Annotated in this window: 27 protein-coding genes and 1 pseudogene; 7 read left to right on the forward strand and 21 right to left on the reverse strand. The window is 34.1% G+C overall.

Features of this window, described 5'->3' with window-relative positions; all coding sequences use genetic code 11:
• The 3 genes from FNW52_RS18900 to FNW52_RS18910 all read right to left on the reverse strand — a co-directional run.
• The coding region (locus tag FNW52_RS18900; protein WP_143379033.1) for a non-ribosomal peptide synthetase at positions 1–3,927 on the reverse strand (3,927 nt) is incomplete at its 3' end.
• A gap of 212 nt (positions 3,928–4,139) precedes the next feature.
• The gene (locus FNW52_RS18905) at positions 4,140–4,673 is read right to left on the reverse strand and encodes a UpxY family transcription antiterminator (protein ID WP_143379034.1); all 534 of its coding nucleotides are present in this window, start codon (positions 4,671–4,673) and stop codon (positions 4,140–4,142) included.
• Between the two features lie 288 nt (positions 4,674–4,961).
• On the reverse strand, positions 4,962–5,597 hold the full coding sequence (locus tag FNW52_RS18910; protein WP_143379035.1) for a hypothetical protein: 636 nt from the start codon (positions 5,595–5,597) through the stop codon (positions 4,962–4,964).
• Between the two features lie 310 nt (positions 5,598–5,907).
• On the opposite strand from FNW52_RS18910, the gene FNW52_RS18915 reads away from it, so the two are divergent.
• Positions 5,908–6,666: a response regulator transcription factor gene (locus FNW52_RS18915; protein ID WP_143379036.1), complete on the forward strand. Its 759-nt coding sequence runs from the start codon at positions 5,908–5,910 to the stop codon at positions 6,664–6,666.
• Positions 6,667–6,669: 3 nt separating this feature from the next.
• Here the strand turns inward: FNW52_RS18915 and FNW52_RS18920 are convergent, their stop codons facing one another.
• The 5 genes from FNW52_RS18920 to FNW52_RS18940 all read right to left on the reverse strand — a co-directional run bounded on the left by FNW52_RS18920 (position 6,670) and on the right by FNW52_RS18940 (position 25,332).
• Positions 6,670–7,431 carry a ThiF family adenylyltransferase gene (locus tag FNW52_RS18920; RefSeq protein WP_143379037.1) on the reverse strand — a complete coding sequence of 254 codons (762 nt, stop codon included), beginning with the start codon at positions 7,429–7,431 and terminating at the stop codon, positions 6,670–6,672.
• Positions 7,432–7,851: 420 nt separating this feature from the next.
• On the reverse strand, positions 7,852–14,259 hold the full coding sequence (locus tag FNW52_RS18925) for a non-ribosomal peptide synthetase (protein ID WP_143379038.1): 6,408 nt from the start codon (positions 14,257–14,259) through the stop codon (positions 7,852–7,854).
• Positions 14,260–14,439: 180 nt separating this feature from the next.
• On the reverse strand, positions 14,440–23,775 hold the full coding sequence (locus tag FNW52_RS18930; RefSeq protein ID WP_143379039.1) for a non-ribosomal peptide synthetase: 9,336 nt from the start codon (positions 23,773–23,775) through the stop codon (positions 14,440–14,442).
• A gap of 147 nt (positions 23,776–23,922) precedes the next feature.
• Positions 23,923–24,474 (reverse strand): UpxY family transcription antiterminator, encoded by a 552-nt coding sequence (locus tag FNW52_RS18935; protein WP_370511578.1) that lies wholly within the window; start codon positions 24,472–24,474, stop codon positions 23,923–23,925.
• A gap of 285 nt (positions 24,475–24,759) precedes the next feature.
• Positions 24,760–25,332, reverse strand: coding sequence for a hypothetical protein (locus tag FNW52_RS18940; protein ID WP_143379041.1), 573 nt, complete (start codon positions 25,330–25,332; stop codon positions 24,760–24,762).
• 305 nt (positions 25,333–25,637) lie between these two features.
• On the opposite strand from FNW52_RS18940, the gene FNW52_RS18945 reads away from it, so the two are divergent.
• Positions 25,638–26,396, forward strand: a complete 759-nt coding sequence (locus FNW52_RS18945; RefSeq protein WP_143379042.1) for a response regulator transcription factor — start codon at positions 25,638–25,640, stop codon at positions 26,394–26,396.
• A 113-nt stretch (positions 26,397–26,509) separates the two neighbouring features.
• On the opposite strand, the pseudogene FNW52_RS18950 reads toward FNW52_RS18945, so the two are convergent.
• The 5 genes and pseudogenes from FNW52_RS18950 to FNW52_RS18970 all read right to left on the reverse strand — a co-directional run bounded on the left by FNW52_RS18950 (position 26,510) and on the right by FNW52_RS18970 (position 30,435).
• Positions 26,510–27,399 (reverse strand): annotated as a pseudogene (locus tag FNW52_RS18950) (IS1595 family transposase).
• Between the two features lie 217 nt (positions 27,400–27,616).
• Entirely contained in the window at positions 27,617–28,273 is a 657-nt protein-coding gene (locus FNW52_RS18955; RefSeq protein ID WP_143379043.1) for a response regulator transcription factor, read from the reverse strand.
• 7 nt (positions 28,274–28,280) lie between these two features.
• The gene (locus FNW52_RS18960; protein ID WP_143379044.1) at positions 28,281–29,054 is read right to left on the reverse strand and encodes a sensor histidine kinase; all 774 of its coding nucleotides are present in this window, start codon (positions 29,052–29,054) and stop codon (positions 28,281–28,283) included.
• On the reverse strand, positions 29,044–29,697 hold the full coding sequence (locus FNW52_RS18965) for a hypothetical protein (RefSeq protein ID WP_143379045.1): 654 nt from the start codon (positions 29,695–29,697) through the stop codon (positions 29,044–29,046). Before FNW52_RS18965 ends, FNW52_RS18960 begins: the two co-directional genes overlap by 11 nt.
• 24 nt (positions 29,698–29,721) lie before the next feature.
• Positions 29,722–30,435, reverse strand: coding sequence for a hypothetical protein (locus FNW52_RS18970; protein WP_143379046.1), 714 nt, complete (start codon positions 30,433–30,435; stop codon positions 29,722–29,724).
• Positions 30,436–30,704: 269 nt separating this feature from the next.
• Here FNW52_RS18970 and FNW52_RS18975 point away from each other — a divergent pair, with 269 nt between their 5' ends.
• The 4 genes from FNW52_RS18975 (at position 30,705) to FNW52_RS18990 (ending at position 34,286) form a co-directional block, all read left to right on the forward strand.
• Positions 30,705–31,103: a hypothetical protein gene (locus FNW52_RS18975; RefSeq protein ID WP_143379047.1), complete on the forward strand. Its 399-nt coding sequence runs from the start codon at positions 30,705–30,707 to the stop codon at positions 31,101–31,103.
• A 46-nt stretch (positions 31,104–31,149) separates the two neighbouring features.
• Complete coding sequence (locus FNW52_RS18980; RefSeq protein WP_143379048.1) at positions 31,150–31,473, forward strand: hypothetical protein; 324 nt, start codon at positions 31,150–31,152, stop codon at positions 31,471–31,473.
• A 16-nt stretch (positions 31,474–31,489) separates the two neighbouring features.
• The gene (locus tag FNW52_RS18985) at positions 31,490–32,401 is read left to right on the forward strand and encodes a hypothetical protein (protein WP_143379049.1); all 912 of its coding nucleotides are present in this window, start codon (positions 31,490–31,492) and stop codon (positions 32,399–32,401) included.
• A gap of 130 nt (positions 32,402–32,531) precedes the next feature.
• Positions 32,532–34,286: a DUF4403 family protein gene (locus FNW52_RS18990; RefSeq protein WP_143379050.1), complete on the forward strand. Its 1,755-nt coding sequence runs from the start codon at positions 32,532–32,534 to the stop codon at positions 34,284–34,286.
• Positions 34,287–34,494: 208 nt separating this feature from the next.
• Here FNW52_RS18990 and FNW52_RS18995 read toward each other — a convergent pair whose 3' ends face one another.
• The 5 genes from FNW52_RS18995 to FNW52_RS19015 form a co-directional block, all read right to left on the reverse strand.
• Entirely contained in the window at positions 34,495–35,148 is a 654-nt protein-coding gene (locus FNW52_RS18995) for a HipA domain-containing protein (RefSeq protein ID WP_255515654.1), read from the reverse strand.
• 389 nt (positions 35,149–35,537) lie between these two features.
• Positions 35,538–37,187 (reverse strand): FAD-dependent oxidoreductase, encoded by a 1,650-nt coding sequence (locus tag FNW52_RS19000; RefSeq protein ID WP_143379052.1) that lies wholly within the window; start codon positions 37,185–37,187, stop codon positions 35,538–35,540.
• 37 nt (positions 37,188–37,224) lie between these two features.
• On the reverse strand, positions 37,225–39,177 hold the full coding sequence (locus FNW52_RS19005; protein ID WP_143379053.1) for a thiamine pyrophosphate-binding protein: 1,953 nt from the start codon (positions 39,175–39,177) through the stop codon (positions 37,225–37,227).
• A 188-nt stretch (positions 39,178–39,365) separates the two neighbouring features.
• On the reverse strand, positions 39,366–41,441 hold the full coding sequence (locus tag FNW52_RS19010) for an FAD-dependent oxidoreductase (protein ID WP_143379054.1): 2,076 nt from the start codon (positions 41,439–41,441) through the stop codon (positions 39,366–39,368).
• 35 nt (positions 41,442–41,476) lie between these two features.
• The gene (locus FNW52_RS19015; protein ID WP_143379055.1) at positions 41,477–43,468 is read right to left on the reverse strand and encodes an amidohydrolase; all 1,992 of its coding nucleotides are present in this window, start codon (positions 43,466–43,468) and stop codon (positions 41,477–41,479) included.
• Positions 43,469–43,843: 375 nt separating this feature from the next.
• Between FNW52_RS19015 and FNW52_RS19020 the strand changes: the two genes are divergently transcribed.
• Complete coding sequence (locus tag FNW52_RS19020; protein ID WP_143379056.1) at positions 43,844–44,404, forward strand: 2'-5' RNA ligase family protein; 561 nt, start codon at positions 43,844–43,846, stop codon at positions 44,402–44,404.
• A 220-nt stretch (positions 44,405–44,624) separates the two neighbouring features.
• Here the strand turns inward: FNW52_RS19020 and FNW52_RS19025 are convergent, their stop codons facing one another.
• From FNW52_RS19025 to FNW52_RS19035, 3 genes are all read right to left on the reverse strand, one after another.
• Entirely contained in the window at positions 44,625–46,550 is a 1,926-nt protein-coding gene (locus tag FNW52_RS19025; RefSeq protein ID WP_143379057.1) for an OmpA family protein, read from the reverse strand.
• A gap of 2 nt (positions 46,551–46,552) precedes the next feature.
• Positions 46,553–47,458, reverse strand: a complete 906-nt coding sequence (locus tag FNW52_RS19030; protein ID WP_143379058.1) for a type IX secretion system membrane protein PorP/SprF — start codon at positions 47,456–47,458, stop codon at positions 46,553–46,555.
• 62 nt (positions 47,459–47,520) lie between these two features.
• Positions 47,521–49,332, reverse strand: a 1,812-nt coding sequence (locus FNW52_RS19035) for a gliding motility-associated C-terminal domain-containing protein (protein WP_143379059.1), incomplete at its 5' end; no start/stop codon positions are given.

Consider the following 49,332-nt stretch of genomic DNA (forward strand, 5'->3'; position numbering starts at 1 on the left):
TATCTCAGAACGCTGCCAAACCGAATAGTCTGCATATTGGAAACTAAGAACCGGTAAATCAGCTGCGATTCCGGATTGATAAGAAGCGTATAATTCTTTAAATTCATTGACAATAAGCGATGATGACCATCCATCGGTAGCGATATGATGAAGCACCAATATTAAAATATGCTCATTGTCTGATATTTTGATCACTGTGGCACGAAGCATATAATCTTTTGCTAAATCAAAAGGTTTATTTACTTCTTCAGATACAAAATCCTGAAAATTATCAGTCAATGAAACAACATTCAATTCCCAATTATCTGATGACTGTACTTGTTGATATGCAATACCTCCTTTTTCTACATAAACAGTACGTAACGCCTCGTGACGATCTACAATTGTTTTTAAAGCTTGTGAAAGAAAGTCAATATTAAGATCTCCTTTCAGGTTTAATATCGTAGGCATATGATAATGCTCACTTCCTTTTAACTTATCGATGAACCATAAACGCTCTTGCGCATAAGACAACGGAATATCTTGTGGTAAATTTTGTTTGGTTATTAAAGGAATTTCAGAAATAACATCTTGTCCTTCAATAAAAGAAGCTAAAGCTAAAATCGTTGAATTACTAAATACATTTGTAATAGTAATTGTAACATTAATCGTTTTCTTTATCGCAGATATTAATCGAACTGCTAATAAGGAGTGACCTCCCAATTCAAAGAAATCATCAGTAACCCCAACTTGTTCTGTATTTAATATATTTTGCCAAATGGTAACTAATGTCTCTTCTAACTCTGTAGTTGGAGCAACATATTCATATTCTCTGGTAAAAATAGGATCCGGTAAGGCTTTTCTATTTACTTTACCATTGGATGTAAGGGGCATTTCATCTAATTGTACCATAATTCCGGGAATCATATAACCAGGAATATGCTCTCTTAGATAAGCAGTAACATCTTCTTTTGTTTTATCTTCTTTAAGAACCAGATACGCTATTAGTTCATTTACTCCGTAAGTATCTTCTCTGGCAATAACAACTCCCTGATTTACAAAAGGACAGCTATTTATAACCGTATCTAGTTCGCCCAATTCAATTCTGTAACCTCTAATTTTTACCTGACTGTCTTCTCTTCCAAGATATTCGATGTTTCCATCCTGAAGCCATTTTGCATTATCTCCGGTTCTGTATAATTTTCCTTCTCCAAAAGGATTATTTATAAATCTATATTCATTAAGTTCAGGGCGATTGATATATTCTCTGGCTACCTGAATACCTCCTATATATAATTCTCCCACGACACCTTTAGGCTGAATATTCATTTCGTTATCCAGAATGTAAATCTGAGTATTTGCTACCGGCACACCAATAGGCACGCGTTTTAAATCTACCGAATTAAAAGGAACAATCCAGCTTGTTACATCAATGGCAGCCTCTGTAGGTCCGTATAAATTACTTAATATAACCTCAGGCAATACCTTTTGAAAATCTTCTACCTGACTTATTTTTAAAGCTTCTCCACTACACACCACATTTTTTAAACTGGTACATCTGGAAATATTTAAATCCAATAAAAACGCGCTTAACATAGAAGGCACAAAATGGATCATTGTAACCTGCTGTTTCGCAATCAATTCTGTTAAATAATCGCTATCCTTATGACCTTCTGCTCTTGGAATTACTAATTTACAACCTGTTATCAGAGAAAGAAAAAACTCCCAAACCGATACATCAAAACAAAAAGTAGTTTTTTGTATTAATACATCATTAGCTGTTAAATTATAATATTCCTTCGCCCATAATAAACGGTTAACCAAACCTCGTTGCTCATTGACTACTCCTTTAGGGTTTCCTGTAGATCCGGAAGTATAAATTACATAAGCTGCATTTGAAACGGATATCGCTAAATTAAGATTAGCTTTTGACTGATTAGCAAGTACTGTATCGTGTTCATCAAGATTTAGTATCGCAATATCTTCAAGAAAATTAACTTTATTGATGCTGCCGGCATTTACAAGTACAACCTCTGCCTTAGTATCTTTTACGATGTAATCGATTCTCTCACTTGGATAATGAGGATCTATAGGCACGTAAGCTCCGCCGGATTTCATAATACCCAATATCCCAATAACCATCTCAAAAGAACGTTCCATACATAACCCAACTATAGACTCTGTTGTAACATCTATACTATGCAAATAATGGGCAACTTGATTTGCTTTTGCATTTAAGGCTGCATACGTCATCTTTTCTCCTTCATATGCCAAAGCAATTCCTTCCGGATTATTGGCAACTTGTGCTTCAATTAAGTCAACAAGCGTAATATCGGTAGGATAATTTTTTTCTGTGGCATTAAAATCCTGTAAAAATTCTTTTTCTTCTTCTTTACTGATATAGGTTAATTTACCAATAGGAATTTCCGGTTGAGATAATGCACCTTTTAAAATTTGTTTATAATGTCCCATTAATCCTTCGATCATGTGGTATTCATACACTTCTGTATTGTAAGTAATATCAAAAACTAAGCATCCTCCAACTTCTTGGAATTTAAGTTCTATATCAAATTTTGAAACTGTTTCTCCTAAATCAAGAATTGTATCGGTTTTCGATGATGGTATTTCGACAGTCTCATCATTTGCTGCAGTATTTTGAAGTACTAACAAAACATCAAATACACTGCTTCTTCCTGCATCTCTTTTGATATTTAAGTTTTCTACTAGACTATCAAAAGGATACATTTGATGATTAAACGCTTCCAGTGTCTGCTCTTTAATTCGTTTATAGATTGATGTAAAATTCTCCTGAGCATTTATTGTATTACGTAATGCAATTGTATTAACATAAAAACCAATCTGATCTGCCAAATCTGCATGATCACGACCCGCTACCGGGCTTCCGATAATAATATCTGAATCTGAGGTATATTTATGAAAAAGGATATTGATAGTAGTTAGTAAACTAATAAAAATACTGCTGTTATTCTCTTGCGTAAAACGCTGAAGCATCGCAATTGTTTCTTTAGAAATATATGTTCTCAAGCTATGCCCTCTATGCGTTTTTATAGAAGGTCTACGTTTTTCTGAAGGAAGATCTAATATAGGTAACTCTCCCGCAAGATTCTCCAACCAATATGCTTTATCCTTAGTTGATGTAATCGTTTTTGCTTGTAATGATTGCCAATTTGCATAATCTTTGTATTGAATATTAACCGGTGTAAGGATAGGAGCTATACCATTTACAAATGACTCATAATATGTAAATACATCTTTTGACAATACATTCATAGACCATCCATCGCTTATAATATGATGCATATTATAATAGAAAACATAAGTATCCTCTTCAAGTTGTAATAAGCTTACGCGAAATAAAGGTCCTGTTTCCAAATCAAATGGCACAAAAGAATCTTCACTAATATAATGGGCAATACTAGCTTCTTTATCAATATCATTCCTGAAATCAATATATGACAGTGTGAAATTTAAAACATCTGCTGGCTGTACATATTGTCTTACGTCACCGTTTTTATCCATTTTGAATGTAGTACGTAATATCTCATGACGATTTATAGTCGCTGTAATTGCTTTTTGAAAACACTCGATATCATAACTACCCTTTAGAGTCGTATTCATAGGCATGTTATATACGACAGACCCCCCTTCAAATTGACTTAAGGTCCATAGACGACGCTGTCCCGCCGACACCTCATAACTTTCTGATGTTGCAACGGGCGAAATCACTTCAAAGTTAGATTCCATATTGCTTTTACTGTTTTTTAGTAAGGCAATAAGTCTATCTTTATTTGTTGTAATATCGATTTTATCTTCCTGTGTAAGAGATGCTGTATTTCCTGTTACTCTCAAATTCTCTTGTGAGTCATCCAGGAATATTTGTACTTCTTTATTGGATAAACCAGTAATTATTGATTTAATATCTTTCATGGTAAAATGTTTTCTTAATGCTGAAAATTTGAATTAATTAATAACTATATAATTAAATGAGTGAATGCTTTTTTAATCAAACAATCAGAAATAACAAACAATACTTATTTTCGATAATAAGAATTGTTTACTATTAGTAATTGCAAAATGTTTGAATGAATAATGGATCGATCCTGTTAAGAAATATTCTACATTACGGATCAGTTTAAAAACTATGCTTTGGCAAAAGTGTTTTCAGTTGGAGCAGATAAATAAGATAAAGGAACTATTGCCGATATATTTTGGCGCAATGAACTCAACCTAACGCTGATTCTATGCTGATTGTCTATCCTGAATACTTCACATTCAAGACCGGATAATTCGCCGTACTCGATTTTTAGCTTATCGCCAATTTGCGGAAGTGCTGTGTTAATTTGAACATCACTAACGTCTTTTCCTTCGACAAGTAATCGTATTTGCTGTATTTCTTTTGGTGAAACCATTCCATATTGACCTCCAAAAGACAAGTATGAACAGCCGCTGTCTACGGTTAAAACATCATGAAAATCCTTGTGCGACTTGATATTTACAAAAACATAACTTGGAAATAATGGAGTCTCGATTTTTTTGGTTCTGTCACTCCATTTTCTAATGCTGGTTGCCATAGGTAGAAATGCCTCAATATTTTTTTCTGTCAACTCCTTATAGACTTTACTTTCATGTCTGTACTTTACGTAAAGAACATGCCAACCTTGTTTTCTTTCCATAATTTTTAAGTTTTTAGTGAGCAGGCATAGCTGCGCTGTGGCCAGTCACATGGTTATTTATTTTAGAAAATTTTTCTACAGCTCAATAGCTTTGTCTTTTTTGGGTAACCTGGGCAACGAATTTTAATTCTCAGGGAAAATACTTTTTATGTATCTAAAATTTCCCGGCAAAGTATGCTGCTTTTTGAGAACCTGGTGAAAAATCATGAAAGGAATAAACTAAAAACTTAACTTTATTTTTGACTTATTTTTCTGAAGTAAAATTACAATACTCTATTTCACATTTTACTACACCAAAGGGTAGTTGCGAGTCCCGCTGTGAAATACTACCCTATTGGGTAGTTTATAACCCTTTGCCGAAGCAACAAAAGTTTCCTGTGGTAAAACCAAACCTTTATTCTCGTTATAGAAATCGATTAGCCCATTGTATGGCATACATACAGGTATAGTTTCAGAACCCAAATATTCAATGGATTCCCCTATAATTTTCGCTTTAATTCCCATTAGCCACAAAACACGAAGCAGTTTTGCATCTATCTCTGCAAAAGCAATATTATCCTTATGACCACAAACTGGCGCAATAGCGCAAACCAGCAGTTTTTTAAGCAAGTTTATGTCACGAACCCCTTTCTTAATGGCAAAACGTCCAATATGCCATATTTCATTAATAGCATTCCCATCAGTACAAAAGAAAGGATCTATTGCAAACATCTTCTGAATAGGCAATGCGTTAATAAAATCCCATTTTAAAACTCTAATAGTCCCCATTAGATCACCAAGGTCGTTTTTGAAAATGAATATTTTCGAATTCTCCAAAAACCCCATCTCCTCCTTGTAAACAGAATCAATATCATTTTGATAATTATCTGAAAATACTTCATTTGCATGATGATTGAAATTTTCTGTCACTACAAATTTTGACATGTGGAAAATCTCATTTTGACTAATCTCGGATAGGGGGCATTTTTTGAGTATCATGATGTTTATTTTCTCCAAAACTATCACCACAACCTACTCATTACACTACACAAAATACTAGTTTTCAATACACTAAACAAATACTACACTAAAGTGTAGTTAAAAAAAAGGCTTCCTATTACAAAAACATCGAGTCAAAAACCAATCAATATCCTTATCGAATTGAAGTTTAATTCGTATAGAAATAAAAAAAATTAACATACATCTCTAATTTTTCCTATATTCACACCCTATTAAAAAATATAATTATAGGGATATGGTAATTGAAAACGATTTTTTTTCATCTAATAACACAGTTCAGAAAATTTCTCAGGATGAAGCACTCAAGCTTGCTTATTATTTAGAATTGGTCAAGGCATTTGCAAGAACCACTTACAGCAGTATCTATATCATAGATTACGAAAAAAAAGGTTTTGAATATGTTTCCGAAAATCCTTTGTTCCTATGTGATCACACGCCCGAGGAAGTTCAGGAACTGGGCTATGCTTTTTACTTTAAATATGTAGTAAAGGAGGATCTGGATTTGTTATTGAAGATTAATACTATAGGGTTTGATTTCTATCAAAATATCCCTGTAGAAGAGCGTATCCATCATACTATTTCATATGACTTTCGCCTAAAGAATCCAAGCGGAAAAACGTTTTTGGTGAATCAAAAACTGACTCCCGTTTTTTTAACCAATGACGGTAAAATCTGGAAGTCAATATGTATTATTTCACTTTCCTCGGAACTTCAGTCCGGGAACATTAAAATTTATAAGAAGGGCGAGAATAAAATCTTCAGCTATGACCTTCAAGGTGATTTCTGGAAAATAATGAAAAAAATAGAACTCACAAGTCGTGAGAAGGAAGTACTGCAGTACTCCATTAGGGGGTTTACAATTGCAAATATGGCAGAAAGCATGTTTGTTTCTGCCGATACAATCAAATTTCACAAAAGAAAACTATTCACAAAGCTGGGCGTAGGCAATATTGCCGAGGCAATAGCATACGCAACCAGCAATAAATTGATTTAGTTTCTAGTCATCATTATCAATTATGGTTGACAAATAAAACTCAGGGAATTTTTTAAACTTTTTGCCTGTAGCAATATTATAAAGTAAATGAGTGCATACGGCAGCTACCGACCATGACGCTATAGACAATTGTGGCGGTGGCAATGATTTTTTCTCATTTCTGTATTTTTCAACAATGTCATCGATCCAATTTTGGGGACTTCCCCAGAATCTCATATAACTTGAGGCATACTCCACTAAGGTTACTTCATTAAATACCTCATCATCATTGGCTATTGCGTTCAATAGAAGACCATCTTTTGCAATTACAGTGACGAGACTTCCCCACCCTATATTGTACGGATGCAAAATTGGAATATCCAGTTTTTGGCAGGCCGTATCAAATATCAACGGTACCGGAGAGGAAAAATCCAGTGCATTAATTGCTGCTTTATGGCCTTTAATATGATCCCCGACGTTTTCAACAGTTAAGAAAAAATCAAGGCAATTGATTTCTGCATTTTTGTTTATGGATTTCAATCGCCTGGCTAAAGCATCTACTTTGTTCGAATCGACATCATCTTCAGTATAATTTTGTCTGTTCAAATTAGATCGTTCTACCTGATCACCATCTACAATTGTAATCTTCTCAAAACCAAAACGTAACGCGCATTCAGCAATCACGCTACCGATCCCACTTCCCGCTAATAAAATTGGAAAGTTTTTTATTATCTCTTGCTCTTCTTCAGTGAGATAAAGTCTATTTCTTGTATAACGATCTTCCATAAGTAATTTTTTTAATTCAAAAGTAATCATAAACAACTCGTATTCTTTTAACCAAAAGGGTAGTTTTTTACTGTCGCAAGTTGCACTACCATTGATTAAAAATACACTTGAAAAAAAATATTATCTCCAGCACCCCTCTATCAACCTAAATGAAAAAAATTGATATTTAAAAACGGTTAGCCATCTTTTAATTCAGAAAAATTTTCCTACTAATACAAAGCGCTAATAATCATTTATTTAAAGATATTATTACTAAAATTAAAATGCAAGTTTCAAACGAGATGTATTAAAAAAATTGTAAAATATTATTATGGGAAAATGTATAAAACAAAAAAACAGCTACAAGAGAATCCCCGTAACTGTTTCATTTAGTTATTTTTATACTAATTCCGTATCGTTTTTTAACACTAACTAGTAATTTTAAAAAATCAATTCTTTTCCCATAACAGAAGCTATTATTTGTTGATTGTTTAAAATTTGTATGGATTCTATGTAGTGTGCCAGGTAAGTAATTGTTGGTTCATTATACAACTCTCTAAGTTCAAATTTAATATTGAACTCTTTCTGAATTTTAGAAATTACCTGAATTGCTTTTAAACTGTGTCCTCCAAGGGCAAAGAAATTATCTTCTATTCCTATTTTCTCTTTTTGCAGTACTTCCTGCCATATTTTGACTAGCTTTTTTTCTAAATCATTACCAGGAGCAACATACATTGCTGCTTCGCTAAATTGCTCGTTATCTATATTAGGCAGTGCTTTCATATCTATTTTTCCGTTTGTTGTTAATGGCATAACATCCAAATAAATAAAATAGGCAGGCAACATATAATCTGCCAATGTTCTGCTTAATTTCTTTTTAAGAACTGTACGATCTATTGAGGTTTCGCAAACAACATAGGCTGTAATATATTTTTCGTTTTGAATTTCTTTTATAAGAACAATAGCTTCTTTAATCTCCTCGATTTCCCGCAAAGCAACTTCTATTTCTCCTAATTCTATACGATAACCTCTTAGTTTAATCTGGCTGTCTTCACGTCCCATAAACTGAATATTACCATCAGGAAGCCACTTCGCTAAGTCGCCGGTTTTATATAGTTTTCCTTCGGTTACTAACGGATGTGATATAAATTTTTCCTGAGTTAAGGAAGGACTGTTTAGATAACCCCGGGCAAGACTTTTTCCGGCCAGACATAACTCACCGGTAACGCCGGGAGGAACTAAATTTCCATTTTTATCAAGAATATAAATTTTCACGTTTCCAATAGGTTTTCCTATTGGCACTAATCCGGTAGTTTCCTGATTTACTTTATAATAGGTACTTACGACAGCATTTTCTGTAGGTCCGTAATTATTATAAATTTCAAGTTGCTCCTGTACTTCTGTTACAATAAGCGCTTCACCACCAACCAAAAGTTTTAAAGGTTGTTTTAATTGTGCACTTTCCTGTATCATATCTTTATACAATACTGTAGGCAAGAAAGCTTGTGTTATTTTATGGGTATTGAAAAAAGTGACTAAATCATCTGTTTTTAAACGAATTTCTTCCGGAATAGGATATACGCATCCGCCGCTTAATAAGGTTGGAAATAATTCCCATGTCGATGCATCAAAACCTATACTTGCATACAATGTACATCTGCTATCTTTGGTAAGATTATATGCTTTTTGATGCCAATGACACAAATTACTTAATGATTTGTGCTCTACCATAACACCCTTTGGCTTTCCGGTAGATCCGGAAGTATATATTACATACGCCAAATTTGACGATTGTATTGCTACTTCCTTGTAATCTAACAATATGGCCTCATTTTTAAACTTTGCTATAAAAGCGTCATCTATCGTAATTACACAATTACTATCGCTTTGTATAAATGCAATACGATCTTCCGGATAATTACGATCAATAGGTACATAGGCCGCACCTGATTTTAATATGGCAAGAAGTGTGATGACATACCAGTCACTTTTTTCTAACTTCACACATATCAGATCTTCGGGATTAATATCATTAGTATTTCTTATATACTGTGACATTGCATTCGAAAGCAAATCCAGTTGCGCATACGTAATTTGGGTTTCTCCATATACGACTGCCAAAGTATCCGGTGTTTTTTCTACTTGTTGCTGAAATAGTGCTACAATACCTGCTTCTTCCAGATATGGTATCGTATTATCATTAAATGAATGAATCAGCTGAGATTCTTCAGTTTCTGAAAGGTATTTAAGATCAGCAATCATTTGATTTGGCTGCTCCAAAATCGCATTCCAAAGTTGCTTATAATGATACATAAGCCCTTGTATCATGTCTGCATCATAAACATTGGTGTTGTAGGTTATATCAAATAATAAATATTGTCCTTCTTCGTGAAAATTTAGGTCCAAATCAAATTTAGCTATAGCTTCTCCAGTATCTTCAATTGTGGTACTAATTTCTTTTTGTACTGTAGTTCTGTCAGATATTTCGGTTTGTAGCGAAAGTATCACGTCAAAAATAGCATTTCGAGATGTTTGGTGTTGAATATTCAGGTCGTCTATCAATTGATCAAAAGGATACATTTGATGGTTATAGGCCTTTAGTGTTTGTTCTTTTATTTTTTTATAAAAAGAGACAAAGGATAATTCCGGAGATACCTCGTTTCTTAGCGCAATTGTGTTCACATAAAACCCGATCTGATCGAGAAGATCAATATGATTTCGTCCCGCTACTGGAGCTCCTATAATAATATCGCGCTCGCCGGTATACTTATGAAACAGAATATTCCAGGTAGAAAGCAAGGCTATAAACAGACTTCCGCCATGCTCTTGGGGTATCCCTTTTATTGCTGTTGTTTGTTCTTCTGAAAAATAAGTTCTAAAACGTCGTCCTTCTGATGTTTTAAAAGTTGGTCTCTTTTTTTGAGATGGCAAATCAAGTATAGGTAATGTACCATTAAGCATTTCTTTCCAAAATACTTTATCTAACTGACTGGAAGCATCTTCCAATTGCAATTGCTGCCAACTTACATAATCTTTATATTGTATTTTAAGAGGCGGCAGCGCAACAGTTGTATTATTTTTAAAGGCATCATAAAATGCAAAAACATCTTTAGATAAAACTTCCATCGACCATCCGTCACTTATAATATGATGCATACTATAATGGAAGGCATATTTTTCATCTTCCAACTGAAATATACAAGCTCTTACTAAAGGTCCCTGAGCTAAATCAAAGGAATGAAGCTTATCTTCTTTAGCGTAAGTTGTTATTTTATATTCTTTATCAATCTCATCCTGAATATTTACAAAAGGAATATCCAGATTAAATGAATTATTAGGAATAATATGCTGACGAAGTTCGCCTGAATTCTCTATTTTAAAAACAGTACGTAATATCTCATGGCGTTCTACCGTTGCATAAATAGCTTTTTTAAGAATCGCTATATCATAATTACCTTCCAATATAGTATGAAATGACATATTGTACGTACTCGCTCCACCTTCCAGCTGACTCAATGCCCACAATCTTTTTTGACCTGCAGAAAGCGCATAACTGGTATTGGTTTCTATAACTGGTATTGCCTGATATTCAGAATAAGTACTCTCTTTTATAAGCTGTACATGATTTTCTAATATTGGATTTGAAAAAACAGCCTCTAAACTTAGTTTAACTTTAAAAGCGCGACGATATTCTTCGATTAATCGGGCTACTTTAAGACTATTTCCGCCTAACTCAAAAAAGTTATCTGTAATACCTATCCTTTCTAGTCCTAATATTTCTTCCCATATAGCCACCAATTGCTCTTCTATTTCATTGGTCGGAGCAATATATTCAGCCTGAATAATATCTTTTGTACTTACCGGAGGCAATGCATTTTTATCGATTTTACCATTTGGTGTAAGCGGTAATTGATCCATAAATACATAATAACTAGGCAACATATATTCAGGTAATTCACGTGCCAGTGATAAGCGAAGCTGTTGTTTATCTACAGCCACAGCACTAACCAGATAACTGATAATAACCTGTTCGCCCTGAACAATTCCAGCTACGACCACACATTGATCAATGCCTTGCTGAGATTCCAGAACATGTTCTATCTCACCAAGTTCTACACGATGTCCCCTGATTTTTACCTGACTGTCTTTTCTGCCAATACACGCTATGGTTCCGTCCGGTAACCATTTACCTAAATCTCCTGTTTTGTAGAGATTTCCGCTTTCGCGAAAGGGATTTGCAATAAACTTTTCTGCTGTTAGTTCCGGTTGATATAAATAACCTCGTGATAATCCATCGCCGGAAATACAGATTTCTCCAATCACGCCCACAGGCTGTAATGCGAGAGCATCTGAAAGGATATAAAACTGACTGTTGTCTATCGCTTTACCAATAGGAACTGAACTTTCATAAGATCCTTCAACCCTGTAATAGCTGCTATAAGTGGTATCTTCTGACGGACCGTATAAGTTTCTTATTGCAATTCCTGAATCTTTAAAATGATTGGCGATACTTACCGGAAAAGCTTCTCCGGCAAGATTAATTCCTACGGCATTTTTAAATGAAATACCTTTATCGATAAGCGTATGAATAACCGATGGAACTGTATTTATGAGTACATTTTTATCCGTGTCCAAATAATCTCCTATCGATAATCCGTTTTGCAATAAGCGAATTTGTTTGCCTATGCTTAGCGGATAGAAAAATTCATATACCGATAAATCAAAACAATGTGAGGTTACCGCATAAAGAATATCAAAATCACTATCACTAAATTCTCTTTGTGACCAATGCAACATTGATGATGCATTTTTATGGGTAATCATAACTCCTTTTGGCTTTCCGGTAGATCCTGAAGTGTAAATAATATACGCCAGATTATCGGAATTAAAAGAAACCTGCGGAAGTGATATCGAAATCGGAGCTGATTCTCTAAAAGCTGATATAAACTTCTCGTCTATTGTTATTTTACATTTACTGTCTTGCTCAATATAGGCAATACGTTGTGCAGGATAATTAGGATCAATAGGAACATAAGCACAGCCCGATTTTAAAACAGCGAGTAATGAAATTAAAAGCCATTCGCTTCGGTCTAACTTTACCCCTACTAAATCTTCAACTGCTAAATTGTAATTGCTTAACAAATAATGCGACAATTGGTTTGAAACCTCATCGAGTTCTTTATAAGTATAACTTTTTCCATCGGTTACTAAAGCAATCTGTTGCGGTGTTTTTGCTGCCTGATTGACAAATAAATCGACCATTGTTGTATCTTCCGGATATGCCACCGTTGTATCGTTGAAATCATACAACAATTGAGATTCTTCATGAGAACCTAAATAATTGATTTTCGCTACTTTTTGATTTGGATTTTGAATGGCTTCTGCCAGAAATTTATCAAAATGTGAAACAAATCTTTCTACAAAATCCAGTTCATAAATGTCTGTATTGTATTCTATATATAAAGATAACTCGCCTTGTTTTTCTCTAAAAATAAAGCTCAAATCAAACTTACTGAATGACTTTTTCAATTGTTTATAAGGCGATACCTCAACATTATTCAATGTCAAACCTTGAGAGGTTAACAATTCTTCCTGGTTTTGAAATACTACTAAAACATCAAATAAAACAGATCTTCTTAGATCTCTTTTTATACCCAGTTCTTCAACTAAATTATCAAAAGGATATTCCTGATGTGAATAGGCATTTAACAACGTTTCTTTTTGTACTGCAAGTAAATCTTCAAAAGTAACTTCTTGCTCAAATGCGGTGCGAATTGCTAATGTGTTCAAATATAATCCTACCTGATTTTCTAAATCACTATGCGCTCTTCCTGCTATTGGAGTTCCTAAAATAATATCTCTGGTATTGGTATATCTGGAAAGTAAACCATTAATTCCTGCCATTAAAACCATAAAAAGACTCACACCATTTTGTTGTGCATATGTATTAAGCTGAGATGTGGTTGTTTTAGAAAATGTATACTCTATTCCTGCACCATTATAGCTTTTAAGTTTTGGTCTTGCTTTATTAGAGGGTAATTCCAGAACAGGGATTTCTCCCGAAAATGTATTTAACCAAAATGTTTTCGCTTTTTCCAGTGCAGATTGTCTTGCATCGTTATTTTGCCATTCTGAATAATCTTTATACTGAATAGGCAATTCCGGTAATACTACTTCATTTTCCGTAGACAATCCGTTATAAATTGCCATAAATTCTCTACACAAAACTCCCATAGACCAGCCGTCGCCAATAATATGATGCATATTTAGCATCAGAATATGGTGATCGGCAGCTGCCTTTACAATCTCTCCTATAAAAAGCGGCCCTTTTTCTAAATCGAAAGCATGCCTTTGAAGCGTATCAGCTTGATTGCTCAAAACTTCAGCTGTTGCATTATTTAAATCTACCAGCTGTAAAACCCCGCTGTATTGGGTAACGGGAACGATATACTGCCCCAGATTTTCCTGTTCATCTTCTTTAAAAACAGTACGTAAACTCTCATGTCGTTCTATTAAGATCTTAAAGGCCTGAGTTAGTTTTTCAAAATCTAACACTCCTTTAAATTCGAATGCTTCAAATATATTATAGGCCGAGCTACCTCCTTCAAACTGACTTAATGTCCACAATTGATGTTGAGACGAAGTAAGCGCATAATAGTCTTTAACTCCTGCTTTAGGAATAAACTCTGAAGAGGAAAGTAAGGTGATTAGTTCATTTTTATAAGCTTTAATATCTTCAATAATTTCAGGAGTCAAAGCTCCCTTAGGAGCGTTAATTTTCAGATCTCCATTATCTATTTTAAGCCTGATATTTAAAGATTGTAGAATGTATATTAAATTTTCTATCATGATATGATTTTTAAAGTAAATTGAAACGCTTGTATGGTTTTTAGAATTATAACACTATCCTCTCAGTGATTAACAACAAAATATTACACCCAAGGCGTTGAATGTATCTAATAGTGCAAAAAAAACATGGCTATGAAGTATAGCCATGCTTAAAAGTAAAATGAAACTCGCGGTTAAATTTTAGATTAATATCTCATCAAGATCATCAGCTGTCTCTACTGCTAATTGATTTTGAAAAACTATAAATTTTAGTTTTTTTGAAACTCCAATGATATCCTGGGTCTTGTATAAATCCTGAATAGAAAATCTTGCATCAAAAGCCCTGTTTATTCTGTTGATTAAAACTGTGGCTTTTAAGCTGTTCCCGCCTAATTCGAAGAAATTATCGGTAACACCAATTTTGTCTAATCTCAGTATATCCTGCCATATCGCAACCAGGTTCTCTTCTATTTCATCGGTAGGAGCTATATATTCGAGTTGGATGATGTCTGCTGTGCTCACCGGCGGCAAGGCTTTTTTGTCGATCTTACCGTTTGGCGTAAGGGGAAGTTCTTCTAAAAACACATAATAACTCGGTAACATATACTCGGGTAATTCACGTCCCAGAGACAATCGAAGTTGTTGTTTGTCTACCCCTGCAGTGCTCACCAGATAACTAACAATAACAGGATCTCCCTGAACTGTTGCAGTTACCACGACACACTGATCGATGCCTTCCTGAGATTGTAATACCTGCTCGATCTCACCAAGTTCTACCCGATACCCTCTAATCTTGACCTGACTGTCTTTCCTGCCTATGTATGCGATAGTGCCATCGGGTAACCATTTGCCTAAATCGCCTGTTTTATATAACTTAGTTCCTTCTTTGAAGGGGTTAGAGACAAACTTTTCTGCAGTTAATTCTGGCTGGTACAAATAACCTCTGGATAATCCGTCACCGGAAATGCAGATTTCTCCAATGACACCCACAGGCTGTAAAGCCAAAGCATCTGATGCGATATAAAATTGAGTGTTGTCTATGGCTTTACCAACAGGAACCGAACTCTCGTAAGATCCTCTAACTCTGTAATAACTGCTATAGGTAGTATCTTCTGACGGACCGTATAAATTTCTCACCGCAATCCACGAATCTTTAAAATGATTGGCGATGCTCACCGGAAAAGCTTCTCCGGCAAGGTTAATTCCTACGGCATTCTCAAAAGAAACACCCTTTTCTAATAGTGTATGAATCACAGAAGGAACGGTATTAATCAGTACCTTTTTATCGCTGTCGATATAGTCTCCTATTGATAATCCGTTGGGTAGTAAGCGAATTTGCTTTCCAATACTCAAAGGATAGAAAAATTCATAGACCGATAAATCAAAACAATGTGAGGTCACTGCATACAGGATATCAAAATCAGTATCACTAAATTCTCTTTGTGACCAATGCAGCATAGCAGAAGCATTCTGATGGGTAATCATTACTCCTTTGGGTTTGCCCGTAGATCCCGAGGTGTAAATAATATACGCCAGATTGTCGGAACTAAAAGATACCTGCGGAAGTGAAGTCGAAATAGGATCTGATTTTCTAAAAGCAGATAAAACTGCCTCGTCTATCGTTACTTTACATTTACTATCATCCTCTATATAGGCAATACGTTGGGCCGGGTAATTAGGATCGATCGGAACATAGGCACATCCTCCTTTTAAAACAGCCAGTAAAGAAATAAACAGCCATTCATTGCGATCTAACTTTACCCCTACTAAATCTTCTACATCTAAGCTATAGTTACTTAACAAATAATGGGACAGACTATTCGACAATTCATCCAGCTCTCTGTAAGTAAAACTTTTTCCATCAATTACCAAAGCAATAATTTCCGGGGTCTTTGCCGCCTGAGTTACGAATAAATCTACCATTGTAGTATCTGGATAGACAACTGTTGTATTATTAAAATCGTACAATAATTGAGATTCTTCAGAAAAACCTAAATAATTAAGTGTGGCTACTTTTTGATTTGGTCTTTGGGTTGCTTCTGTTAAAAAGGTATCAAAATGTGAAACCAAACGTTCTACAAAATCCAGCTCATAAATATCTGTATTGTATTCTATGTGCAAGGATAATTGACCTTGTTTCTCTGAAAATATAAAGCTTAAATCAAATTGACTAACCTTTCTTTGATATCCTTTAAAGGGTTTTAAAGTCAAACCTTCTATCTGTAAATTATCCGATCCAAATAAATCCTGTTGATTTTGTAATACAACCAAGACATCAAAAAGAGCAGATCGACTAGTATCTCTACCTAAACCTAATTCTTCTACCAGATTATCAAGAGGATATTCTTGGTGAGAATATGCATTTAATAAGGTTTCTTTTTGTATCGCCAGTAACTCTTCAAAACTTGCTGTTTCTTCAAAAGTTGTTCGTATAGCCAGTGTGTTCAGATAAAGTCCTATTTGATTTTCTAAATCACTGTGTTCTCTTCCTGCTATTGGAGTACCTAAAATAATATCTCTGGTATTGGCGTATCTGGAAAGTAATCCGTTTATCCCTGCCATTAAAACCATAAAGAGACTAGCATCATACTTTTCTGAAAACAATTTCAAATTTGCACTTGCTTCTTTTGAGAAATCATATGTGACTGAATCTCCAACATACGTCTTAACTTTTGGCCTCATTTTATTTGTAGGAATTTCCAATACTGGTATATCCCCGCTAAATACATTCAACCAATAATCTTCTGATATTTTTAATTTAGAGGTCTGATTTTCACTCCTCATCCAAGAGGCGTAATCTTTATATTGTATATTAGGTTCTAGTAAATTGATGCTTTTAGCATGAACCAAATTATCATAAATGGTTATCAATTCTTTACTTAATATCCCCATAGACCAACCATCACTAATAATATGATGCATATTAAAAAGTAATACATGTTTGTCTTCTGATAATCTTATGAGATGTAAACGCACTAAAGGCGCTTCTCCTAAATCAAATTGATGTTTATAGCTCTCAACAACTCTTTTTTCTAAAGCCGTCTCTTGATCTACAACCTCACTATAATCAAAACAATCAATTTCAAAATCAATAGCTGAAGCATCAACAATAAATTGACGTACTTCTCCTTCATCATTTCGTTTGAAAAATGTTCTTAAGATTTCATGTCTGGAAATTACAGTTTTAAATGCTTCTGTTAAGTTCTCTACATCCAGAAATCCTTCCAGTTCAAACGAACCTGGAATATTATAGGCCTCATTACCACCTTCAAACTGACTTAATATCCATAATCGATGTTGCGACGATGTTAATACATAATTTTCTTGATTTTGTACTTTGGGGATAGCCGTAAAAGCTGCGGTTTCTAATCTGGAAATGATCCCTGAAATGGTAGGATTCAAAAACACGTCTTTTACACTTATTTGATATCCTAATTGACGATTGATTTTATTGGCTACTAAGGTCACCTTTAAGCTATGTCCGCCTAACTCAAAAAAGTTATCTGTTATTCCTATAGTCTTGATTCCTAATATTTCTTCCCATATAGCTGCTAATTCTTTCTCTAAGGTCGTTGTAGGAGCTACGTATTTTTGTTGAACAATATCATCCATGCCCACTGTCGGCAATGCTTTCTTATCGACTTTACCATGAGAGGTTAATGGAATAGATTCTACCTGTACATAATAACTTGGTATCATATAATCCGGCAAGTGATTACTCAATATCGAACGAAGTTCCTGTTTGTCCAATTGTTTTTCTCCAACCAGATAAGAAACAATCACCTGGTCACCTTCTATCTCCTGTACAACCACAACACATTGACTAATATTATCCTGAGACAATATAGCATGTTCGATTTCTCCTAATTCTATACGGTATCCTCTTACTTTTACCTGATGGTCTTTACGTCCTAAAAACTCTATACTACCGTCGGGCAGCCATCTGCCTAAATCGCCTGTTTTATATAACTTAGCTCCTTTAATGAAGGGGTGGGGAACAAACTTTTCTGAGGTTAAATCTTCGTTATTTAAATATCCTCTGGACAGGCTAGTTCCTGAAATACATAATTCTCCAAAAACGCCAATAGGTTTTAAGGCAAGATCATCTGATAAAATATACAGCTCACTATTCTTCAATGGCTTTCCTATAGAAATAATATTTTTCTCTAAATCACTCTTATCGACCTTACGCATGGTAGCGCTAATGGTTGCTTCTGTAGGTCCATACTTATTATAGAAATCTGCAACCTCAATCATTTTTTCAGCTAAGTTTTTGGAGCAGATCTCTCCTCCGGCAACGATTCTTCTTAGTGTTTTACAAGACGAAAGATGGGCTAAATGGGCTAAATAACCGGGTGTAGTATGCAGGTGTGTTATAGAATATTCCTGTAATGCGTTTATAAAATCAACAGGATCAATAATACGATCTTTTGATACGCCTATGAGCGAGGCTCCATTTAACAAGGCTAAAAAGATTTGTTCCATAGAGGCATCAAAAGCGGTGTTTGAAAATTGCAAGACACGCTCTGAACGATCAAACCCAAATTCTTCTGTCTGGTTTACAATATAATTTACTAAACTCTTGTGTTCAATCATCACTCCTTTAGGATTCCCTGTTGAACCTGAAGTATATATTACATACATCAAGTTATTTGAGGCTAGAGAAATTCTAGGTAATGTAGTCTCATAATTGCCCTGACGGGACCTAAAGTCAATTAACAGACGCTCGTCAATTACAACTTTACAATTACTGTCTTGTTCTATGTAAGTGATTCTTTGTTCTGGGTAACTAGGATCTATGGGAACATATGCACCTCCGGTTTTTAAGACTGCTAATAATGATATGTAGATCCACTCACTGCGGTCTAACTTTACTGTTATCAGATCCTCAACTTTAATATCAAAGTTGTTTAATAAATAATGCGCCAGTTGATTAGAAACATCATCCAGTTCTATATAGGTTAGACTTCTGTTTTCAAATATCAGGGCAATTGCATCTGGTGTTTTTGCAACTTGTTCCTCAAACATAGAAACAGCTGTCTTATCTAAAGGGCAATTCGTTTTTTTAGAATTAAAGTCATGCAAGAGAATCTTTTTTTCTGATTCAGGTATGTAATCTAATACAGCTAAAGATTGCGCAGGATTTTCAACAAGCGCCTCCAGGATCTTAAGGTATGCTTTTAAAACGCACTCCATAGTGGCGTATTTAAAGATATCTGCATTATAATCCCATTCAACTGAAATTCTTCTGTCTGGTTTATTTTCTGTTAAAAAATCTGTTTGTTCGTATACTGTATTTACAATAACACTGATATCAAATCGCGATGCCTTATTATGTCCTTTTAAAATTTCTATATCGGCATCCAGCAGCGACATACTTTGTACAGGAACATTAACAAAACTAAACATGTATTGAAATAATGGATGCAGGTGTAAACCTCTTTCAGGATTTATTCTTTCTACCACTTTACCAAAAGGTGTATCATCATATGTATAGGCATCAAGGCAGGTTTCTTTCACCTCGTTAAGAATATCTGTTAAACTGTCATCGCTGCTAAATGTTGTTCTTAGTGCGATTGTATTTACAATCATCCCTAAAACCTCCTGAAATTCTTTAAAACGTCTGTTTGCTACGGCAGTCCCTACACAGACGTCTGTTTGACTACTAAATTTATAAAGGGCTATTTTAAAGGCTGTAAGCATCGTGATAAACAATGACACATCTTGTTTTTCAGAAAATTGTCGTAATCTTTCAGAAAAATCTAATGAAAAAACATGTTCTATAGTGCCGCCTTTTTTTATGGAGGTTTCAGCTCTTTCATAATCTAAAGGCACTAACAATTCGTTTGAAAAACCTTCAAATTTGTTTTCCCAAAAGTCTAATTTCTCGTTGAGAACACTGTCGGTAAAAGTGTTTTTCTCCCAATAAGCATAGTCTTTAAAGGTAACTTCTGGTTTCTTTACCTCAAAATCAGGATTTCTTTTTAGTTCGTTATAGATATCAACAAAATCTCTGAATAAAATTCCTTGAGTCCATCCATCTAAAATTAAATGATGTTCACAAAATATAAGAACACTTTCCTGGTCTGAAAACTTTAATAATTCTACCCTAAAAAGAGGTCCTTCTTCTATTTGAAAAGCATGACTTTCTATTCTTTCTAGACAATCAGCAATCACTTTTTCCTTGTTTTTCTCTTTTATATCTGTATAATTGATAACAGGAATGGTATAGGAGTATGGAGATAGTATTTTTTGATAAGGCACTCCATCCTGATTAACAAAAACTGTTCTCAAAATCTCATGTTTCTCTATAAGCTTTGAAAACGTTTCTTCGAGCGTAGTAACCTCAATAAGTCCATTGAGTTTCATAACTCGAGAGACATGATAGGACGTATCCGTATTATCTAACTGATTTAAAAACCACAGCCTGTCTTGTGAAAAAGACAAAGGATATAATTCCTGATTAGGAGCTATAATATTTTGGATTTTTTTCTTATCTAAAGAAGGAACTAATTCACTTATCTCTTTAATCGTGGGAGATTTGTAAAAATCTCTTAGTGGCAATTCAATTCCTTTCTGATCTCTTAAACTGCTGATAAATTGATTCGCGAGTAATGAATGTCCTCCTAATTCAAAAAAACTAACCGTAACATCAACCTGATCCAGTCTTAATAATTCCTGCCAGATCGCTGCAATCTCTTTTTCTTCGTCTGTTGTTGGTAATTGAACCGCTTCTTTAATGTTTATGGTTTTGGGTTTCGGTAAACTCTTTACATCTATTTTTCCATTAGAAATTAAAGGAATAGCATCCAGGACTACAAAATGCGTAGGAATCATAAACTCCGGTAAATGGGCTTTTAAATCAATTACTAATGAAGCGATATTAATGAAAGATTCATTTGCAACTAAATAAGCAATCAGAATAGGCATACCTCCGACTTCATTTATACATACATAACTGTCTACGATATATGCATTTATTTTTTGTATTGCCTGCTCTATTTCCCCTACTTCAATACGATATCCCTTATAACTTAACTGGCTATCTTTTCTGCCATGAAAAATTAAGTTATTGTCTATACCCCACTTCCCTAAATCTCCGGTTTTATAGATACGTTCCCCATCAATGTTTATAAAAGCATTATCTGTCAATTCTTTTTTATTCAAATAAGAAACTGCCAGACCTGTGCCAGAAAGTCCAATCTCTCCTATAGCCCCTTTAGGTAATATTCCCGTTCCATCCAGAAGATATACTCCCCTGTTTGTAATAGGTTTTCCTATAGGAAGTACAGTATCGGTCTTACTAACTTTGTAATATGTCGCACACACCGTACTCTCTGTGGGTCCATACGTATTATAGACGTTATAAGTATCTATAAGTTGATCTACTTGATGCGGTTTTAGAGTATCTCCTCCACTAATAAGTGTTTTAAAATTTAAATGATAGTTTTTATGGTTATCATTAAGATATTGTAAAACAAAAGGATTGGTACTTAATAAAGTAACTCCAAATCGATCACAATCTCTAAACAATTCATTAAAATCCTTAGTATCAGAAGCAATTACTAAATTCCCTCCTATGGATAGAACAGGAAAAATCTCTTCTATAGAAGTATCAAAAGCAGTAGAGGCTTGTTGCAATACAATATCCTTTTCAGTAAGGTTGAAATAATCACTAAATGTCAGAATATAATCATATAAGGATCGATGATTAATAACAACACCTTTAGGATCTCCTGTTGAGCCCGAAGTATAAATAATATAAGCTTCATCTTCAGGTTTCAGAGGAACGGGACTATATTTTTCTATTGATGTATACTCTTCCAGAATACTGTCTATATTACATTCTCTTTCTTCTGAAATAGAATGAGAAAACGAATCCGTTAAGATAAAATCCAACTGAGCATCTTTTATGATATATTGTTTTCTTTCGTCTGGATATACATCATCAATAGGCACATAAATAGCGCCTGTTTTTAATGTGGCAAGAATTCCAATAATACTTTTTTCTGATCTAGAAAGCATTACACCCACTTTATCACCTTTTTTAACACCTCTAATCTGTAGGTATGAAGCTACTGTGTTTGCATATGTTTCAAGAGTTTCATAAGTCAAAAAATTTGTTCGATAGGAAACTGCTGTTTTCGAAGTATGGTTGACTAGCGACGTATTCCAAAGATTTAAAAATGTCTCTTCCGGTCTTTTTAGCATAGGCCCTTTTGAAATTGTTTCTATTTCTTTTAATTGCTCTTTACTAGAAATTTGAATCTCTGCTATAGGAGTATCTTTAGTCTCTTTTAATTGAGTTAATACTTTTCTAAATGATGTTATAAGTTGATTTGCTTCAAATTTTGAAACATATCTTTCATTTATATCAAATCTAAAACTAATATGCCCATTTATATCCTCAAAGACATGTATAGAGATCGGATCTTCTTCACTATCATTAGATAATGGATGTATTGTAGATTTATTTCCTGCAAATTCAGATTCATATTGCATACGCTCATATGACAATCTTACATCATAAAGCTTTGAAGCTGCCTGAGGGAGATTTCGTAATATATCTGCCTGCTGAAAACGCTGATGTCTGTAGCATGTAAAAAGTGTGCTTTTAATCTCTTTTATAAAATCACTTAAAGATGAAGCTGTTTCTAAACTAATTTTTAATGGTAACAGACTCAGGAAAGGACCAAAAGTACGTTTTTCAACGGCATTTTTTCTGTTTAAAATGGGCATTCCTAAATTAACTTCGCTTCTATTATAATACTTTGATAATACAATAGAAAAACATCCTAACAGCAAATGAAAAATACCCAGTCTTTCTGTTTTTACAAACTCCCATAATGCTTCATTTTCTAGTTCAGTAAGCGCTATTTCTATATTGCAATGGCTTGTTGATTTATTAGTGCCTGTATATATTAAAGAAGGTAAATTTTCATATCGCTCTAACCAAAAGTTTTTGTCATTAAAAAAATCATCAGAGGCTCTATATGCATTGTCTAATGCTATAAAAACTTCGTAAGACATTGTATTTTTTTCTATACATAAATCATCATATGTAACGTCTGTAGCTAATTGCTCATAAATCCTTTTTACTTTATTATACAATAACTGAAACGAGAAACCGTCAGATATGATATGATGAAGTTTCGAATACCATATATAAGATTCAGGAGCTATTTTAATAAGCCACATTTTATAAAACTGTTTATCGTTCTCTATATCAAAAGGAATTACAAAATCTTCTTCTATCATCTGAATCGCTTTTGCTTCATCTGATTCTTCTATATAGGATAATGCTAAATCTCTATCTGCTTCCTGAAGACTATATACAGGGAAACCACTCTTTTCTACAAAAACAAAAGAAAAGATATCATTCTCTCTAATCAGAATATCAAATGCCACTTTAAAACGTTCAACATCAACACTTCCATTAATAAATGCATAGCCGCCAATGTTGTATTTTGGTGACTCACTCTCTAGTATCTGATCAAGCCAGATGTATTTCTGTACGCTTGTAACATTATTTTTCATCAGTCTGCTTTTTTTATAATTTAGATAAATATTGAAAAGGGAACGTTATTGTAATATTTTGATTTGTAGAACCATAAGAATAACTATCTTATGGTTAACTATATGACAAATTCATATTCTATTAGTTTGAAAATAAAAACCTAAAAACTACGCCTGTGCAAAAACGTTTTCTGTTTGATTAGATAAATAAGATAAAGGAACTATTGCCGATATATTCTGGCGTAAAGAACTCAGTCTTACACTAATTCTATGCTGATTATCGATTCGGAACACTTCGCATTCAAGACCCGATAATTCGCCATGCTCAATTTTAAGTCGATCCCCGATTTTGGGAAGTGTTGTAGTAATCTGAACATCACTAAAATCCTTTCCTTCCACAAGAAGCCTTATTTGAGAGATCTCATTTTGGGAAACACGTCCATATTCACCTCCAAAAGACAAATAAGAACATCCGCTGTCTACGGTTAAAACATCATGAAAATCTTTATTGGATCTGATGTTGACAAAAACGTAACTGGGAAATAATGGAACCTGGATTTTTTTGGTTCTGTCACTCCATTTTCTGATGCTGGTTGCCATGGGAAGAAAAGCCTCAAGTTTTTTTTCCATTAACTCTTTATAGACCTTACTTTCATGTCTATACTTTACGTAAAGAACATGCCAACCTTGTTTTCTTTCCATAATTTTCAAATTTTTCATGACCGGATATAGCTGCGCTGTAACCAGTCACATGGTTATTTATTTAAGAGGTAACTTTGGTAATGATGATTTTGATTTAATTCTCAAGGAAATATACTTTTGCGCATTTGAAACTTTCCCGGCAAAGTATTTCGCTTTTTGAGAACTTTGTAAAAACCAATAAACGAACAACTTATCTTATTTTTACTGGAGCAAACTTACAATACAGAATTCCACATCCTACTACACCAAAGTGTAGTTACGATTATCACCATTAAATACTACCCAATTGTGTAGTTTGCAGGTTTAGGCCGAAAGTCCGAAGGCTTCTTTTGATGAAACTAAATTCTTATTCTCGTTATAGAAATCGATTAGCCCATGGTAGGACATAGATACAGGGATCGTTTCAGAACCCAGGTATTCAATAGATTTCCCTACAATTTTCGCTTTAATTCCCATTAGCTGCAAAACACGCAACAGTTTAGCATCTATCTCTGCAAAGGCAATATTATCCTTATGACCACAGATTGGCGCAATAGCACAAACCAGCAGCTTTTTAAGCAAGTTTATGTCACGAACTCCTTTCTTAATGGCAAAACGCCCGATATGCCATATTTCATTAATAGGATTCCCATCAGTACAAACGAAAGGATTAATGCCAAACATTTTCTGAATAGGCAATGGGTTAACAAAATCCCATTTTAATACCCTAATGGTGCCTATTAAATCATCAAGGTCGTTTTTGAAAATGAATATTTTCGAATTCTCTAAGAATCCCATCTCTTCCTTGTAAACAGAATCAATATCATTTTGATAATTATCTGAAAATACTTCATTTGCATGATGATTGAAATTTTCTGTCACTACAAATTTTGACATATGAAAGATGTCATTTTGACTAATTTCTGAGCGGTGGTTTTTTGCGAGTTTCATAGTATTTGTTTTCTCCAAAACTATTACCACAATTTACCCATTACACTACACAAAATACTAGTTCTCAATAATTTGAACAAAAACTACCCTTAAGTGTAGTTTAAAAAAAGGCTTACTATTACAAAAACATCGAGTCAAAAACGAACGGACATTCCTATCGAATTGAAGTTTAATTCGCATAGAACTATTTTTTTTTAATATCATATCTCCAATTTTTCCTATATTCACACCCTGTTAAAAAATATAGTGATATGGTAATTGAAAACGACTTTTTTTCATCTAACAACACAGTTCAAAAAATTTCCGAAGATGAAACACTTAAACTTGGAAATTATTTAGAATTAGTCAAGGCATTTGCAAGAACCACTTACAGCAGTATCTACATCATAGATTACGAAAAAAAGGGCTTTGAGTATGTGTCCGAAAACCCGTTATTTTTATGTGACCATACCCCGAAAGAAGTTCAGGAATTAGGCTATGCCTTTTACTTCAAATATGTAGTAAAAGACGATCTGGATTTGTTATTGAAGATTAACACCATAGGGTTTGATTTTTATCAAAATATCCCCATAGAAGAGCGTATACATCATACTATTTCATATGACTTTCGTTTAAAGAATCCTAGCGGGAAGACTTTTTTAGTGAATCAAAAATTGACTCCCGTTTTTTTAACCAATGACGGTAAAATCTGGAAGTCAATTTGCATTATTTCACTTTCCTCTGAACTGCAATCCGGGAACATTAAAATTTATAAAAAAGGAGAGAACAAAATATTCAGCTATGACCTGGAAGGAGATTTTTGGAAAATATTGAAAAAAATAGAACTCACCAGCCGCGAAAAAGAAGTATTGCAGTACTCCATCAGAGGCTTTACAATCGCAAATATGGCAGAAAGCATGTTTGTTTCTACAGATACAATCAAATTTCACAAAAGAAAACTATTCACCAAGCTGGGCGTAGGAAATATTGCAGAAGCAATAGCTTACGCCACCAGTAACAAATTGATTTAGTAGTCTATACTTCCTCTTCAATAATTGTTGACCTGCTACTAACATGACTCTTTTATAAAAAAGCGTTCCATTTGAGGAACATGTTTTGAATATAAACAGTTTGAGGTCGGTACCTAACCAAATATTATTTCTTTATGGCAAATATTATCTGCCTTTACCATCCTTTTGATTAAATTGTTAAATATTGTGTCTTTGCTTTGAGAACGGTTAATTCGGTAGCAAAACTCGTCAAAATAGCGATTGATATTTTTCTCGCTTACCCAAGAGTAGGTCGTTCTTATCCAAGATTTCACTTGATGAATCATTACATGCAGAGCTTTAAAGTTCGCACCTTTATCACTTAATATTTGTGTTAAATCATAATCTTTAGCAATTGGATTGTAACCTCTCCATTTGTCGGTAGTGATTTTTGCTTCTTTATCAATGTGTTTATCGAACATTTTACGCAATGATTTAGCAGAATAATCTGGAATTTGAAAGGTATAAAAACGCTTCACTTTTCCATCATCCGTAAGTTCTACAGCACATACAGCTTTTTTCTTTAGACTGTCGTAACTCCTTCCAGGCTTGCCTTCTTCGTAGCCACCAACTATTCATCAACATTGACAATACCTTTCATAGGAAAATCTTCGCTAGATTTCATTGCCTCTCGAACTTTTTGCATAAACATTCTTGCCGTTTTTTCTTGAACTCCAAAACGAACTGCCATTTGAGATGCAGAAAGACTTTTTGTGGTTGTAGCCATTTCAAAACAAATGAAAAATGCTTTTCTTAATCCAAATTTTACTTTATGGAATAGGGTATTAGCCATAGCCGATTCGGTATCACTACAAATATTGCAAGTTCTTGCATAATCTTTACGAATTTGACTTTTGGTATGGCTACATTTTCTGCAAACATATTGCTCCGACCATTTGATATTTGAGAGGTATTCTCTACAATCTTGATCGCTAGTGAAGCGTTCAGTAAACTCTATGAGGTTTTGACCTTTGAATATTTCCATTTTTCCTATGTTTTATAAGACTTTAAAGACATGAAATTAAATGCCTACCTCAAAAGAAAGTAATGAAAAACAAATACTATGAAGATTTCAAAACATTCAAAACTACCATAGAAAAATTCTTTGAAAATTTTGACCAGTATAATAATCAGCTATTAACCCTATTAAACTTTAAATTCGGAATTATTAAAGCAATTCAGTATAACCATACTTTCTTAAATTACAAAAAAGGCTCTGTTAAGCGGTACTTGTATGAAAATAAAACCAAGCCTACTTTTGATTTGATTCCGTGCCTTTCAAAAAGGGCTGAACGATAGGCTTCGATTGATTTTACAGATAATCCCATGATATCAGCCATCTGTTCATAGGTAAATTCCCTTTCGTCGCAAACCAGTTTTAAGAAACTCAGTTCTCTTTCGGAGAGTAAAATATGCTCTTCCTCTTTTTTGGCAGGGGCACTGTAATTTCGAATTCGTTTGAGTATTTCTGAAATATTGTTGTATCCGATTTGGGTTATATTGTCGATGGCAAATTTTAAATCGCCGGCACTACAGTTTTTATGTAAAAATCCCCTCGCACCGTGATGATATCCGGTATTAATTACCTCCTCGTCAAAATGCTGTGTTAGAAGCAGGACCTTGTATTCTTCCTGTAACCCTTCTAATGCCTGTAATACTTCTATCCCATTCATATTGGGCATTGAATAGTCGAGAATATACATATCGGGTTTAGGCTCTAAAGGCAGGGCTGCCAAAAAATCATCTCCATTGTCAAACTCCTGAATCACCTTGTAGTTACTGATTTTATGCAACAGTTCCTTTAGACCTTGCCGCACAATTGCGTGATCGTCTATTATACATATCGTAGTCTGTTCCATAATTAGTTTATTGTTTTTCCGAAAGTGTGATTTTAGTCCCCTCGCCTATGCCTGAATTAATATCCAAATTATAATTTATAATTGCTGCCCGGTTCACCATATTCTGTATTCCTAAAGTGTAGTTGCTGTTTTTAACTTCCATAGCGTCGAATCCTTTTCCGTTATCACTTACATTCATTACAAAATAAGGATCTGTCTTTATATGAATATTGATTTGTGTTGCCTTGGCATGTTTGAAACAATTATTGTTAATTTCCTGGAAAATACGGTAAATCACTATTTTTTCATCGGCACTGAATTCTTTTTTTATCTCGTCCTCAATACTGCAATTGATTTTCGTTTTTGGATTTTTTCGTAAGCGTTCCACTTCTGTTGTTATGGCTTTTAAAATATCCTGTCGTAACAGCAGCTGATTGTTTAACGAGTGACTGATATCACGAATTGATTGGGATAGACTTCCCACTGATTGTGTCAAGGGTTCCAATGTTTCTTTAAGTTCAGGAGTATCCAGTTTAAGGTTTTCCAATTGCAAATTAATGTAAGTGAGCTGCTGTCCGGCATCATCGTGAAGATCCTGCGATATGTTATTCAACACCTGTTCCTGGGTTTCCATGATGGTGGTGTTGAGTGTTTTCTGAAAACTAAGGTCTTTTTCGTAGATCACCTTGGTGTAGTTCTTTATTTTATGGATATAAAGCTTTACCAACATGACACAAAAAAGTACTATAAGACTAACGAAAAGCAAGCCGATAATAATTCCAAAAGCAAGTTTATGTGTCATTTTTCAAACGTTTTTCACGATAAATATAAATGGCAATAAGTATATAATAGACTGTATTTACAAAGCAACCTATAAATCCGTAAAGATTCATGCTCCCAAAAATAATGGTAGAGGACAATACATAACTCTTAAATCCAAAGATTGCGCTCAATCCGAAGAAAAAAAGGACAGGCGCAAATAATACAATATAATCGTTTGAGGTAAAAAAGGGAAAATTCTCTTTCTTCAACTGAAAAAAGCTCTCATATATAAATAGGACCAGATAGATGAAAGCCCCTAAAATGAAGGTATAGTAATTGAACATTTCATGACCTTCAAAAAAGAACAAATTAAAAATGGAGAACGAGATATAACTCACTATCACGCCGCTAACCAAACCGTGATAATGAAAATATTTAGACAGTAGGAACAGCCACAGACTGTTGTGAAGTATCGTAGTTACCGTGTAAAGTAAGCTGATATCCATTTTTTTAAAGAGAAGAAACAATGCCATTAATTCATTCAGAAAGGAGATAAATACAATGGCAAGCAGAATTCTGTGTGTGCTTTTTTTCGGGTTATGATGTAATAAAACAACTGCAAAAGTTATAAAAACCAATACATTGGTATAATTAAAATAAGAAGGTATTTCTTTAAGAAGCATTGCAGTTGTTTTTATTGTTATTGATTATAAAGCAAATATTGTTTCATAATCAACAATTGGCGGAATATGTGAAAAATTAAAATAGCTGATGGATCTGTTTTCTGTTTGAATCGTAAAAACCACGGTTCTTTTGCTAGAATCATCTAATATTTTAAATTCAAAAACACTTTGATCATCTAAATATTTAGATGCTATTGTTCTTAGCAGCGGGAATGAAAAACAGTTCTTTTCAGCATCAAAAGGAATTAAATTTACCGCAATCTTATCGCCATCTACATAGAAACTTACATATTTATTGTACTTTTCCGTGTTAAAATCCCCCTTCTTAACAGTAATTTGCTTTTTTATGTCTTTTAATTGTAATGTAGAGTGGACTGGCAAGTTGTCTATATCCTTTTGTAAATCTAGATCTGTAATTGTGTGTACACATTCAATACAATCTGACGTTAATTCGTAAGAAATAAAATCCTGGTTTTCTACCAGCCATGCCGGGAAATTCTTAGCCACGATTTTGGTTAGATCAATTTTTATTTTTTTCTGATTAATTGACTGTGATGCAGAAAAATATTTTTTATTTTTTAGTTTCCAATTATCGCGTTCTGGAAATTTAATAGTATCAATATCTATAAAAATTAAATTACTGCATTGCTGAGCATTTTCTTTTACTGATATCGATTCCTGACTGATTTCTGATTCATTAGTAATTAATGAAAGAATGATTGGTGTTGTTTTTTTCATGTTTCAAATATTTTAAGTTGTTGATTAATTCTTCACAAAGTTTGTTTTTTGACACTGAGTACCCAATAGGTAAAACCCTATTCTGCGAAGTGATTTCCCCTACCCCCTTTACAATCAAGCTAAACTACCACTTTTTTCTTAATAATTATTATGTTTTGCGCACTGATTACTCATTAGGCAAAAAACCGATACCCACTAGGGTTTTACCTATCGATAGGATTTTGAAACCACAATACCTTTGGAATGAACAATTCTTAAAAAACACAATTATGGCACGAGAAATTAAATCAGCAAAAGATACCGAACTTATCGATTCGGTTGAAAGACCAAGTAATTATAAAGAGCGCTTGGTAAAACTAATTCCTTCCGAAATTATAGCCGCTTATGTTACTATTTATGGTCTTGTCCAAGCTTTTAACGGGGGAAATAAAGAAAAATTATTATGGATCGTAATCGTTATTCTAATTATAATAACCCCCGTTTATCTGATAAAAGTATCCAAGGTCACCAAAAAAAGTCAATTACTGTTCTCTACAATCGGTTTTGTAATCTGGGTGTTTGCCACGGGGTCTCCAGCTCCTAAAATTTTAGAATTTCCACCAGAATCCCTTGCTTCCATAGTACTTATAATTCAAACGTTGTCTATTCCTCTCTTTTATAAGGGGTGAGACAAATATTTATCCAAAAATGCAAAAATATCAAAAATAAAAAATCATGAAAAAAGTAAAATTTTATTTCAAACTAGAGGCTATAGGATCTTTAGAAAATGTGTTCTTCTGCCCAGAAAAGGAGACAACAAGCATAATCCTTAAAACAGATTCCGAAAGAAAGGAATGGCTTAATGAACAATTTGAATTGATGGTGGAAAATCCTTTTGAATATACACTCACCGTTTTTGGAGTAACTGGAACACATTGGGAAGCTGAGTTGAAAATCATAAATGGTGATGACGAAAAAGTTTTCCTTGAATGGAAAGGAATTACGGGAGACACAAAAAATAATTTTTCAATACGTAACAAACCTACAAAAAATGTATAATCGAAAAACAAGTATCGTGAAAAAATTAAATTTATTAACCGCATTGTTTTTTTGCAGTTATACTTTTAGTCAAACAAACATAATTCAGGACGGTGATGGCGAAACTTCCCTTCAGACAAGCGGCAACCTGATTACCTTCAATACAGCAAAAACATCAATAGGATTTATGCTTTCTCCTTTTGAAATCACCAATATGAGCAAACAAATATGGAGTATTACAGGCTCATTAGGCAGTAAAGAAGGAACTTCAAAAATTTTTAGCAAAGGAAAATTGAATTTTGAGGGGAAACTGGGTTTTCAATTTGTTACAGTTTCTGATACAGCTGGAGGAGAAAAAGGCATTAAACATTGGTTTTTTGGTGCTGAAACATTGTATTCCAGATTAAATGCTTTTGATTCCCTTAAAAAATTTGAGGATCAAATTTATGTACAAAATAATTTAGGTTTTCGAGTAAACGGAGGCTGGAACAGGCAATCCACAAAAAAGAGATATTCATTTGGAATAGCCATTTCAGGTGGACTAAAAGACAATTCTGACGAATTAGACCCTAATGACATTATAACCTCTTCTAGTTCTTTTTCAGAAGGCAATCAGATAAGGACATTATCAACAACTGAAAGTGCCTATGATATTACTGAACTAGAAAAAAACAATCTGTTTGGGAAAATTAATATGGATTTTGGAAGATACTTAGGGTCTAATAAAAGGCTTTTTGCAAATCTTCATATCAATTATTCTTTTCAGGAAAATGTAAAACCCAAATTAAATCCAGCGATAGGCCTTTTCTATACGGAGAAAGGGGCTCCATTAGAAGCAATCGTTGGAATGCAATTGCAAACCGAAGATTGGGGCAACACCCAAAACTTAAAATTAAACAAATGGGAAAGAACAGGTATAATAATTACTGCAGGGTTTCCTTTTGATTAATGAGTTAAAAAAGCATCCATTTTATTTAGATTACCACAATAAAGCTGCTTTATTTAATAAATCCCACTTTTAAATTAAAAGGGAAAGCCGAAAACCTTTCAGAGTAGGCAAAAAATTAATATTATATATCATGAAAAATTTTAAAGTATTAATATCTAACCTATTTTTTTTAATTCCACTACTTTCTTTCAGCCAACCTTTTGAAACTAATGTTAATGATTATTTATCAGCTAACAGTGAAATTTCAAATATAGGATTGACTGTTAATATAAAAAGCAGTGAAATTGTTGAAATTGTAAAAAATGAAATCCAAAATCCAATCGCAAATGGAGAAAGCCCTGAATTAGGTTTTATGCTTCATGCAAATGAATCCGTAACTGTTCAAGAATTAACAAATATGATGACATCTCCAGCAAAAGATGCTTACGATGAAATTGAAAGAATTCCAAAAGTAACTATTAGAAGTATCAAAACTGGAGCTAGATCATTTGGATGTTTTATTACTCCTTGGAAATGGGGAAGATGTTGGAAAGACGTTTACGAAGATATTAAAGAAATCACAATGGATGAAGTTACACATCATTTTGATCGAGTTGAGGCAGTATATAAAGATGTTTTAGTACCTATAATTAAAATAAACCAAACGATTTTTCCAATAAAAGGAAAATTCAATTATGATGTTTCATTAGATGATTTGGATATCACATTTAATGGAAATAAATATACGACAGTAGGAGTATTTAAAATTAATGTTAGAACGAATGTCTTTTTAGATAATCTGCCGAATACAATTACTCCGAAAGGTAATTTTAATTCCGGATTTAAAATAAAAATTATTCAAAGTGGCTATTTTGAAATAAAACCTGATGGTGCAATTAATGTCTCTGAACCTAAAACTGAATTATCATTTCTTGAAGCATTTGACTCAAATTTTATAATCGATTCGATTGATTTAGGTTCAAAATCAAATCCAGTATCATTCTATCTATTGGATTTAATTGGGAATAAAATAGATGACAAATTAAATGGTATTGTTAAAAGTACTATAGGGAAAAACACATCCAAAATTAATATAAAAGATTATTCTACAAAACTTTTGAAAGAATTTGACAAACCAATAGTTATAAATAATAATGGATTGGTTTATCCAAATGTAACTGGAGTCTTTGTTTCTCAACCTTATGGCAAGCAAATCAATAATGAAAATCAATTGGAATTAAAATTTGGTGTAAAATTTCAGCCATTTGCTACATTTGAGACCATTCCAATTCCCCTAAAGGATAAAGACTCAATTATAAAGTTTGGGACTGAAATAGTTGATGGAGATGGAATTAGCTTATCTCTGCCAGTGTTTCTAAAATATGATTATATTTCGACACAATTAAAACCATTTACTTTAGATTTTAACTCAAAAAACGAGAAGAATTTTTTAATAAAAAAATATATCCTGAATAATCCAACAGCAAAATATTCAGAACAAGAAAACGTCAAATTAAGTGTTGATATACTTAAAAGAAAAAACAATAAAAAAATTGGAACTATAGATATTGATGCAAGATTTTTTGCCACTGAACAAGATACTTCAATTTGTGTGAAAGTATCGAATTTAAAAATTAAATCTTCTAATATTTTAATTTTACTTGCAAAATCAAAAATAAAAAAAGCATTAATTAAAGAAGCAGAAAAAAACAGTTGTAAAAACTTATCTAAAGAAATTATTAATGCAAGTAAAGAATTAAATGAAAGTCTTACTATAAAAACTTCAATGGGTGTAATTAAAGGTTCTACAAATTCACTTTCATTAGCAGACATTTTAGCATTTCCTGATTTTGTTTTAATGAGGGTAAATCTTAAAGGAACGCTACTATTTGAGAATTTAAAATAACAGCAAAAAAACACGCCTACGTCTTAGATAACCAAGACTTTACCGCCGTAAACTTTTGTAAAACTCGACTAAATACAAACAATTGAATGCTCAAGAACGAAGCAATTTATTAGCTTTTATTAATTCATTATAATCTTTTGATAATAGTTGACTTGTTCAATTTAAAAACAAAATACTAACTTTTGGATCAAAATTAAATCAGCTTTCATCAACAACGTAGTGAAACTTGACAATTAAGTCCTAAACAGTCTTTTGCATAATACGCTATTAATTCAGTTGATTTGAAATTGCTTTTTTCCCCTTTGAGAGAAAGGGCTAACTCTTCTTGTGGATTTTTAATCGAAATAGAAGAATTTAAAAAGTCATAAACTGGAGTCAAGGTTGTTTTTCCTGCTTTAGTGATTACCGAAAAATTTTTTAAATGCATGTCTTCATTACCCGTTATAAAACAGAATAAAACTCGTTTAAAGAAATCGGCTTTCGCTATAGCTGGAAAAGTGCAATATTCGTCAATTACTTTGACTAACTTTTCCATAGTATAATCATACTTAGTATCTCTTGAATTCCCTGACAATTGTGCAAAATCCTCAGTAGCGTATTTTTTACCTTTACTATATCTGTCAAATCGTCTTATAAAATAAGAAAGGCTACCGTCTTTTGAATAAATCAATCCATGAAGAGGCACATCAAGTCCATACACTTTTGCCATTTTCATAGTTACATCTTCATTTTCAGGTAATTCTGTAAAAATATCATTTTGAGGCTTTATAATATAGTTGCCAAACTGATCTACAATTTCAAATTGTTGATTCACAACTGAAATAACAGCACTTAATTTGGGTTGAACTCCTTGAATAGACAATTTATTTGCACGATTAGCAGCCTCCTGTCTTTGTATAGCAGTAATTTAGAAAAATATACTTTCTATTGCTGCACCTTTGAATGCTATAAAATTGAATACTTCGAATAATCTATCATGATTTCTATCTCCATAAAGTATTCGATTGTAGCTCCATACAGACCAAAAATTGATTTTTAATTAAAAATAAAAAGCCTGTAAATTCTAAGATTTACAGGCTTTTTTTTACTACTCTCAAAAAATCCAAAGTATGGAAACCAAAAACGTTGAATTCTAAATCTAAAAATTGGCTTCTATAAAGTTCGTTTTAGCTTTTTATTAGAATGAAGAATATCTCCATAAAATAACCAATGATAATTGTTTTAATATCGTGATTTTTTAAAAGTCTATTTTTATTTTGCTAAAATGGCGTCATCTAAAACAGAAGTTTTATTTTCTATTGCAGTAAATTGTTCTAGCATCATATCCGCAGTTTGCAAAGCTCCTTCAACCCAACCTTGCCCGTCAGAATAAGCTTCTCCACAGATATAAAGGGAACAGTTGTCTATCGGGTGAACAATTTTTTCTTTTACTTCCCAACTTTTAACACCAATATTCCAACTATTCCAACCTCCACCATAAGGGTCTTCACCCCAGTCACGGAAAGAGGCATTCTTAACCACGGGTGTATAATCTAGATCGTGAATTTGTTTCAATTGACGGCTCAATTCTTCTACCATTTTTCGAGGGGCTTTGTATTGATGCCAATTTTGGTTTAATACTTCGTTGTCTACCGTTTCTAGATTCGTATCTTCTCCTACAAAAGGATCTGCTAGTTCAGCATGAGAAAGTCCATATTTCCAAGCTTTTTTACGTTGCGGTCTAAGTCCATCCCAAAAACCAATATTGGAACCATCATCATAACTGGCTAATAGCATTGATTCGCCACCCTTTGCTGGTTTTCCATCATTTAGAGGCCAGTAATACGTTTGTCTTATTGGCAAATCAGTAACTGTTCTTCCTGATTGTAATGGAACGTATTTTCCTTCTTTATTAGTATATCCTGCATTTCTCCACCATGGGCTGGAATAGGTCGTAAAAACCTTAAACAAAGGTCTTGGAGTTACACTGCCAATAAGCGATTGAATTTCCTGTAGTTTGGGCGCATTAGGAGCTAATAGTTCCAGAGAACGACGTGGCATAGCCAGTATTAATTGACTAGCTTCTATAATATCTCCATCAATAGTAAGCTCAAATAAATCGTTTTTAAACTCAAATCCTTCTAGCTTGGCGTTTAATCGTATTTCGCCCCCATCTTCTTCAAAGAAATTGGCCAATGAAATAGGCACTTGTTGAAATCCATTTTTAAACCCTTTGTACTTAGGTGTAATTCCAAAATCCGCAAGATACCACGGAATGGCATCTGCAGCATTCCAATTGACCATGGTTGAATTGTATCCTCCTGAATCTAAACTAAATTGATACGCTTCGCCGCTAATTACACGATAGAGTAAATTCCAAAAGCCTAACGTATATAATGGAGCTCCTTCAAATTTGGCTTCTCTACACATTTTTAAACGTTCTTCGTTCGTTAAACCTTTCTTTGTTATCCCAGGTACCAACTGTTCTATTGCATTTACTATTATTGTCCCCGAAGAATTTCCTTTTTCTAAAAAAGATAAATGATAAGGCACTTTATCAGGCTTAGTTGTAAAATCAATTAAACGCAGATGTTCACCACGTAAGTAAGCAATATTTTGATCCTTATCTACAGGGAATTTATACAATTCAATTTGATTGTCTGGAGCCAATTTCTCGTTTAAATCGTTTATTAATTTCACAATTAATGTTTGAGTATTTTCAAGAATTCGCATTCCGCCCAACTCTGCCACCATATTTGGAATTCCTGGAGGAGTTACAGAGAGTAAACGTCCTCCAATATGGTCACTTCCTTCAAAAACAACTATTTTTTTATTGGGATATTGTGTTTTGAGTTTCCATGCGCTGTAGACGCCAGAAACACCTCCGCCTACGATGGCAATGTCAATTTTTTCGTTTTCCATTTTGTTACAATTTATGTCACTTTCGCAACGGTTATTTTTAAAAGAAAGAAGGGATATTGCAATTTATAGTTTCGCTCACTAAAAGGTCACCACTTTTTAGTGAAGAATTTTCTCTTTCTGAATCTTCATGAAAAACATTCAGTGTTGGTTGTAAAGCATATCGTTTATCAACCATTATCGTTCCATTGTTTGTTTTTACAGGTATTGCTGGAGTATTGGACGCAATACGCATATCTAATATATAGGAAGTATTACTGCTAAGAACATGATCTATAGCTCTTTCAATGGCTTCTTTTACTGTGGAGGATGTAAGGACCACTTCTCCTTGTTCTCCTCCAAATGCTTTTGCTAAACTGACAAAATCCATTTTAGGCTTTTCTAAACGCAAATAACTAGGATCCATTGTTTTGGGTTTCCAACCATATCCTGGAGTGTCTCCATAAGCAGCAACCACTTCTTGAAGTCCTAATTGCAGCGTATGGTATTCATAATTATTGGTAATAATGTATAGAATTGGCAATTTTTCATGAGCTGCCGTCCACCATGTTTGCGGATAAAACAAGGAAGAACCATCACCTATAGCATTAATAACCAATTTGGTACCAATTCCTTGTACTGTTTTTTCTTCTAGTTTAATACCTAATGAAGCGGGCATTGACCATCCCAACGCCCCCCCTGCAACACAATAATAACTAATCGGTTTTGCTCCAGAAGTACCAAAAGGAAGATAATATTGAAATGGAGCTCCATCAGATACCGCCTCATGTACATAAACAAAATTGTCTACTAAATCACGGTCTTCAATAGCTTCTTTTAAAGCCTTTGCTATAACAACAGCCCAAATATCTGGCTCTTTCATAGCCTCTGCAAAATAATTTTCCCATTGTACTGTACGAGAAAGGGCAAGTTTTTTTAAGTTTTCGTTTCTAGTAATGGCATCGTCTGGTCTTTGGTGCGAAATATAATTGTTCAACAACGGTAATGTGGCCTTGATGTCTCCTAGAATAGCAGTTTCTCCATAAAAATTTTTGGCAATATCCCAAGTATTATTCGTAAGATAGGCTAGTTTTACAGTATCTGGAATCAGTGGCCCATCAGAATATTTGAATACCGCAACTTGTGCTTGAGCACCAAATCCAACCAAAAAGGCTACATCATGATCTTCAAAAACAGATTGAACTCTCGCTTGTTTACCGGGTAATTCTCCCTGCCAGTGATAATCATTGTTAGGGAAGTTAGCCACACTACTAAACGTTTGTAAAACAACAGGAGCACCAATTAATTCAGCTAATTCTTGAATTTCTGTCCAGGCATCTGCATAACCTACAGCATCTCCAGCAACAATAAGAGGATTTTTGGCAGTGGCCAGCAAATTAGCTGTTTGTCTAATAGCTTCATCATCTCCTATAAAGTGTGGAGAAATACGTGTTACTCCTTTAACCTTTTGATTTTCGCCAATAGCCACCATCATAAATTCCCATGGTATTGAAATAAATACAGGTCCATTTGGTGGTGCCATAGCTTCCTTGAAAGCCCTTTGTAATACCAATGGCATTTCCTCTGCGGTACGTACTTCATGTGCCCATTTTGTATATTGTTTTGCTAAGTCTACTAGATTTGACGCTAATAAAGGTTCTTGGGTAACTAATTCGTTTTGTTGTTGGCAACAAAGAATCACCAAAGGCATTTGTGAACGACAAGCATTAAAGAGATTGCCTATACTATGTGCTATACCTGGAGTTACATGAACAACAAGTACTCCTGGTTTTCCTGTCATTCTAGCGGAGCCCATTGCAGCTCCAATGGCTATGTTTTCATGTAAACATTCAATATACTTTACACCATTTTCCGGATAGGATGTCCCATCTATTATAGGAATCTCATTTGTTCCAGGAACACCAAATATATATTTGATTCCTAGATCTTTGAGTATATCAAATAAATAATCTCTTGTCCATCGTGTTGGAGTTCCAATTGTTTCTTTTTCCATCTGTTTTTAATTTTTACTATAAGTTATTGTAACGATTACAATGTTAAATATGCGTGACAAAATCAAAGTTAAGAAACAAGTTCTTATAAAGAATCAGGTATAAATACGTGATTTATGAAGAGTTAACTAAATACTTTTTAGTATAATAGCATCTAAAAAACGTATTATCTCTCTTTATTCCTCTACTATTAAATAATTGTTTTTCTAGTTCTAAAGTGATTGAGGTTATCCTTAGAATACTTCTTTTTTATTTCTTTCAATCTTTCATAACTGCTGCCAAAATAAGTTTCGGTAGGAATAGAACTGTCTTTAAAACTAATGAAGGCACCAGAGGTATTTGGAATATTAAAATCTCTGCAAACTTGCATCCAATCTAATGCTCGATTGATTCTGTCATACACAAAATTATCTTGGCCTTCCTCTTTTCTTTCTAAAGATTCGTTCCACCAAGTTTGATATTGAATGGTGTATTGCTTGTCTTTGTAAGGAAATGCGCTTTCTAATTCTTCTGTTTTACTTTGATAAAACACACCCGAAATAGCGCCTAAAGTGATATAAGTAAACAGTCCCATCTCTCTATTTCCGTCTAATATCAATGGAGAAGTCAAACTGCGTAACAGGGCTTCATGACCCTTAGGCCCTAGACCTTGAGCATCTACTAAACAGGAAGTGATTTTGTGCGGTGCAGGGTTTTCTAAATCTGGAGATATAGGACGGCTTTTTGATGATTTGACTTGAACTCCCCCTTTTAATAATTGTTTTACAGTATGAAAAGATTCCCTATCCCAATTACTCATCATGTTCGATCCATAGGCTTTGTACGATTTCTTTCCTGCAATATCAGTAATTCTAAAATCGTAGGTTTGGGGATTCTTGAAATTCTTTTCAATAAATTTAGAGAGATCGTTCTCATTTCCATCCCAATAACCATACATCACGCAATTATGAATGACTGTGTTTGCATCAAAATTTTCTGCAGCGGGTATGGCTGAAATTTTCAGATTCGTTCCAATTAGCTTTTCATTCGAATTCAAATAATTGGCATTGCTTTCTAAACCCCTATTGGCATTGATGACATCTTCCCATTCTTTGAGAAATTGTATGGTTGGCACCGTATTTTTATGCACTATTTTTAATCGTTTTGCATCAGAGTCCGTTTCATATTTATTCCATTCTATCTCAAATCTAATAAGCTCACGAGGCAGTTCAAAAGTTTGTAATTTTAACGCTGTTACTATGCCATAACTAAAACCGCCTCCACCTTTTAATGCCCATAATAATTCTCTGGCTTGCAGATCTGCATCATCTGATAATTCTTTAATACTCCCATCGCCGAGTACGATTGTGGCGCCTACCAATCGCTCACAACACATTCCTTTTGAGCGTGTCCAAGGTCCCCAGCCACCACCAAATGTAAAACCGGCAATCCCGACAGTTGCACAAGTCCCATGCGGAATCATGACTTGCTGCTCCGCCAATAAAGTAGTCAATCTTTCAAATCGATTGCCTGGTCCAATAGTCGCAACCCCACTTTCCCGATCAACTTCTACTGTATTCATTCGTGATAAATCAATCAAAATAGTATCGGTTCCTGAGCATTCTCCCTCATGATCATGTCCTCCCGACCTTACTCGGATTGCCAAATTATTACTTATTGCTCCCTTGTAAACCCGCTGTACCTCTTCGGTAGAGGTACAATAAATAATTGCAAAAGGTCTAAGTTGTAACCGTGTATTAAATATTTGACACGCTTTTGCGTAATTAATCATATCAAACAAATTGCCTCCACCCATTTCTATTTGATCTCCGTCAATATGTCCTTTTAATTCATTCAGAAAATGATACACATTTCGCATAGTAACCGTCACGAGACTTTCGGCTATAATCACTTTTGTATTCAATTCGAATTTCGTATTCTTTAAAAGTACAACATCGTCTATCAAATCATTTTTTGTAATTGCACTAACGCTCGATTCAAATGGATTAGTCGTTTTGTGTATTATCAGTTCGACAGTACCATAATCATTTTCATAATAGACGGAGATATCTATTTTTTTACCTTTTTCCTCATTTCGAAGGCAAAGATTTACCTCGCTATTCGCATCAATTTTCTCAGGAAAATCTAAGTTATACTTATTTTTCTCTGAGCCTTTTGTTTTGGTTAGAACTTGATCTGTATTATTATAGATTTTAGTTTGAACTGTTAAAACATTAAGATCTGCTTGGCAGTCTTGCATGGTTTGAGTGGCTAAGGTTTCTTCCATAGTAGTTTGATTTTTATAGTCATCTGTAATTTTAATTAACTTATACTTTGTTCTTTTTCCATTTTCTGCAGAACGTCATAATCTATAGAATGGTCGTCATCTTCTTGTTTGTCCATTACTTTTTTTCCATCTTTCCATGTTTCCAACACAGGAATATTGCGCATCCCTGTAACAGAATTCACTCCTTCTTTATTAAAATAAGTTAATGGTGATTCGGATAGAATTACAAAATCGGCACATTTCCCAACCTCCAATGACCCTACCCATTGATCCGCATGACATTGCCAAGCAGCATCGTAGGTCATGGCTTTTAATGCCTGAAATCTAGTAATGCATTCTGTTTCGTTAAGCACCTGAGAGTCTAAATTTTTAGGGGCACCTTCCATTACTCTTGTAATTGCTTGTTCCATCATACGCAATGGTCCCAATGGCGTAACACTGTTATCGCTATGAAGAGTTATTCTCATGCCGTTCTGTAAAGCGGCTTGGCATCTATCAAGAAGATTTGCTTTTTCTTTACCAAAAATGGTTTGCTGAAAAACCCAACCCCAATAGCCTACGTGCCCTATTAAAAAACTTGGAGAAAGCCCTAATTCCTGCATGTCCTTCAAATTTTTATCTGTCAATAAAGAAGCATGTTCTATTCGGTCTCTCCTAGTATCTATAGTATCTTTATTAATTCCTGCCAATTTAAAAGCATTTATCGTTCTGTCTATAGCCTGATCTCCATTGGCATGAATCATCACTGGCCAGTTATTTTCTTTCACTTTGCTAACCAAAGCATTAAATTCTATAGGGTAACCAAAATTAAATACACCTGTATTGTTTTGGTTGTGGCAGCAACTTATATCGTAAGCTTGATAATTTGCGTCACATGCATAAGGGTTATATTGATAACCTGTAAGTCCCTGATTGGAACCATCTCCAATGATTTTGATATAGGCCAAATTAAATTTATCATCCCCTTGATTGGGCTGGTATTTACCTTGTATAAGAGTATTGTACTTATCGAGAGTAAGGGCTACCAAAGCACCTCCAATACGAACGGGGCAACCTTCCTGAATGGCTAAATCAAATAAGAATTTTGGTTGATCAAAATTAGCCCCCCCGCCATTAGGACTGCAGTCATAAGGTTCTAATCCACAATCTTGCACATAGGTAACCCCTCTTTTGCTGGCTTCTTTAAAGATTTCTTTAACTTCCTCTTCTAGTTTTGCTACAGCATCATCCGGATTTATATTTATACTCATTCCAATAAGTTTTAATACCGGTTCAATCCCTGCAACTTCTTTCAGAACACCATCTGGACTTACATCAATTTTGGGAAATTCAACTTTCATTAATGTTATTGCTACAGTATTGATGTATGCCAAATGCATAGATGAATTCAATATAAATACAGGTTGTATTGTTGATATAGCATCTAACACCTCTGAATTAAACTCCTTATCTGCACCCTCAAACAAAGAAGGGTCAGCATTTCTGCCAATAATCCAAACGTCCTTGTCGTTGGCTACTTTCTTTTTCAATTCTTCAACAACCCATTTACGACTGTATTTATCCTCTTCTGTAAGAGCAACGTTAGACCTTAAATCCTGTCCCAAAAAAGGACTCACATCTGTAGCTTTTTTAAAAACTGCAGTAGCTATAATATGAAGGTGAGGTTCAATAAAACCTGGTAATAGCGTTTGTCCTCCATAAATAATTCTTTCCGAAGTTCCTGTTGGCATTTTTGCGACAACACTTTTGTAAGACCCAGTTGCAACAATTTTACCTTTGGATATACCTATAGCCTCTACCATTACATCTTTTCCACCTTCTATAGTTTGAATGTATCCAATTTGTTTGTTTTCAGTACAATTTTCATCAGTTCCTGTTCGGAAAATTAAATCTTCGTGGGATGAATGATCTTTGGATTCTATATTTCTATCAGTCAAAATACTCATCCCATTTGTATCAGGTAGTAGTGTTTTCCATAATGGGCTACAGCAAGAGCATTGTAATCCTTCGGCGTGATTATGTTTCATTATTTTGTTTTTTAATCTGTTACTATTTATGTTTTTAATTGCTAAGGCGAAGTCAATTTACTATTTAATAGAAATTTTGAAAACTACTTTCTAGCGCTACATTTTGTTTACTGAAATAAAACTACTGTTTGATTGTAATAGAAACGAAAAAGATGTACTGAATGGAAAATTTAGTGTTATGCATGAAAGATTTTCTGCTATGAATGAGAAAATAGTCAACCCTATAAAAGTCAATCAAGTTTTAAAAAAAATAATCTGCGTTGTCAGGTTATTTATTTAAACTATCATCAAAAATATTTTGAGAGCCATCAGATATTTTCATTACTCCACATTACAACTAAATCTTTACTTTTACCATATCAAAAAAGCAGTACTATGGAAAAGCTATATTCTCTTGTCATTCATCCTCCGGAGACTATCCTTGCTTTAGTCAAGTCAATGAAAGAACGGTTAGCAACTGAAGTGGGCTGGTTTCACAGTAAAAATTCTGTAGCACATATTACCATCTGTGAATTCAAAGCGACGGACACGGCAATTGAAACAATAAAAAATAAAATCAGTAGATTGTGTGATTCGCTATCACCTGTTGAAGTACGCTTAAATGAGTTTGGTGCTTTTCCCAATGGCGCTTTTTTTATAGCACCTGACAGCGGTTCTAAAAACAACTTGAAGCTCATCATGAAACGATTTCATAAATCACTTCGTGTTCACAATATGCAAAAAAGTGATAATCCGCATCTCTCCATCGCTCGGAGATTGAGCTCAGAAAATCTAATAAAAGCAAATCATTTGTTTACTTCAATAGACCTGAATTTTGAATGCGACAGTGTTGTTTTACGACAATTTGACGAAACCATAAAACAGTTTTTTGTAACGGACAGCTTTGAGTTTAAAGATAATCCACAACCCGAATTAATACAGGGAACGCTTTTTTAGTAGTGCTACACAACTGATAGCGGATTTTTTATAAAAAAATAGAAGCAATCCTGAAAGTTTGAAAGTATCAAAATTAGCAAACAATCAAAACAAAAAAATTGTTGATCAGGCAGTAGCAGCTATAGTATCAACTAAAACTACTTTATACTTGTCATTGAAATTAAAAAACAAGTAATACTGCCTGAGCAACAAAAAAATATTAAAAACCTTGGATCTGTTTTTACATCGAAGTAATAATAAATTCACTTCTTCTGTTCGCTTGATGTTCCTCTTCGGTACATTTTACGTCATCAGCACATTGATTCACTAATTGTGTTTCGCCATATCCTTTACCCGTTAATCTGTCGGCGGCTATTCCGTTTTTAACTAGCCATGCAACAGTTGCTTTAGCTCTTCTATCCGAAAGTTTTTCATTATAAGCATGAGTCTGTCTGCTATCTGTATGCGAACGTACATCAATTTTCATCTCTGGATTTTGTTTCATCGCATCTAATATTTTCTCTAACTCAAAGGCGGCTTCTTTTCTAACAAATGATTTATCCAGATCAAAGTAAATCATTTTTATACCAAAACATTTTGCTAAATCATCTCCAACAACCACTTTGCATATTGATTTTGTCAAGGCTACTGTTAAATCTGTTTTATCGATAATTGTTGGTACTTCTTTAGTTTCATAATCTTGTCTTGTAGCTCTAACATAGTATTTTTTGCCGCAATTTACTTGAAAATTATACTTTCCGTCTGCTCCTGTTACTACTTCGCCTATTATTTGAAATTGATCATCCAATAAATTTACTGTCGAGTTCCCTAGTACAACATTAGTTTCAGCATCTACAATAGCTCCAGATAAAACTTGCTCACAAACTAATCTTCTAGTTTCCGAAAAACGGTAAATATCATCATAACCAATCCCTCCTTCTCTATTCGAGGAGAAAAAACCAGTTCTGTTTTTACTATCCAATAAAAAAGCAAAATCATCCTGTTTTGTATTTACGGGAGCTCCAATATTTTGTACTTCTCCAAAAGTCGAATCACTTTTAATAGTCGAAACAAAAATATCGAGTCCTCCTAATCCTGGTCGTCCGTCACTGGCAAAATACAACTCGTTATCTCCTGATATAAAAGGAAAAGTTTCTCTTCCTTCGGTATTTATAGTTGCTCCCAGGTTTTCTGGTTTTCCAAAACCACCATCACTATTAATGGTTACACTATACAAATCAGATTGCCCTAAAGTTCCCGGCATATCTGAAGCAAAATACAATTTTTTTTCATCTACACTTAATGCTGGATGTGCCACGCTGTATTGATCATTGTTAAATGGTAATTCGATAATATTTGTCCATTTTCCATCTTCAAAGCTCGCTCTATACAATTTCAATAAGGTAATTCTTTTGTCATCCTTGCCTTTTGAACCATTCAAAAAATTGTTTCTGGTAAAATACATCGTTGTTCCGTCTTTGGTAAAAACAGGAGTCGATTCATTAAACTTTGAATTGATCTTTCTTTCAAATCGTTCAGGAGTTCCAACACTTCCATCGGCTTTTAATTCTACCGCATAAAGATTTGTAAAAGATCTATTGGTCCACTTGAATTTTACTCTGGCAATCCCACCCGTATCTCGAGCTGAAGCAAATACTAACTTATTATCTAAAAAAGAACTTCCATAATCCGAATATTTTGAATTAATTCCTGCATCGGCTATTTCAAATCGCCCCGAATTGATTTTTATTTGTTCCAAATAATTTTTATTCTTTTCAAATAATAATCCTCTTTTATCCGTACTTGCTTTTTTATTGAATTGCTCGAGCATTTTATCTGCTTTTGCATAATCGCCTGTTGATTTTAGCGTTTGAGCATATCGGTAATAATATTCTAAATCCTGTTGTTCATTCATAGCAAAAAGAGCCTCGTACCACTTTAGTGCCTTGGCTAACTCTCCATTAAAATAATAAGCGTTACCCAGTCTTTGGAACATTTTTTCATCTTTATACCCTTTCTCTGCCACCTTTTCGTAGGTAGCAATTGCATCGATATAAGCATATTTATTGTATTTTTTATCGGCGTTAGCGATACTACCGGTTTGTGCAATTCCCTTGAAAACAAATAGCACTAAAAAAACGGCATAAACTAAATTTTTAATTTTCATAATTAGAAGAATCTAGGTGAAGTTATTCGGCTGTAATCATTAAACAATTCAAAACGCAGGAATATTTCATGAGATCCTGAGTTGTATTTTTTTAAATTGGTTGTTTCTCGATCATACCCGTAACCAAGATATAAGCCATCGGTAATTTGAAATCCAACCATAGCACTCAAGGCAGCACTCCATCTATAGGCAACACCAACCACAAATTTGTCGTTAAACATAAAATTCGCAGAAAGATCTACTTGCAAAGGCGAACCTTCGACTAATTTGGTCAATACTGCTGGTTTGAATTTTATATCTTGATTTAAATCAAAAACATAACCAGCAATCAAATAATAGTTTATTTTTTCTTTAAATATCGCAACTTCATTTGCATTATACCGGTTGGTTTCGAGGAAATTTGGTATCGACAAACCAACATAGGCTTTATCAGAATGCCAATAAACCCCCGCCCCGATGTTAGGCGAAAATTTGCTATTTAAATTTTGAAACTGAGTGTCGCCTTGATGCTCCATACTTAATTTATTAACATCTAGGTTAAACAAATTTGCCGTTGCCTTCATACCAAACGAAATTTTAGAAGTCTCCGAAGTTGACAAAGAATAAGACAAATCTGCCGAAAAAGTGTTTTCAGTCGTAGGCCCAATTTTATCATTAACCAGCGAAACTCCCAATCCTAAATTACTATTATTTAAAGGTGTGTTTAATGAAAAACTACTGGTCTCTGGAGCTCCATCCAGTCCAACCCATTGAGTACGGTAAAGTCCAAAAATATTCATGGCACTTCTTGAACCGGCATAAGCAGGATTAATATTGATGGTATTGTACATGTATTGTGTAAACTGCGCATCTTGCTGTGCAAAACTCGCAACAGAAAAAAACATAAAAACTAAAACTAATTTTCTCATTTATTTTACTTTTAAGAATGGCTTAGCATAAAAACTAAGCCATTTAAATTTGTTTTGATTAATTACTTACTGAGGTATAAATACCCAGCCTGCTGATGCGCATTGGATTCACCATCTTTATATTTCAGAACATAATAATAGGTTCCTTCCGGTAATCCATCAGCGTCCTTAACCGTTACACGACCTTCAGAGAATCCTTTAAATACTACATCATCATTATTATAATGCTCGCGTTCGAATACTAAAACTCCCCAACGATTATAAATTTCAACGGTATTATCAGGGTAACATTCTAGTCCTTGAATATAGAATCGTTCATTCTCCTTATCGCCATTCGGAGAAATAGCATTGAATACTTTTATAACACATCCCGAAATTGGCAATACCGTTGGACTGTCATCCACCACACTACTATTGTCTGACTTGTCTTTTACTACACTATTGTCAGGACTTGTTCCATAAACTTCGGCCTGATTCGAAATACTTCCTAAATTAATATCAGCTTGTACTATAGAATAAATCCCTGTAAATGAAGTTGTATCCTCTTGTCCTACGGCTAAATTTATTGGACCTCCAGTCATGGTAACTCCTGTTAAAGGATCTACTATGAACACATTGGTCAAAGCTACATTTCCTGTATTGGTCACTGCAAAATTATAGGTAATGGTTTCCCCAACTTTAGCATAACCATCTCCATTTTCGTCATTGAAATGAGCTGTTTTCACTAAGGCAATGCTTGGTGTTGCTACGAATATGGTCACCGTTGCCGAACTACAATTCGAAGGATTTGTTTTTTCACAAATGCTATACGTTAAAGTATAAGTTCCTCCTGGTGTGTTAGCTGGAACACTTACTGTTCCTGTAGCCATATCAATTAGCGGAACTAATGCTCCTGGTGTTTTTGGAACTGCTGGTATTGCAACTGTTAAGTTCACTAATCCGATAACCACTGGCGTACCATTTAAAGTGTCTGGATTCGTTGGATTACCGACTAATACGTTACCAGCGTTTGGTGTTCCCGTTGTTCCGTTTCCGCTTGGAATGGTATCGTCTTTAGCAGTGATTGATGGTACTACAACTATTACTGTTGCTTTCGCTTCTTTGTCTGCAGCTGTTGGATCGTTTTGATCTCCAACTACAGTTACCCTATTTTCATAGTTTCCAGAAGCATTTACTTTTGCAAATACATCCAAACTTACTTCTGATCCATTAGCTAAATTACCAATTGTCCAAGTTGGGTTAGCCCAAGCTCCTGTTGCCGTTGCTCCACTTACATAAGCATATCCTGTTGGAATATTTTCTGTAACCTTCACATTTGTAGCGTCGCTTGGTCCGTTGTTTTTTACCTTAATTGTAAATTTAACAGTATCTCCCACTTTTGGATTCGCAACATCAACCACTTTGGTGATTACTAAATCCGATTGAGCAACTGGTGTAGTTCCTTTTTCGTCTTTATCATTTCCAGGGATTGGATCTTCTTCTGTTCCTGTTACAGTTACTTTATTCAAATAATCGCCTGTTGCTTTTACTTTAGCCACTACGGTTAAAGTTGCCTCAGCTGCATTGGCTAAGTTTCCGATGCTCCATGTTGGTGCAGTGTAGGTTCCTGTTGCCGATGTAGCACTTACCAAAGTATATCCTGTTGGCAAGGCTTCATTAACATTTACATTCGTAGCATCATTTGGTCCGTTGTTTTTTACTTTAATGGTAAAGGTTACATTATCGCCCACTTTTGGGGTTGCATTGTCAACAACTTTGTTGATTACCAAATCTGCCTTAGGTTCCACCGTTACTGTGGCTGTGGCTGTATCACAATTCGGCGGTGTCGCTCCTACTTCACATAATTGGTAGGTAATATTATAGGTTCCTGAGAT

This window comes from Flavobacterium sp. ZT3R18 (assembly GCF_007097385.1).
Taxonomy (GTDB): domain Bacteria; phylum Bacteroidota; class Bacteroidia; order Flavobacteriales; family Flavobacteriaceae; genus Flavobacterium.

Excerpts from the sequence above, each read along its gene's own strand:
- FNW52_RS19005 (WP_143379053.1), bottom strand. The coding sequence starts at position 39,177 with ATGGAAAAAGAAACAATTGGAACTCCAACACGATGGACAAGAGATTAT.
- FNW52_RS18965 (WP_143379045.1), bottom strand. The coding sequence starts at position 29,697 with ATGCTTCTTAAAGAAATACCTTCTTATTTTAATTATACCAATGTATTG.
- FNW52_RS18930 (WP_143379039.1), bottom strand. The coding sequence starts at position 23,775 with ATGAAAAATAATGTTACAAGCGTACAGAAATACATCTGGCTTGATCAG.
- FNW52_RS18960 (WP_143379044.1), bottom strand. The coding sequence starts at position 29,054 with ATGACACATAAACTTGCTTTTGGAATTATTATCGGCTTGCTTTTCGTT.
- FNW52_RS19010 (WP_143379054.1), bottom strand. The coding sequence starts at position 41,441 with ATGGAAGAAACCTTAGCCACTCAAACCATGCAAGACTGCCAAGCAGAT.
- FNW52_RS18935 (WP_370511578.1), bottom strand. The coding sequence starts at position 24,474 with ATGAAAAATTTGAAAATTATGGAAAGAAAACAAGGTTGGCATGTTCTT.
- FNW52_RS18945 (WP_143379042.1), top strand. The coding sequence starts at position 25,638 with ATGGTAATTGAAAACGACTTTTTTTCATCTAACAACACAGTTCAAAAA.
- FNW52_RS19000 (WP_143379052.1), bottom strand. The coding sequence starts at position 37,187 with ATGGAAAACGAAAAAATTGACATTGCCATCGTAGGCGGAGGTGTTTCT.
- FNW52_RS19020 (WP_143379056.1), top strand. The coding sequence starts at position 43,844 with ATGGAAAAGCTATATTCTCTTGTCATTCATCCTCCGGAGACTATCCTT.
- FNW52_RS18980 (WP_143379048.1), top strand. The coding sequence starts at position 31,150 with ATGAAAAAAGTAAAATTTTATTTCAAACTAGAGGCTATAGGATCTTTA.
- FNW52_RS18925 (WP_143379038.1), bottom strand. The coding sequence starts at position 14,259 with ATGATAGAAAATTTAATATACATTCTACAATCTTTAAATATCAGGCTT.
- FNW52_RS18990 (WP_143379050.1), top strand. The coding sequence starts at position 32,532 with ATGAAAAATTTTAAAGTATTAATATCTAACCTATTTTTTTTAATTCCA.
- FNW52_RS18915 (WP_143379036.1), top strand. The coding sequence starts at position 5,908 with ATGGTAATTGAAAACGATTTTTTTTCATCTAATAACACAGTTCAGAAA.
- FNW52_RS18970 (WP_143379046.1), bottom strand. The coding sequence starts at position 30,435 with ATGAAAAAAACAACACCAATCATTCTTTCATTAATTACTAATGAATCA.
- FNW52_RS18910 (WP_143379035.1), bottom strand. The coding sequence starts at position 5,597 with ATGTCAAAATTTGTAGTGACAGAAAATTTCAATCATCATGCAAATGAA.
- FNW52_RS18920 (WP_143379037.1), bottom strand. The coding sequence starts at position 7,431 with ATGGAAGATCGTTATACAAGAAATAGACTTTATCTCACTGAAGAAGAG.
- FNW52_RS19015 (WP_143379055.1), bottom strand. The coding sequence starts at position 43,468 with ATGAAACATAATCACGCCGAAGGATTACAATGCTCTTGCTGTAGCCCA.
- FNW52_RS18905 (WP_143379034.1), bottom strand. The coding sequence starts at position 4,673 with ATGGAAAGAAAACAAGGTTGGCATGTTCTTTACGTAAAGTACAGACAT.
- FNW52_RS19030 (WP_143379058.1), bottom strand. The coding sequence starts at position 47,458 with ATGAGAAAATTAGTTTTAGTTTTTATGTTTTTTTCTGTTGCGAGTTTT.
- FNW52_RS18955 (WP_143379043.1), bottom strand. The coding sequence starts at position 28,273 with ATGGAACAGACTACGATATGTATAATAGACGATCACGCAATTGTGCGG.
- FNW52_RS18975 (WP_143379047.1), top strand. The coding sequence starts at position 30,705 with ATGGCACGAGAAATTAAATCAGCAAAAGATACCGAACTTATCGATTCG.
- FNW52_RS19025 (WP_143379057.1), bottom strand. The coding sequence starts at position 46,550 with ATGAAAATTAAAAATTTAGTTTATGCCGTTTTTTTAGTGCTATTTGTT.
- FNW52_RS18940 (WP_143379041.1), bottom strand. The coding sequence starts at position 25,332 with ATGTCAAAATTTGTAGTGACAGAAAATTTCAATCATCATGCAAATGAA.